Below are 53,471 nucleotides of genomic sequence, written 5' to 3' on the forward strand. Positions count from 1 at the left end.
CATGGGTGGGCAGTCGAGCGAGCGCCAGAGAATGGATTGAACAATTCGTACACTACTATAACACGCAGCGACCACACCAATCATTCAACGGACAGACACCAGCGGAGGTTCTAAACTAGACAGTACCGTGCAAATCGACTCTTTTGAACGCGGAACTATCAGTAACCGGGCTTGACTCGAGGTCGCAAATAGAGCGTTCTGAACCGCTCTCGAAGCCACCGGTCGGAGAGACTCCTCGTCTGATTAAATTAATTGATACGGAAGGAAACAGTCGGCGGCGTTTATTCGATAACTCGGCCAACGTCTCGACGTCCCTGACGGGGCATGAGAGATAAGATGAGCGAACAAGAAACGACAGGCGACTCGAGGCGGTCGTTCATGGCGAAGGGCGCCCTCGCGACGGGCGCACTGACGCTCGGAACGGGCGCCTTCGGGACGGCCACGGTCGGTGCACAGGAAGACCAAGTAGCGGTATTCGCGAGCGAACTCTACCCGGGTGCGGATTTCGACGTTCTCGCCCAACTTCAGGCGAGCACGACAGTCGATGTGCTACAGTTGGACGGGGAAACGGTGCCAGAGATCTCCCAGCCCGACGAGTGGAACGGACACATCATCCGATACGACATCGGTCAGCAATCGGGTATCACGTCCTTCCTGTTCGCGCGCGGTACGAGCTTGAGCGCCGGTGACAGCGGAACGCTCGGTGATGATGCGTCGGTGCTGAGCGCCGATCTGAACCTCATGAACACGTCGCTGGGCGGTGGCGGCGGCGGTGGCGGCGGTGACGGTGGCGGCGATATGAACGGTGGAAACGAGACCGACGGCGGGAACGAGACGGCCGCCGGAAACGGAGGTGAATAACGATGGTACAAGATGACGATGGACAAGTGCTAGTGTTCACGTACAACTACGAAGCCGGGGAGAGTTTCGACGTCGTCTCGCAACTCGAGACGGGCACGACGGTGAGCATTCTCCAGACCGCAGACGGGGAGACCGTTCCTGAGATTTCGCAACCGGACGAGTACACCGGTCACGTGGTCCGGTACTCGACCGACGACGGGCCCCAGGCACCGTCTATCCTCCTGTTCACCCGCGATCAGAGCTACAGTAGCGGTGACTCCGCATCGCTCGGGGAAGACGCACAGATGTTCAGCAGCCAGCTGAACCTCATCTCCACGTCGATAGAGTAGCGTCGCGTACCTATTTTTATCGTGCTCGCGGCCGATGGCTTCGACCGCCGTCGCCGACGGCTCGAACGTCGCGTCAGTGCTGCTCGTGGGCGGACCGTGTAGACGAACGGAATAGCGACCGTCGAGGGAGGTGCCGATGAAAGCGAACGCCGGCATATTACCGATACATGACACACGAAAAACCGAGCGGACAGGGCGAACCGGACGGTCCAGCGGCCGATATCGATTCTTCGAACGCGGTGACGTACCGGCATCCGAGGCCCACCGGTGGGGCCGGTGGCGCTTCGCGAGAATCACGCCGGGCGATGGACACTACCGCCGGCACACGCCCGTCCGACGGTTCTACTTCAAAGGGAGGGAACGAACCCGAACTGGAGCAGCCCGTGCTCGTACCCATACACGAGTACCGGCCGGGGCTGACCGTTCGAGTCGTCGACCGGCTTCCGGCACCGATCACCGTCCAGCTCCTGCGGCTGCCCAACGGCACAACGGTTCCCGAGTTGACGCAACCCGACGAGTACGCGGGCTACGTCGCCCGCACCGAACCCGGGGCGGATCGCGTCCGTTCGACGATGATCGTGTTTACGCGCGGCTCGCTCGAGACCGACGCCTGCTACACGTTCGAAGCCGACGTACAAGTGTTCAACACGCAGTTGCACCTCTTCGAGACGGCGGTCAGTCGCATCGCGTCGGCTGGCGACGCGTGCAACGTTCCGCAGACTCCGGAACAAAGGTAGGCGTCGTGAAACTGCGCCCGGTCGCTCGGACGCCGTTCGAACGAGACGAGGGGCGCTCGCGTTTCTTCGTCCTCGAGGCTACTGCGTGGCGACGCTCTCACCGAACTTCTCGCGGACCTTCTCGACTTTCGGGGCCGCGTGCATCGTACAGTAGGCGTCGTTGGGGTTCTTCTCGAAGTAGTTCTGGTGGTACTCCTCGGCCTCGTAGAACGTCTCGAGCGGCTCGATTTCGGTGACGATCCCGTCGTACAGCCCCTCCGCCTCGAGTTCCGCGGCGAACGCCTCGGCGGTCTCGAGTTGCTCGTCGCTGTGGGCGTAGATCGCCGACCGGTACTGCGAGCCCACGTCGGGGCCCTCGCGGTCTTTCGTGGTGGGGTCGTGGATGGTAAAGAAGACCTCGAGCAGGTCTTCGTAGGCGATTTCGTCGGGGTCGTACTCGATCTGGACGACCTCGGCGTGGCCGGTCTTGCCCGAACAGACCGCCCGATAGCTGGGGTCTTCGGTGTGGCCGCCGGCGTAGCCAGAGGTCACCGATTCGACGCCCTCGAGTTCCTCGAAGGCCGCCTCGACGCACCAGAAACAGCCGCCGCCGAACGTTGCGCGTTCCATAGCCGCCGATAGGACGCGTACGAGCAAAGGTGTGACGGGTAGGTATCGGCGGGTGGCCGCCGATCGATCCCGACTTCCGGGGTCCGAATCCCTTTCACCGTGGCCGCAGAACGCCGGCACATGTCCTGGGACACAGTCCGACTCGAGTGGGACGACGACGTGGCGACGCTGACGATCGACCGCCCCGACGCGCTCAACGCGTTGAACGTCGAGACGCTCGAGGCGATGGGCGAAGCGCTCGAGGAAGCCGCAGAAGACGACGCACGGGCGCTCGTCGTGACCGGTGCCGGCGACGCGTTCATCGCCGGTGCGGACATCAAGTACATGCAGGACCTCTCGCCGGAAGCGGCCCAGGAGTGGGGCGAACTCGGCCACGACGTGGCCGACGCCCTCGAGGCGTTCCCCGCGCCGACGATCGCGGCGGTCAACGGCTACGCGTTCGGCGGCGGCTGCGAGATGGCGCTGGCCTGCGATCTGCGGGTCGCGAGCGAGTCGGCGCTGATCGGCAACACCGAGATCGATCTCGGCATCATCCCCGGCTGGGGAGCCACCCAGCGACTGCCGCGGCTGGTCGGCGACGAGACCGCCCGCCGGATGATTTTCCTCGGCGAACGGCTCGATGCCGAGTCGGCCGCGGAGGCGGGTCTGTTCGGCGAAGTCGTCTCCGACGAGGAGCTCGACGAGGTCGCCGCCGAACTGGCCGACCGGATCGCCGCGAAGCCGGCCTTCGCCGTGCGGACGGCGAAACAGGCGATCAATCAGGGGCTCGAGGGCTCGCAGACGAGCGGACTCGACTACGAGAAACGCGCCTTCGCGAGCCTCTTCGGCACGCCCGATCAGCGCGAGGGGATGGCAGCGTTCGTCGAGGACCGGGAGCCGGAGTTCGAATAGCGCTACCGGTCGACGACGCGCCAGGTCAGGAGGACGCCGTCGTCGAGCCGGTCTATGTCCTCGAGTTCGAGCGACGGAAACTCCGCGACGAACCCCTCGCCGTCGGCGAGCGTCGGCGCGTCGCGGCCGCCGATGATTTTCGGGCCCACGAACAGCCGGAGTTCGTCTACTAACCCCGCTTCGAACAGCGAGAAGATCAGTTCGCCGCCGCCCTCGACCATGATCCGCTCGAGGCCCGCCTCCTGTAGCGCCGCGAACGCCGGTAGAAGGTCGACCCGCTCGTCGCCCGCCGTGATCAGTTCGGCGCGATCGGCGAGGTCCGCACGGCGATCGACGGACGCGGCCTCGCTCAGACAGAGGTACGTCGTCGCCGCGTCGTCGAGGACCGCGGCGTCGGTCGGCGTGCGGCCGCTCGAGTCGACGACGACCCGCGCGGGATTTTCCGGCCGGCCGTTCTCGCGGCGCCGGGCGCGCAGCGTTTGATCTTTGACTGTCAGGTGCGGATCGTCGGCGAGGACGGTGCCAACGCCGACGACGATGGCGTCGCTATCGGCCCGGAGCCGGTCGACTCGCGCGAAGTCCGCCTCGCCGCTGATGGCGATCTGCTCGCGCCGGCGGGAGGAGAGTTTGCCGTCCGCGCTCGTGGCGGCGTTGACGACGACGTGCATACCGTTGCTGGGTCACCAGCCCTAAAGAAATCCGGTGTCTCGGTGCGTGTCGCCACCCGCGTGGTGAGCGTCATCCGGATCGGACACGTATTTGCGCGGGCTATACCGTTCTATATATCATCCAATACCGAACATATAAACGACTTATCCACTCGTTTCGGTGTCTTCGGACGTATATCGCGTGACGACCGACAACACCACGTCCGACGACACGGTACCGTTCGACCATCGGCACATCGCCCTCGAGAATCGGGACGACGTTTACGTCGTCGGCGACGTCCACGGCTGCCCCGACGCGCTCGAGGCGCTGCTGGACCGACTCGATCTCGGTGGGAACGATCTCGCCGTGTTCGTCGGCGATCTGGTGCGAAAAGGACCTGACAGCAAGGCCGTGCTCGACCGCATCAGGCGGTCGCCGCGTCTGATCTCGGTTCGCGGGAACAACGAACGGAAGCTGATCGACGGCGAGACCTCGCTGCCGACGCTCGACTCGGTGGACCTGCAGTACCTGGAGTCGCTGCCGACCGCGATCTCGTGGGACGGCGGGCTCGTCGTCCACGGCGGGATCGATCCGAGCCGGCCGCTGCCGAATCACGACGCCGACGACGTGCTCACGATGCGGTCGCCGAACGGGGACGGCTACGACGGTCCGTTCTGGTTCGAGACCTACGAAGGGCCGCCACGGGTCTTTTTCGGTCACACCGTGCTCGCCGAACCGGTCGATCGTGAGTGGGCGGTCGGCCTCGATACCGGCTGTGTGTACGGCGGCGACCTCACGGCCTACGACGTCCGCCGGGAACGGTTCCTGAGCGTTCCGGGAGCGACTCACGAGGACCGGTCGTCGGAAAAGATCGTCACGCTCGAGCGCTGAATCGGGAGATTCTGTATGCACGAACGAGACTCGACAGCGACCGACGAGGAGACGGCGGAATCGGACGACGGAGAAGACGAGACGGCCGACGAGGAGACGACGTTCGCGTTCCAGTCCGAGTCCGGCGACGAGACGAACCCCGAGTCGAACGCTGCGACCGGCGCGGTTGCGGACCCCGAGACGGTCGATCTGCCGGTCGTCGCCGCGGACGACTCGAGCCCGGAACCGGACGAAATCGACCTGTCGGATCCGTCGTACTATTTGAACCGAGAGCTCAGCGGACTCGCCTTTCAGCGCCGCGTCCTCCACGAAGTGGTAGACGAGGAGAACCCCCTCCTGGAGCGAGTGAAGTTCCTCGCGATCGTGACGACGAATTTAGACGAGTTCTTTCGCAAGCGCGTCGGCGGGCTGAAACAGGGGATGGCGGCCGGCGTCACCGAGAGGACGCCGGACGGCCGCACGCCGCGCGAACAGTGGGAGGAAGTCCTCGAGGAGGCCCGTCCCCTGTTCGAGCGTCAGGCCGAGTGCTATCGCGAGGAGATCGAACCGGCGCTTTCCGACGCAGGGATCGATATCGTCGATTACGACGATCTCACGGACCTCGAGCGCGGTACGCTCCGCGAGTACTTCGAGAGCTCCGTGTTGCCGACGCTGACCCCGTTGACGTTCGATCCGGCCCACCCGTTCCCGTTCATCTCGAACCAGAGCCTCTCGCTCGCCGTCCTCACCCGGGAACGGCCGGGTGCGGAGCTGACCTTCTCGCGGGTGAAGATTCCGCGCAACCAGCTCCGGTTCGTCCAACTCGGCGACGACACGCGGTACGTCCTCCTCGAGGACGTCGTCCGGGCGAATCTCGACCTGCTCTTTCCGGACGTCGAGGTGGTCGATACCGCCCTGTTCCGGGTGACGCGCAACGCCGAGGTCCGGCGCAACGAGGAGGTCGCCGAGGACCTGATCGAGATGATCGAGGAGGTCATCGAGGAGCGCCGGTTCGCGACCGCCGTCCGCCTCGAGATCGAACCCGACGCCCCCGAGAAGATCCTCGAGATTCTCGCGCGCGAACTCGACCTCGACGACCGGGAGGTGTTCCACCTCGACGGACCGCTCGATTACCGCGACTTCGCCGATCTCACCGATCTCGACCGGCCCGAACTGAAGCTCCCGGAGTGGTCGCCACAGCCCCACCCGCGACTGGGTCGGCGCGACGCGGACGGTCGGAACGTGTTCGACGTCGTCAGCGAGAGCGACGTGCTCGTCCACCACCCGTATCACTCCTTCGACGGGACCGTCCAGCGCTTCCTCGACGCGGCGGCGAACGATCCCGACGTGCTCGCGATCAAGGCGGCGATCTACCGGACCGCCAGCGACTCGCAGGTCATCGAGAGCCTGCTCGAGGCCGCCCGAAACGGGAAGCAGGTCGCCGTCATGCTCGAACTCAAGGCGCGCTTCGACGAGGAGAACAACCTCGAGTGGGCGAAGAAACTCGAGGAAGAGGGGATCCACGTCGCCTACGGGACGATCGGCTACAAGACCCATACGAAGACCTCGCTGGTCGTCCGCGAGGAGGACGACGGGGTACAGCTCTACTCGCACGTGGGAACCGGCAACTACCACTCCGAGACCGCCAAGCGGTACGAGGATCTCGGCCTGTTGACCGCCGACTGCGACGTCGGTCAGGACCTCGTCAGGCTGTTCAACTACTTCACGGGCCACTCGATGTACCGCGATTATCGAAAGCTGCTCATCGCGCCGGGGAACATGCGCGATCGGTTCGTCGATCTCGTCCGCGCGGAAGCAGAACGTGCGCGAAACGACGAGGAGGCCCGCATCGTCGCCAAGATGAACCGGCTCGAGGACCCCGAGATCGTCCGCGAACTCTACGAGGCGTCGATAGCCGGCGTCGACATCGATCTCGTCGTCCGGGACATCTGCCGACTTCGACCCGGCCTCGAGGGCGTCAGCGAGACGATCGACGTCTACAGCGTCGTCGGCCGCTTCCTCGAGCACTCGCGGATCTTCTACTTCCGTGCGGGCGGCGAGGACCGTTACTACATCGGCTCGGCCGACTGGATGACCCGCAACCTCGACAATCGGGTCGAAGCGATCACGCCGATCGAAGAACCGCGACTCCAGCGGCGCCTCGAGGGCATCCTCGAGACGCTGCTCGACGACGATCGAAACAGGTGGGTGATGCGGTCGGACGGCACGTACGACCGGTGTCGGGCGGAGAGTGGCTCGTCGACCGACGTTCACGAGACGCTGATGCGAGCCGCGCTGAGCGACGTGCGAAGCGACCTCTGGGAGTGAGTCGATGGTCACGCGTCGTCTCGGGCACTCGATTTTCGGCCGCCGGCCTGCGGTTCGGTTCGTCACCCGGATTCGGCATACGAGCGTCGGCTCGAGACGACCAGCGTCGATATGTGACTTTCGACGATATATCGACGGCGGACCTACCGGCAAAACGAAACGTTTCGATCGGCGTCTCGAACGATACCCGCTGCCTTCTCCGAGACGGCCGGTGTCTCCGACCGGCGACGCGGTCGTACGGAGGACCTAGCAGCAGTATGGATCGCTCAATATCACAATTAGCAGTGGCTTTGTACGTGTCATCGGTGGGTCTACGTACGCGACCCCGAAACCCATGACCGGATCCACCGGCGGTTACGACGACCGATCGACCCGACAGCGACTGGCCGCAGCCACACAGTACTCGAGCGACGATTTCGACCTCGAGTCGGTCGTGGTTGCGTACGAGAGCAGACCCGACCGATGTACGGTCGTCCCCCGAGAGTGTTCAGAAGCGGAACGCGTGACCACCTGGCTGTCGGCGGACGTCGGCGCGTTCGTCGATCTCGGAGACGTCCGATAGCCGGGCGCGTTCGGTTCGAACGGCCGGTGGTCGCCGGTCGATCGCCAGCGACATCGTGACGATCCAATATCGGCACCAAGAACTATATATAGATACGTTCGGCAACGATTATCGATGGAGAAATACAGACGGATGGATAATAGAAATGCCCAATATCCCGGCATTTGAGGCCCAAAACGAGCCATCAGTATTTCTCTATAGACTAGTGGATTTATATTGTTTCAGTTGAAATCGGGGCGTATGGAGACGCGAAAAGTCCAGGTGACGGGCGGGTCGACGTTCACGGTCTCGCTCCCGAAGACGTGGGCGACCGAAAACGATGTCAGCAGCGGGACGACGGTCGAATTCTATCCCGAAGGGGACGAGCTCCTGTTGACACCCGAACGCGAAACGCGGCGCCAGGAGGGGACCCTCGATGTCTCGGGACTCGCAGACGAGCAACTGAAACGGGCCGTGATGACGATGTACGTCAGTGGCTTCGACATCATCCGCCTCGAGGCCGGCCGCATCACGACCGAACAGCGAAGCGCCATCCGCGACGCGACGCAGCGGCTCGTCGGCGTCGAAGTCCTCGAGGAGACCAGCGACAGCGTGGTCATTCAGGACCTGCTCGACTCCTCGGAGCTATCGATCATCAACGCCGTCACACGCATGCGCTTGATCGCCCAATCGATGCTCGAGGACGCGGTGACGGCGCTGATCGAAAACGACGACGACATCGCCCACGACGTGATCGAGCGCGACGACGACGTCGACCGCCTCTGGCTCGTCGTCTCGCGGATCTTCCGCGCGACGCTTCGCTCGCCGCGGGCCGTCGAGGAACTCGGCGTCTCCCGCGAGGACTGCTTCGACTACCACTCCAGCGCCCGCCAGCTCGAGCGGATCGCCGACCACGCCGTCAAGATCAGCGGCATCGCGCTCAAACTCGACGAGCTCTCCGCCGATGTCGCCGACGCCCTCCACGGCCTGCACGCCGAAGCCGCGACCGTCTTCGAGGAGTCGATGGACGCGCTGTTCGCCGACGACGCCGACGAGGCCAATCGGCTCGGCCACGACGCACTCACGGCCGTCCTCGAGATCGACGAGCACACGCGGAAGATCGACGACATGCTCCGCGATCTCGAGCCGGCACAGGCCCAGTCGCTGGGGCTGATCGTCGATTCGCTGTCCCGGAGCGCCGACTACGGCGGCAACATCGCCGAGACGGCGCTACAGAAGGCCGCACCGCGTCCCTGATCGCCGTCTCGCACTCGACCGTTCAGGCGAATTAAGTGCTTCCGCTCCAGACGATCGCTGTGACTAGCCATCGGACGGACAGGCGGACCGTACTCGCGCTCGTAGGGGGAAGCGTAACGATATCGGCCGCCGGCTGCACGTCGCAAACCGGACCCGACGATCCGCTCGCCGAAAGCGGCTCCGACGGTGACGGATCCGACACCGGCGGGAACGGGGGGAGCGCGACCGAGTGGCCGACGGTACAGTACGACGCCGCGAACACGGGTGCCGTCGACGCCGGCGGCGGCCCCCGCGACTCCGCGACGCTGCTCGGCACTCACACCGTCCGGGACCGGATCGGTGCCGAACCGGCGATCGCCGACGGCGTCGCGTACGTCGGCAGCTGGGACGGCACCCTCTATGCGCTCTCGCTCGCGGACGGGAGCCTCGAGTGGTCCGTCGACACCGGCGGCGGAATCTCGACGCCGCCGGCCGTCGTCGACGGAACGGTCTTCGTCGGAAACGGGGCCGGTTCGCTGCAAGCGATCGACGCGGCCAGCGGCGAACGCTCGTGGACTGTCGACCTTCCCGCGCCGGCTCGAGCGGGTCCCGCTATCGCCGATGGGACGCTCTACGTCGGCTGTGGCGACGACAGGCTGTACGCCAGATCGCCGACCGACGGCTCCGAACTGTGGTCGTTCCGCACGGCGGGGCCGGTCGCGGGGGGACCGACGGTCGCCGACGACACAGTCTACGTTCAGAGTCACGACGACTACGTCTACGCGATCGACATCGCCGACCGTTCAGAGCGCTGGAAGTTCCGGGTCGAGAACGGCGGCGGGCCGAACGCGCCGACGGTGGTCGACGGCACGGTCTACGTCGGGGACAACAACGGCAGGCTCTACGCGCTCGAGGCGAGGAGCGGGGATGAACGGTGGACCGCGACGGCGACCGGAACTGTCCGAACGCCCGCCGTCGTCGACGACACCGTCTACACGCGCGGCAGCCTGATTCGAGCCTTCGACGCGGCGACCGGCGAGCGCCGCTGGCAAGCGGACGTCGGCCGCATCGGCGGTTCGCCGACCGTCGCGGACGGCGTCCTCTACGTCGGCACCTGGGACGCAGTCGTCTACGCGCTCGACATCGCGGACGGCTCGACCCGCTGGACCCGGGACGCCGAGTACGAGATATCGAGATCGGTCGCAGTAGCTGACGGCGCGCTCGTCTACGGCGACGATTACGGCAATATCGCCGCGCTCACGGAGAAATAACTCACGGCGAACGAGTTCGAGACTGCGATCGAAACGGCGTTACTCGACGAGAACGGCGTTGACCTGACCGGTCTGCCCGGGACGGGACGTGACGCGGGCCTGTCCTTCCGAGGTCTCGATGACGGCACCCTTCGTGATGATGTTCCGCCGGACGTAGTTCGGGTTGGCGTCGTTCTCGACGACGTCTTCGATCTCCGCGGAGACCGTCTCGCCGCCCTTGTTGACGCTCGCGACGTTCGTCGAGAGCGCGCGGGTCTTGGTCCCGTTGCCCCGAACGTCGACGGTTCGGAATCGCGGCTCGCCGACCTCCGTCTCCGTCGGCAGCCGGCCGAGTTCGTCCTTGCGGCGCTTTCGAACGTTCTTCAGTCGGCCACCGGTTCGCTTGCGCGTAGAGCGTCCCTGATCTTGCATACCCGATCACACTGGCGGCGCATACTTGAATGCACTCTTTCCGAGCGACGCGTTCTACGCCCTCGGGCAGCCACACGCCCCGTTCGAGCCTCGGCTCGAGGACTCGAGCGAACCGTCGCCTGCGTTCGATTGCGGAACGACGCCGAGACCCGGACCCGCGTCGCTCAGGGGCCGACTCCGGCGCTCATTCGCGCGGCACTAGACAGTAGGCGTGACCGGGTTCCTCGAACACCGTCTCCTCGTCATCGTCGTAATAGTTCGAGAAGACGCCGCGCTCGGCGTAGTAGATGCGGCCGTCCCGCGGAATCGCGCCGCCCGTGACGTGACCGCGGTTCTCGATCCGCCAGCGCCGGTCGCCGGTCTCCCTGTTGAGGGCGTAGAGGTGGCTGTCGTAGGAGCCGACGAGGATCGACTCGGCAGTCGCTGTGATCGAGCCCAGGACTCGGCCGCCGACGTCAGTCGCCCAGCGTTCGTCGCCGGTTTCGGCGTCGAGCGCGCGGACGTAGTGGTCGTCGCCGCCCATGTAGACGATGCCCCGCCCGGGATCGATCGCCGGATTCGACATGACGACCCTGCCCGTGTCGATCGACCACTCCTCGCTGCCGTCCGCGAGGTCGAGCCGGTAGAACCGGCCGTCCCACGAGCCGACGAACGCCGCGCCGTCGTAGACCGGGATCGTCCCCTTGATCTGCGCGCCGAGGCGAAAGCGGCCGCCCGCCATCGGCTCGCCGTCGGGACCGCCCTCGCCGCCTGCCTGAAACGACCACGCGAACTCGAGCGAGGGGAACTCCCAGCAGTAGACGACGCCGTCGTTCGAGCCGGTGACGAGCCGGCCGGCCTCGCAGTCGATGGCGGGCGAGGGGTGGGGCATCCCCCAGAGGCGGTCGTCGCTCCAGGTCGGGTTCCCGGTGGCGGCGTCGACCTCCCACAGCGCGCCGCTGGCGGGGTTCTTGTGCTCGGTGAGGACGTACAGCGAGCCGTCGACGTACGCGGGACTCGAGCCGATCGCGATGGCGTCGCCGAAGTCGCGGGTCCGGGTGTGCCAGACGACGTTGCCGGTCGGAATATCGACGGCGTAGAGTTCGCCGTCGTAGCCGCCGATGTAGGCGGTATCGCCGACGATCGCCGGCGTTCCGTGGAAGCCGAGACTTCGGCCGGCACCGGTCTCGAGCCGCCACCTGTGCTCGCCGGGCGGGGTTACGGCGTGGATCGTCCCGGTATCGCCAGCGATGAGAACCGTCTCACCGTCGGGCGTCGGACGCGGCGTCGACTTGGCTGCAGTATGGCCGATACGGTTGACCGGGAACGACCACGCTTTGCGAACGGTGTCGGGGACGGTCTCGTCGGGGTAGTAGCCGTACCGACGGAGTCCGCGCCGGAACATCGAGACGTCGCCGTCCGCCGGCAGCGGGACGTAGCCGTCCGCATCTTCGGCGGCGGTCGCGACGGCCCCGCAGTCCGGCGGGGCCCGGTACTGGCGCGCGGTGCAGCCGGCGAGCCCGACGGCTCCGGCAGTCCCCGCAGTGCTGAGAAGCGTCCGTCTGGTGAATCGAGCGTCGCCGGCTCCGGAGCGGTCCCGCTCGGATTCGGATTCAGAGCTGCCCCGATCGGCTGTCGCGTCGTCGGCGTTCCGATCCGATCTCGCGTCCCGGTCGGGGGAACCGTCTCGAGGGGCGGCGCGCTCGCTCACGCGTTACTCCTGCTGGGCGTCGACGACGGCGACGCCGGCCAGATTAACGATGTCCTTGACTTCGTCGCCGCGCTGGAGGACGTGGACCGGCTTGTCCATCCCGACCAGCATCGGACCGATGGCGTCGGCCCCACCGAGGCGCTGGAGGAGTTTGTAGCCGATGTTGCCCGACTCGAGGTTGGGGAAGACGAGCACGTTCGCGGGCTCCTCGAGTTCCGAGAAGCCGTAGGTTCCCTCGAGGATGTCCTCGACGACAGCGGTGTCGGCCTGCATCTCGCCGTCGACGGTGAAGTCGACCTCGGGGTCGTCCTGCAGCATGGCGGCCGCCTTGCGTGGCTTGCGGGTGCCTTCGTTATCGACGCTGCCGAAGTTCGAGTACGAGAGCAGGGCCGCGCGGGGTTCGACGTTGAACCGCCGGGCGAGTTTGCCGGTCTGTTTGGTGACTTCCGCGAGGACGTCCTCGTCGGGTGCCTGGTTGACCGTCGCGTCGGCGACGAAGATGACGCGGTTCTTGAACGTCAGCATGTAGACGCCCGCCGCGTAGTCGACGTCCTCGTCAGTGCCGACGACCTGCAGGGGCGGTCGCAGCGCGGAGGGATAGTGGTGTGAGAGCCCGGTCAGGAGCGCGTCAGCGTCGCCCTGTTCGACCATCACGCTGCCGAAGTAGTTCGTATCGCGCTCGATGAGTTCGCCGGCTTCGCTGCGCGTGATCCCCTTGCGGGCGCGGAGTTCGTGGAGCCGGTCGGCGTACTCCTCGTAGTCGCCGACCGAGGGGTCGGCGACGGTCGGGTCGAAATCGAGGCCGAGGTTCGCCGAGGTCTGCTTGATCTCGTCTTCGTCGCCGATCAGGATCGGCAGGGCGATCCCCTGTTCCTGGATCTGGTAGGCCGCGCGGATCATCTTCTCGTTTTCGCCCTCCGCGAGCGCGACCGTCTTGGGGTCGCTCTTGGCCTTGTTGAGGACGACGCGCATCATCTCGCGAGATTTGCCCAGCCGGGCCTCGAGTTCCTCCTCGTACTCCTCTAAGTCGATCTCCGTGCGCGCGGCACCGGACTCCATCGCGGCCTCGGCGATCGAGGGCGCGACGCGGAAGAGGACGCGGGGGTCGACGGGCTTGGGGATGATGTAGTCGGGGCCGTACTGGATCGGCTCGTCGCCGTAGGCCTTGACGACCGCGTCGGGCACGTCCTGGCGGGCGAGCTCGGCTAGCGCCTCGGCGCAGGCCACTTTCATCTTCTCGTTGATTTCGGTGGCGCGGACGTCGAGCGCGCCGCGGAAGATGAAGGGGAAGCCGAGGACGTTGTTGACCTGGTTCGGGTAGTCCGAACGCCCGGTCGCCATGATGACGGTGTCGTCGCGGGCCGCCTTGGCCTCCTCGTAGTCGATTTCGGGGTCGGGGTTGGCCATCGCGAAGACGATCGGGTTGGCGGCCATAGACTGCACCATCTCCTGAGAGACGATCCCGCCGATCGAGAGGCCGACGAAGACGTCAGCGCCCTCCATCGCGTCCGCGAGGCCGCCCTCGGGCACGTCGCGGGCGAACTGCTGTTTGTACTCGTTGACGTCGCCCTCCTCGGCGCGTTTCTCGGTGATGATCCCCGAGGAGTCACACATCGTGATGTTCTCCTTCTTGCAGCCCAGCGAGACGTAGAACCGCGCGGTCGCGATGGCGCTCGCCCCGGCTCCCGAGAAGGCGATCTCGAGCTCCTCGAGACTCTTGCCGGCGATATCGGCGGCGTTCAACAGCGCCGCACCGGAGATGATGGCGGTGCCGTGCTGGTCGTCGTGGAAGACCGGGATGTCGATCTCCTCGCGCAGGCGCTCTTCGACGGTGAAACACTCCGGCGCTTTGATGTCCTCGAGGTTGACCCCGCCGAAGGTGGGCTCCATCATCTTGATCGCCTCGACGAGTTTGTCGGGGTCTGCCTCGTCGAGTTCGATGTCGAAGACGTCGATGTCGGCGAAGCGCTTGAACAGGACGCCTTTCCCCTCCATGACGGGTTTCGAGGCCTGTGCGCCGATGTCGCCGAGTCCGAGGACGGCCGAGCCGTTCGAGACGACACCCACGAGGTTGCCTTTCGCGGTGTAGGTGTAGGCGTCGGTCTCGTCCTCGTCGATCTCGAGACACGGCGCGGCGACGCCCGGCGAGTACGCGAGCGAGAGATCCCGCTGCGTGTTCGTCGGTTTCGTCGTCGATATCTCGATCTTTCCCGGCGGATCCGTCCGGTGGTACTCCAGTGCGTCCTCGTCTAATCCCATATCGGGGACACTGCGGGCGACTACTAAAAACAATGCGAAGGGGAGTTTCGACGATCGTCGATAGATCGCTCGAATAGCGTACAGCCCCCTGTGGTGAGAAAACATGTGGATTCGACCGTTTTATACGCACCGCGCATGTGACGTGGGGTATGGACGTCGCGCTTGGTGGGACCTTCGACCCCGTTCATGACGGCCACAGACGGCTGTTCGAACGGGCGTTCGAACTCGGAGATGTGACCGTCGGCTTGACCAGCGACGAACTCGCGCCGAAAACGCGTGCCGTCGAACGGCGCGTGCGATCGTTCGACGAACGAAAGGCGGACCTCGAGGACGAACTCGCATCGATCGCGGCCGACTACGACCGCGAGTTCGAGGTTCGAAAACTGACGAAACCGACGGGGATCGCTACCGAACCGAAGTTCGACTACCTCGTCGTCTCGCCGGAGACCCGCGAAGGCGGGAAACGGATCAACGAGATCCGTCGCGAAAACGGTCACGATCCGCTCGAGGTCGTCGTCGTCCCCCACGTTCTGGCCGAGGACGACGACATCATCTCGAGTACCCGTATCGTCAACGGAGAAATAGATGAACACGGGAATATCGTCGACGGGTGACCGAAGCCAAGCGAGGAGTCCGCCCGGCTGGCTGCCCGCCGCGCGATGAGTATTATTAACCAAGAGTCGTTGCGAGCGGAAATTTGCAGCGGTTCGGACGAGTCGTTTTCATCACATAGCACCCGCTTACAAGATATAAGCACGGTACTGACCCGTGAAACGGTCGGCTGTACGAGATAGTTACCAGCGCGGCGGCTCGAGTCCGGCCGACTCGAGGAGGTCCTTCCAGCGGGATTGAATCGACAGTCGAGAGACATCTGCGGCGTCGGCGACGGCCCCTTGCGTGCGGCCGTCACCGGCGACGAGCGAGCCGGCATAGAGGCTCGCGGCCAGCACCGCTTGCTTCGAACGATCGGACGCAGGAACGTCAGCGAGGAAGAGATCGGTCGCACACGACTGTGCTTCTGCCGACAGCTCCAGCTGGTCGGCGATAGCTTCGAGTTCCTCGAGCCACGGTTCGTATTCGATGCGATCCCGGGCGCTGTGCATACGTCTCGGTATCGGATCGGATGGCATAAACGTACGGTCGTGACACCGGGCGGAACGGTCTGTGGAGCACGGATGACCGTGCGCACTTCGACGCTTACCAATGGAGTACTACGGCAGGCAACGTTTCGATACGAACGAATCGGCAATACGGCCGTTCTCGGTCGATTTCACTAGGAGACAACTACTAAACGTGCCGTCGTCCGAAGAAACACGCGATGTCGTCGTTCGATGCCGGTTCGTCCCCCTCGCTATGAAAGAGCCAACCTGCAAACTCGTCTGTACCGGCTGCGGGCTCGAGATGCCGTATCGGGAGCGGTCGCTGGCCGAACAGGCCGCGGAACTGCACCAGCTTCGAGATCCGGAGCACGTGACGTTCATCGTTCCACCGGACTGGTCGCCCGAGGAGCCGGTGAAACACTGAGCCGGCCGCTCGAGCATCGATCGCGCAGGGCGGTACCGATCCGGACCGACAGCTACTTACTCGATTCGTGAAAACTCGAGGGTGCGCGCGGGTAGCCAAGCTAGGCCAACGGCGCAGCGCTTAGGACGCTGTCCCGTAGGGGTCCGCCGGTTCGAATCCGGTCCCGCGCATTGCTGTCGCGAACAATCCGTGAGCGACAGCAATCGTCGACCGATTCGAACGAGAGAAGACGCGCGCAGCGAAGCGAGCACGTCTTCACGTTGTCCGAATCCGGTCTCCGCGACGAAACCAAATCTCGAGCGACCCGAGAGGCAAACACCGCCTCGGACGACTCGCTCGAGATCCGCGTCCCCGTCGTCGGTAATTACGTGACACGCCAGTGGTGGCGTCCGCTCGTCCGGGCGGTCAGCGTGCCCGACTGGGTGCCGGGACGGACCACATCGATCGATAGCGGTGCGTCTCGCCGTATGAACCGGACGAAAGACGCGCGTCAGACGCTCCAAAACGCTTATTCACGCGGGACGGACTTGTATGAGCAATGGCCGGGTTAGACGACGTGTTCGGGGATCTCTTTGCGAGCGTCGATGCCGTCGTACTCTTCTCACCAAGCGGCTCGTACTACGAACAGTTCTCTGCCATCGACGACGTCGACGTGGTCGTCGTCGGGACCGAAAACGCGGTGGGCGCGGAGACGTTCGTCGAACTCCCGCTGGCGTTCGAGGAGATCACTGAACGGATTCGCTTCGGCCTCGAGGGGGCCTTAGAACAGGGCTTGATCGACGACGGCGACGAGCTCGCCTGTGCGACGAGCGTCTTCAGCGACGGCATCGACACGGTCTCCCGGGTCCGCGCCGATGCGGAGGCCCACACCGGGATCTACGACCTGTTCGTCAAGTCCCGAGCCGATCCGGAGGTCATCAAAGCAGTTCTCGAGCTGGCGATCGAGCTGGGACAGAAAGGACAGAAGGGGAAGCCGGTGGGCGCGCTGTTCGTCGTCGGCGACGCGGGGAAGGTAATGAACAAGTCGCGGCCGCTGTCGTACAACCCCTTCGAGAAGTCCCACGTCCACGTCGGCGATCCGATCGTGAACGTCATGTTGAAGGAGTTCTCGCGGCTCGACGGCGCGTTCGTCATCTCGGACGCCGGCAAGATCGTCTCGGCGTATCGCTACCTCGAGCCGTCGGCTGAAGGGGTCGATATTCCGAAGGGGCTGGGTGCTCGGCACATGGCCGGCGGTGCGATCACGCGGGACACCAACGCGATCTCGATCGTGCTCTCGGAGAGCGACGGGCTCGTCCGAGCGTTCAAGGGCGGTGAAATCATTCTGGAGGTCGATCCGGAGGCGTACTGATATGGTAGAGTGGCAGCCGTTCCTCAACGAGCCGGCAGTCATCGCGGCGGCGGTGCTGGCGCTGGGCCTCGTCGTCGGCTATCTCGTCGGCCGGCTCAACGAGGAACTGCTGGCCGCTTCGGGGGTGCCCGAAGCCGTCGAGGGGACGCCGTTCGAGCGAACAGCCCAGTCGATCGGCACCTCGACGGTCGAGATCGTCGCGCGACTGAGCTCGTGGTTCATCTACGGGATCGCCGTCCTCACGGCGATCCACATCGCTCAGCTGCTGGACACGGACGCCTTCTGGCTGCGCGTCACGGAGTTCATCCCGCAGCTGTTCATCGCCGTGCTCGTACTCATCATCGGCTTCATCGTCGCTGACAAGTCGGAGTTGATCGTCAGCGAGTACCTGCGGGGCGTCAAGCTCCCCGAAGTGTCGGTCATCCCGAAGCTGGTCAAGTACTCCGTCCTGTACGTCACCTTCATCATCGCGCTCGGCCAGGTCGGCGTCCACGTGCTGGCGCTGCTCATCCTGCTGACGGTGTACGCCGTCGGCGTCGTCATCGTCGGCACCGTCGCGTTCAAGGACTTCCTCGTCTCGAGCGCCGCCGGCATCTACCTGCTTCTCAACCAGCCCTACGGGATCGGCGACGAGATCCGGATCGGCGAGCAGACGGGCATCGTTCAGGAGGTCGACCTGTTCGTGACCAAGATCGAGGACGACTCCGAGGAGTACATCGTCCCCAACCGGAAGGTCTTCGAGGACGGGATCGTTCGGATGCGGGACTGACGCGGACGAGTCGACCACCAACGCGGCTTACTCGAGCGAGAGCCCGGCGTGCCAGCGGTCGACGCCGGCCTCGCGTTTGACGGCGTCCATCTTCGCGAGGAGGTGGGTCGCGAGCGTCGCGGTCTCGGCGGCTCTCGACTCGCCTTCGGTCCGGAATTCGCCGGTCTCGCGGTTGGCGTAGACGGTACAGACCGCGCCGGCGCGGATCCCGTAGAGGTTCGCGAGCGTCAAAACGGCGCTGGCCTCCATCTCGATGTTCTTCACGTTCGCCGCTTTGAGTTCGTCGACCAACTCGTCCGCACCCGCGGCCTCGAAGCCGTCGAAGCCGGGCCGGCCCTGGCCGGCGTAGAACGAGTCCGAGCTCATCGTGATCCCCGTGTGGTAGTCGTAGCCGAGCCGTTCGGCCGCCGCGACGAGCGCGGAGACGACCTCGCCGTCCGCCGCGGCCGGGTAGTCCTCGCGGACGTACTCGTCGCTGGTTCCCTCCTGGCGGACCGCGCCGGTCGTGATTACCAGATCCCCGACAGCCATCTCGGGCTGGATCGCCCCGCAAGAGCCGACCCGAACGAACGTGTCGACCCCAACGCGAGCCAGTTCCTCGACCGCGATCGCCGCGGAGGGGCTGCCGATGCCCGTCGAGGTGACCGAGATCGGCGTCCCCTCGTACGCGCCCGTCGCCGTCCGGTACTCGCGGTGGTGGCCCCGGATCTCGTGATCGTCCCAGAACGCGACGATCTTCTCGAGCCGTTCGGGATTCCCCGGCAGGAGTACGGTGTCGGCCACGTCGTCGGGACCGACCTCGAGGTGGTACTGTACGTCGGCGTTGGGGTCTTCGCTGTCGCGGGCCATCGATTGCCGGCGGTTCGATCCGTCACCGTATATAAATGCGGGACGGCCGTAAGGGAACGTATGGCACGGGGGACGCTCACGGACACCTACGTCGCCGCGATCCAGCACGATCTGGCGGAGCTGCCGGCGGACGCGACGCGCGTCGGCGTCGTCCGCCAGCCGACGTCGTGGTTCCACGCCGCCGTCGACGAAAACCGGCCCGCGCTCGGTCCACCTCACGAACTCCTCGAGTCGGTCCGCGACGCCGCCGAGGAGATGAAAATGCAGGGGCTTTGCGAGGAGGGCGCACACAACGCCGCCTGGGATCAGGTCGGATTCGGCGAGGCGTATCGGAACCATCTCGAGACCGACGACGACGCGCGGGCGGCCGTCGCCGCGCTCGAGGATCGACTGGCCGCGGGCGAGTCGCTGGCGCTGGTCTGCTACGAGAACACCGAGAAGAAGCGGTGTCATCGAACGATACTGCGGGAGGCACTCGAGCGCGGCGAGCCGTGAGTCGGGCCGGCTCTCGCGGCGACCGGAGACGAACGTCGGGATCCCGCGTACCCATGTGGGTCGAGCGTAGACGTGTAAACGACAGCCAAACGGGGACGAAACCGTGACCGAACCGAGGCGAGACGACGCAGGCGAGGGCGAGGAGACGAGCGACGACGAGGAGTCACGCGAGCGACGAGCGCCGGCCGACGCGTTCGCGGCGCTCAGCGATCCGCTCCGGGTGTCGATCCTGCGGGAGCTGAGCGTCCACCACCGGACCAGCGACGAAGCGGCGATCGGATTCGCCGACCTGCGCCGACGCGTCGGCGTCCGAGACTCGGGGCGTTTTCGCTACCATCTCAACGAACTCCGTGACGGATTCGTCGAAAAAGGCGACGGGGGCTATCGGCTCACTCACGCCGGCGTGCAGGTGGTTGCGGCGATCCTCGCGGGGACCTACACGGCGGCCGTCTCGATGGGGCCGACCGAACTCGAGAGCGACTGTCCGGTCTGCGGACGGCCGGCGGTCGCGACGTGCGAGGACGGCCGCTGTCGCGTCACCTGCGAGAACGACCACGCGCTCTTCCAGTGGAGCGTCCCGCCCAATGCGACCGCCGACGCGACGCTCCCGGCGGTCGTCGATCTCGCGGAACTGCTGGCGTTTCAGGCCATCGAGCAGTCGCTGGCCGGCGTCTGTCCGCAGTGTTACGACCCGATCGAGACGGAGATCGTCGTCGACGGGGCGCCGCATCCGATCTTTCGCGCCGTCTGTGACACCTGCGGCGCGCAGATCGTCGGTCCGGCGAGCTTCTGCCTGCTCGTCGATCCCGACGTGACCGCGTTCTGTCGCCGTCACGGACTCACGCTCCGTGAGGATCACGTCTGGGAGTTGCCCTTCGTCCGCGACGATGAAGCCGTCACCGTCGTCGACGAGGAGCCGCTCCGTCTCGCGTTCGATATCCCGCTCGAGGGCGAGTCGATGTCGGTCACCGTCGACGCCCGCGGGCACGTCACCGCGGTCGAGACGGCCGGCGACGAGTGACAGACGACCCGCGGCGACCGCTACCGGACCGCCACCGACACCCGGGACTCAAGTCCCGCCCACGCGTAGTTCTCGAGTGAGATGTACGTCGATCCCGATCCGGAGTGCGACGAGGAGGGATGGGGAACGGTGCGGTCTGCGGTCGTGCCAGCGGTGGCCATCGTCGCGTTCGGCGGGAGCTACGTCTCGACGTACGGCCTCGATCGGTACCTGACCTACACGGAACTACTCGGCCCACACGGCGCCGTCCTTCAATTCGCGCTGCTGGCGGGAATAGTCGTCCTCCACGAGGGAATCCACGCCGCGGCCTACGCGATCGCCGGCGGCCTCTCCCGGGACGAAATCGAGGTCGATGTCGAATTCGATCTCGAGGGCGGAGTCGACCCGATCCGCCACTCGGTCCACCCGGCGCGGCCGATCCGTCGCTGGGTTTACTACGTCGGCGTCGCCGCGCCGGGAGTCGTGCTCGGCGTCGTTCCCAGCGCGGTCGCCGTCGCGACCGGCAACCCGCTCGCGATGTTCGTCGGCGTCGTCGGTCTCGTCCTGCTCTCGACGGACGTCGGCGCGCTCGTCACCGCTTGGCGGAATCCCGAGTCGATCGCCGCCTCGGACCCGGCGTACTGACACCTCCTCGTCCACACCGTCGACTCCGTGTCCGCCGTCGAACGACGGCTCGAGTCCGCTGGAATCCGTCAGATCCCAAATAGAAATCTCGTTCGCCAAGCGTTCAAACGATCTCGTGCCGTGTTCGTACCTACGATGACCAACACGAACGCGAACGCGTCGACCAGCCGACCGGCACACGAACCGACCCCAGACGAACCGCACACCGGCGACGGAGCGGGAGGGGACGGTAGGCCGCCGGACCGACCATCGGTCGACCGCTCGAGCGGCCTGCGCTCACGGCTCCCGAACCCGACGAACCTCGCGCTGCTGTTTTTCCTCGGAATCCCCGGGACGCTGATTCCGTCGCTGGAGCGGCTCGAGGTCTTCTACCTGTTCGGGTTGTTCGCGCTCTGGCCGATGGCGAAAGGCATCGTGCCGTCTCCGAGCGACGACGCCGAGCCGACCGACTGGATCGAGATGGGGACGCCGTCGGGGCTGCGGCCGCTCGTCTCGATGGCCGTCCTCCAGTTGAATCCGTTCATCCAGTGGCAGGGGGTGAAACAGCTCGCCGGTCACGTTCCAGTCCTACTCAGATACCGACTCCGACTGCCCGACCCGGAGCGGTTCGACCAGCAGGTGGACTATCGGCTGCCGGTTCGGGGCAAGTGGACCGTCGTCAACGGCGGACCGAGCCGGGAGTCCTCCCACTCCTGGGGAATACTCGCCCAGCGGTACGCCTACGATCTGGTCGTGACCGACGACTGTGGCCGGAGCTACGAGGGCGGCGGCGAGCGCCCCGGGGACTACCACTGCTTCGACGAACCCGTCGTCGCACCCGCCGACGGCGTGGTGGTCGCAGCCAGCGACGGGCATCGAGACTACCACCGGGCCGGCGGCTGGCTGGACCCGCGCCAGCGCGACATCCGCGGGAACTACGTCACGATCGAGCACGCAACCGGCGAGTACAGCGTGCTCGCACACCTACAGAAGGGGAGCCTCGAGGTCGCCGAGGGAGACCGCGTCGAGCGCGGCGAGCAGGTCGCCCGCTGTGGTAACTCCGGGAATTCGACGGAGCCACATCTCCACTTTCAGCTACAGGACCATCCCTCGTTTTTCCGCGCGATGGGGCTCCCGATCCACTTCTCGAATCCGCGTGTGGGCGCTCCCGACGGCGAAGCGACGACCCACGAACGGGCGTACGTCTCGGCAGGGCAGCGGATCGCTTCGACCGAGTGAGCGGACCGCAACGCCGCTGTCGGTAGCCGTCGCTACTCGAGCGTGTCCTGGCTGATCGTGTTCGGTAACAGTTCGCCGAGGGCGTACTCGGTCACCTCGTCGCCCTCGTCACAGAGGACGGCGAGGTCGTCGTCGCAGAATTCCGTCAGCGTCTGTCGGCACATCCCGCAGGGAGTGACGCCGTCGCGGCGGTCGGAGCTGACCGCGATCCGCGCGAAGTCGCGATGGCCTTCCTTGACCGCCTCTGCGACCGCGACCTCCTCGGCGTGGAGGCTGTTGCTGTAATTGGCGTTCTCGAGGTTGCAGCCGACGAAGACCTCGCCGTCTGCCGTCTCGAGGGCGGCACCGACCCGGTACTCGGAGTAGGGGACGTGCGCGCGTTCCTGTACGTCGCGAGCGGCCTCGATCAGGTCGTCCATGGGGTGCGGTTCGACCAGCGGCTACCAAAGGATGTCGGCCCCTACCGCTCGTCCGCGACCGCCGTCTCGATGACGGCTCGCGCCTCGCTGACGAGTTCGTCGACGGTTTCGCTCTCCGCGTAGAGGCGCACGTACGGTTCGGTGCCGCTGGGCCGGACCAGCAGCCACGACGCGTCGGCGAACTCGAGGCGGACGCCGTACTCCGTCTCGACCGTCGCCTCCGGGAACGCCTCGGGGAGAGCGCTCTCGAGAGCGGCCATGGTCGCCGATTTCGCGTCGTCCGGGCACTCGACGCTGACCTTCCGGTAGGGGCGTTCGGTGACCGGCTCCCGAAGCGTCTCGGTGTCGCCGGCATCGGAGACGAGCGCGGCGACGGCCGCGGCGCTGACGACGCCGTCGATCCAGCCGCCGAAGGCAGTGTGGATATGCTTCCAGGGCTCGGCGGCGAAGACGATCTCGGTGCCGTCGGAGCCGCGATCGCGTTCCCGGGCGATCCCCTCGTGGAGCGCGCCGAGTTCGACGCGTTCGACTCGGCCGCCGGCCGTGCGGACCCGCTCGTCGATGCGGGCGGAGGCGTTGGGCGTCGTGACGACGACGGGGTCGTCCGCGTCGCTGTCGTCGGTATACCGGGCCGCGACCACCGCGAGGATCGTGTCCTCGTGGATCACGCCGCCGTCGGGCCCGAGGACGACGAGTCGGTCGGCGTCGCCGTCGTGTGCGAGGCCGAGATCGAACCGGCCGTCCGCGAGGAAGTCGGTGAATTCCGAGAGCGTCTCCGGGGTCGGTTTGCTCCCGCGACCGGGGAAGTGGCCGTCGACCGAGGCGTTGACCGCGACGACCGACGCCCCCAGCCGCTCGAGGACCTGCGGCGTCGCGAGCGCACCCATTCCGTTGCCGCAGTCGACGGCGACCCGGAGTCCCGCAAGCGGGCCCGCAGTCGCGTTTTCCGACTCCCCGCGGCCGCCGAACCGCTCTCGAACGAACTCCACGACGGCGTCGCGGTACCGCTCGAGCACGGCGAGTCGTTCGGCGTCGCCCCAGTCGTGCCACAGGACGAGTCGGGACTGATCGCTCGCCACACGGTCGTCGACGGTTCGTTCGGCGTCGCTGTCGTACTCGACGCCGTCGACGAAGAGCTTGATTCCGTTGTCCGCCGGCGGGTTGTGGCTCGCGGTGAGCATGACACCGCGTCGGCCCTGCGAGGCGAAGGCGAGCGCGGGCGTCGGGACCCGCCCGATGCGACGAACGTCGGCGCCGGCGCTCGCGAGGCCGGCTTCCATCGCCGCCGCGAGCGCCGGGCCCGTCTCCCGACCGTCGCGACCGACGACGAACGTTTCTCCGGGTTCGGCCGCCGCCTGACCGACGGACAGCGCGAGCGACGGCGACACCTCCTCGACTGGACCGCGGATTCCTGCCGTCCCGAAAAGGGTCATGTGGATGCGTTCCGCGAGGAGCCACTTAGCAACACTGCACCGGATTCTGTACGGGGACTCGGCTCGAGGCGCGGTCGATCTCGCCGACTGCTCACTCGGCGGGCAGGTCGTCGATCAGGACGACGGCCTCGCCGTCGATGACGGTCGCGTCGTCGTCCTCGTCGCGGACGACGGTCTCGAGGCGGTACTGGTCGTTCCCGAGGTTCTCGACGATTTCGACGCGGGCCGAGACGCGGTCGCCGACGCCGACGGGGCCGCTGAACTCGAGATCTTGAGAGAGATAGATAGTGAGTCCGGGTAGCCGGGCGAGAGCAGCGCTGATAAGCCCGGAGACGAGTGTGCCGTGGACGATGCGCTCGCCGAATCGGGTGTCAGCCGCGAACCCCTCGTCGAGGTGGAGGCGGTTCGTGTCGCCGCTGACTGCGGCGAACGCCCGGACGTCTTCGTCTGTGAGGGCCTTTTCGAACGTGACGGTATCGCCAACGCTGATGTGGTTGGGATCGTCGACGGTGCGGTCGAACTGCCAGTCGAGGTCAGAGTACTCGACCGACGGAATCGGTGGGGCGATTCGCTCGTTCTCCGGATCGCTCCCATCATCGACCGACGGGAGCATCGCCGAGACGGCCGCCCGGTTCGCGGCGGTCGCGGTTCGAAGGAACCCTCGCGTCATCGCCGACCAGGCGCTCGCCATCGGGAGGGGGGTCTCGCCTCGAGTGTTCTCGTGTGACATCTACGTGCGGCTAGGTGTGGGGTGCATATGACTTCTTTGGCTGTTTTAATACCACATTCCTTACTATTTAGAACCGTAACAACGACTTACAGGCGTTCTCTATGGAGTTTTCTGTCGCAACCCGAGTTCGGACGTAACTGTCGGCTCGATATAGAAGGACGATCCGAGTCACTGGCCGGAGGTGGAAACCATTCTCTACCATTTGATGGCATCTAGTGGAAAGGCTTATTATGTCTGCGAGCCAACGAACTGTTGATGACGGACGACTCCGACCGATCGCCCTGGTTTCCGCCCACGATGTTTACGGACGGGATCCAGGAAATGCAGGAAGCGGGCGAGCAGGTCGCCGAATCCCAGCAGGAGATGATGAAACAGATGCTGCAGGCCACGTCGGCGAACCCGTTCGAGAACACGTCGGCCTTCGGGCCGATGAACATGGGCACCGCGACGTTCAAAGCCCGCGTTCAGAGCGGCGGTCGGATCAGCATTCCCGGTCCAGAACGGGAAGCCCTCGACATCGAAGAGGGAGATATCGTCCAGACGATCGTCGTCCCCGTCAAACGCAACCGAGACGAGTAATCATGACCCAGAACCCATTCACCGCAGTCTTCGACGCACAGCGTACCGCAATCGAACAGAGCCAGCGCATGACCCACGACGCCCTCGAGGCCCAGCAGACGTCGCTCGGCGCCTTCGCCGACGCCGTCGAAACCTCGGGCGCGATGTTCGAGTCCAACGCCGAGCTGACCAAGGGCGCGATCCACGCGTACTTCGACGCCGTGGAGGCAACGATGCCCGAAGGCAGCGCCGAGTTCGACGAACTCCGCGAACTCGTCGACGAAGGCTTCGACTCCGCCACTGAGGCACAGTCCCAGTCGCTCGAGGCCGTCCTCGAGGCCATCGAAGAGTCGGAAGTCGCCTACGAGGAGTTCGCACACAGCTACGCCGAAGTCGTCGATACCTCGTTCGACGCCTACCTCGACGCCCACGAACAGGTCGAGCAGAACGTCAGCGCCGTCGCCGAGAACGTCGAGGAGGCCGCCGAAGAACTCGACGTTTCGGCGTAAGTCGGGACGTCGTTTTTTACCGTACACCGTTAATTTTCAACCATGGCAGATTCACAACCCCAGGCGCAGAATTGGAACGCGTTCGTCGAACAGTGGAACGAGCAGTTCCTCGAGGCACTCGAGGACAACATGGAGGCACAGGCCCGGTTCGTCGAGAGCTGGTCCGAGACCGTCGGCGAACTCAGCGAGGACTCCGAAATGTCCGACGGCGTCGAGGGCTACGCCCGCGCCTACGAGACGTGGATGAACGCCTCCCAACAGATGGTCGAGCGGGTAAACGATCAGTTCGAGGGCGAGGACGTCGACGTCGAGGAGTTCCGCGACATCTGGCTCAACACGGCCAACGAGGCGTTCAAAGACGTCATGTCGACGACCGCGTTCGCCAAGATGACCGGCGAGACCGTCGGCGACGTCCTCGAGCTCCAGCAGGAGGCCGACGAGGCCTCCCAGGAGACGCTCCGGTCGCTCGGCTTCGCGACCGAGGACGACGTCGTCGAAGTCGGTGACCGCCTCGTCGAACTCGAGCGCCGCCAGCACGCCGTCGAGGAGAAACTCGACCGCGTCCTCGAGCACCTGGAAGACGAGCAATGAAGAACCCCTATTCGATCGCACTGGACATGCAGCGCCAGGCCTGGGAGGCGACCGCCGACCTGGCCGACAAGACCGAAGTCGCGCCGGAGCGGACCGAAACGGTCGAGAACATCGACGTCGGCCAGACGCCCAGCGAGGTCGTCTACGAGGAGAACAAGCTGCGGCTCCTCCACTACGAGCCGATGACCGAGGAGCAACACGACGTGCCGATCCTCGTCGTCTACGCGTTGATCAACAAGCCGTACATCCTCGATCTCCAGCCCGATCGCTCCGTGGTCCAGACGCTGCTCGAGGCCGGCTTCGACGTCTACCTGATCGACTGGGGCGAGCCATCGAGGCTCGACCGGTCGCTGTCGCTGGACGATTACGTCAACCGCTACATCGACAACTGCGTCGACGAAGTTCGCGAGCGGTCCGGCCAGGACGCGATCAACATTCTCGGCTACTGTATGGGCGGAACGAAGTCGGCCATGTACGCCTCGTTGTACCCCGAGAAAGTGAAGAACCTGGCGCTGATGGCCGCCGGGCTCTGTTTCGACGGCGACGGCGGCGTCTTGGAGCTCTGGGGATCCGAGAACTACTACGACCCCGAGACGGTCACCGACACCTTCGACAACGTCCCGGCGGAGTTCTTAGACGTCGGCTTCGCGCTGATGGATCCCGTCGCGAACAACGTGACGAAGTACGTCCGATTCTACGACAACGTGGAGGACGAGGACTTCGTCGAGAACTTCGCTCGGATGGAACGCTGGCTCGACGAGGGGATCGACGTCGCCGGCGAGGCTTACGAGGAGTTCATCCGCGACATCTACCAGGAGAACAAACTCTACAACAACGAACTCGAACTCGGCGGTGAACACGTCGATCTCTCGAAGATCGACATGCCGGTGCTCCAGATCGTCGCCGAGTACGACCACCTCATTCCGCCGGAAGCCTCCAAGCCGTTCAACGACGTTATTTCCTCCGAGGACACGGAAATCCTCGAGTTCGCGACGGGCCACATCGGGATGTCCGTCTCCTCGCGGAGCCACGCGGAGCTCTGGCCGCAGGTCTGTGACTGGTTCGAGGCGCGGTCGAACGGGACCGAGGCCGAAGGCGAACCGGAAGCGCCTATCGAAGCGGGAACGGACGCAGACGCCGCTCTCGCCGAGGACGTGTCCGGCGACGAGACGGGAACCGAAGACCTCGCTGACGGTGGGACGAGCACTGAGACGGCCTCGAGTACCGAGCCCGAAGCCGAAGCTACCGACCTCCCCGGCGAGGAGCGCTCGACCGAGGAGATCGTCGAGCGCGGCGAGGAAGACGTTACGGAAGAACCGGCAGAACCGGGTGAGATGGCCGTCGACGAAGACGTCGTCGAAGAGGTCGCCGACGAGGCGGCGGCCAGCGAGATCGGTTCAGAGGGCGACGACCTCACCGACCTGAACGGCGTCGGCCAGGCGTATGCGGACGACCTCACCGCCGCCGGGATCGAGACGTTTGCAGCCCTCGCCGACGCCGACGTTGCGGACCTCGCCGCCGAGACCGGCATCTCCCCGAGCCGTATCGAAGACTGGGTCGAGCAGGCTCGAGAGCGGTAGCGTCCCCGTTTTCGCTCTCGATGCGGTCGACGGGAATCGACCACGATCGACCGCGAAGCCGTCAGTTTACGGAGAATCAAGAAGAAAGCCCCGTCCTTTAGGACGGGGATGAATCCGACAATACACTACACCACCCACCGTTCGATTGCAGACCGGATATTCCACGCTGCGTAATCCGTACCTTCAAGTAGCTTGCATTCGTGGGCGTTCGACCGCTTCACAGACCTACTCACGTACAAGGCTGAAATGGAAGGTATCACGGTTGAGCAAGTGTCCGAGCGTGATACGTCGAAGTCGTGTTCGTGTTGTGGTCGCAAGCGCAAGGCGAATCGCGTGGAGCGTGGGTTGTACGTGTGCGATGAGTGCGGGACGGTGGCGAACGCGGATGTGAATGGCGCTGAGAACATTCGACAGGAAGTATCTCCGAGTTCACCGAGTCTTTCGGTGAATAGGAGTAACGGCTGGTTGACACAGCCATCGACGTTCTTGTTTGACAAGGAAACTGGTGCGTTCGCACCTCAAGAACAGGTCACGTCGTAAACCACAATATCCCAACGACGGTCGGGAATCCTCGCCCTTCAGCGCGGGGAGGATGTCAAGTGATACCTAACAGGTCGTTATTTACCATCGGACGTTGAATGTATGACTTATGTCCATGGATGATCGCACCTGTGTTATCACGGGCTCGGCGAAGGGGATCGGTCGCGGTATCGCGGAGTATCTCGGCGAAGAGGGAGCGAACGTCGTCATCAACTACCGATCGTCGGAGGGGGCGGCACACGAGGCCGTCGACGCGATCGAATCGTCTGGCGGCTCCGCCGTCGCGGCCAGAGCCGACGTCTCGGACCGCGCGGAGGTCGAACACATGGTGGAAGTCTGCCACGAGGCCTTCGGCCCCGCCGATGTGCTCGTCAACAACGCCGGCATCACCGCCGACAAACAGTTCACCGAGATGTCCCGCGAGGAGTGGGACCGCGTGATGGACGTCAACCTCGGCGGCATGTTCAATTGCACCCAGCTGTTCTACGACGACATCTGGAACGCCCACGAGGGCCGGCTCATCAACATCTCGAGCGTGGTCGGCAAACAGGGCAACTTCGGGCAAGCCAACTACGCCGCCGCGAAAAGCGGCATGTTCGGCTTCACCCGAACGATCGCCCTCGAGCTCGCTCAGGGCGGCTCGACGGCCAACTGCGTCGCGCCTGGCTTCACCGCAACCGATATGCTCGAGAGCGTCCCCGACAACGTCCTCGATCGGATCATCGCGGGGATCCCGCTCGAGCGCCTCGCGGAGGTCGAGGACATCGCGGCGGTCGTCCGATTCCTCGCGAGCGAGGACTCCTCGTACGTGACGGGGGAAGTGATCGACGTCAACGGCGGAATGGATCTGTAGCCGCCGATCGGCGTTTCGAGCGGGCGAGTTACCACGCTGTTTTTCCCGTCGCGATTGCTCAGTCGTCACGAACCGACGATGCCGGTACTCCCGAAATCGCCTCGCGCGTTTCCGCGACGAGGTCCTCGAGGACTCCACCCGCGGGCCGAACGTCGTCCGTTAGCCCGACGCTCTGCCCGGCGAACAGCGCCATCTCGTCGATAGCGCCGTCGACGTCCGGCGTAGCGAGTGCTTCGTCGTATCGCTCTATCGGACCACCGTCGCCGGTCCGGGCGACGACGTCGTTCTCGCCCGGCCGCTCCCCGACCGGCGGACGGCCCGCAGACTCCCAGCGCTCGAGCGTCTCGTTTCGCAGCACCCGGTGGGCCCTGCCGGGCCAGCCCTTGTCGAAGAGGGTCGTGAACGCGGTGTCGGTCTCGTCGCTCTCGAGGAGCCGATCCTGATAGCGGTCGTGGACCCGCGCTTCCTCGGTCGCGACGAACCGCGTGCCCAGCCACGCGCCGTCGGCACCCAGCGCGAGCGCGGCGGCGATGCCGCGTCCGTCGGCGATCCCACCGGCCGCGACGACCGGTGCCTCGTCGCCGACGGCGTCCGCGACCCGCGGAACCAGGACCGTGGTCGCCACCTCGCTCTGAACGTGGCCGCCGGCCTCGAGTCCCTGCGTGACGACGATATCGACGCCGGCGTCGACCGCCTCGCGCGCTTCCGCGGCGCTGCCGACGGTCTGAGAGACGAGCGCGCCCGCGTCGTGGATCCGCTCGACGAAGGGAGCGGCGTCGCCGAACGAGAGGGTAACGATGGGCGCGCCCGCCTCGAGGATCGTCTCGAGGTGGTCGTCGGTATCTTCGATCGTCGTCGCCTCGTCGAGGACGAGGTTGACCGCGAACGGCTCGTCGGTCAGCTCCCGAGTCGTACGAACGGCACTGCGCGTCGCCTCGAGATTGCACCACGTCACCGCGAGCTGTCCCAGGCCGCCGGCGTTCGATACGGCGGCCGCCAGTTCGGGACAGGTCGCGCTCCCGATCGGCGCTTGCACGATCGGATACGCTACTCCGAGCAGGTCACAGAGTGGCGTCCGTAGCGTCATCGTCGTGGAGCTAGACCTGGCGCTTCTCCTTTTGCAGGACGCGCACGTTCTCGATTCCGGTGTCCGGATACTGGCCCTCGTCGTCTTTCTCGACGGCTTTGACCATGTCCCAGACGACGTTGAGGCCGGTCGTCACGCCCTCGAGGGCCTCCATCTCGCAGCCCGTCTTGCCGGTGGTCTCGACGGCGACCCGGAGCTCGATCCGGTCCTCGCCGAGCTCGAACGCGGTGTCGACGTTGGTGATCGGGATCTGGTGGCACATGGGGATCGTCTCCCAGGTGTGCTTGACGGCCTGAATCGCGCCGACGCGGGCGGTCGCGAGGACGTCGCCCTTGCCGACCTCGTCGGCCCGGATCGATTCGATCGTAGCGGGCTGCAGCCGGATCTCCCCGACCGCGACCGCGCGGCGCTCGCTGTCGGGTTTGTCGCCGACGTCGACCATCTGGACGTCGCCCTCGGCGGTCGTATGCGTCAGTTCGTCCGCGTCCGCATCCGCGTTTGCGGCCACCTCGTCCGTGGTGTTCGAGCCGGCCGCACCGTCCTCAGTCATCGGCCTCACCCCACAGCGCGGCGGGGATCTCCGCGAGCATCTCGGACGCGAGGAATCCCATCGAGCCGTCGTCGGTGAGTCGCTCGCCGGCGCGGCCGTTGACGTACGCGGCCGCCGCCGCGGCGTCGAGCGGCTCGGCGTGCTCGAGCAGCGCGGCGACGATCCCGGCCAGCAGGTCGCCGGTGCCGCCGACTTTCATGCCGGGCGCGCCGGTCCGACAGACTCGGGTCCGCTCGCCGTCGGTCGCCACGTCGTCGACGCCCTTCGCGAGGACGACGTGACCCAGCTCCGCGGCGAACGCCTCGATCTCGTCGGCCGCCTCGCGCAGCGAGTCGGTATCGGGACCGCCCATCCGGGCCAGTTCCCGGCGGTTGGGCGTACAGACCAGCGTGGCCTCGGTCTCTATGTCCGGCACGACCGCGAGCGCATCCGCGTCGACGACCGCGCGCCCGGTGTACGAGGCGAGGAACTGACGAACGGCCTCGAGCGTTTCGTCGGCGGAGCCGAGGCCGGGGCCGAGGACGACCACGTCGTCGTACCGCTCGGCCGTCTCGAGGAGGTCGTCGACCTGATCGGGCGAGAGCCGGTCGCTCTCGTAGGGCTGGACGATGAGATCCTCGACGTAGCCCTGAATCTCGCCGGCGACGGTGTCGGGGGCGGCGACGAACGACAGTTCCGCGCCCGCTCGGAGCGCCGCCTGTGCGGCCAGCGCCGGCGCGCCGGTGTAGGGTCCGCCGCCGATGACGTAGGGCCGCCCGTCCCGGCCGCCCGGCCGCGCGAGGTCGACGTCGCCGGGACCGACGAACCGCTCCGCAGCGGCCGGGATACCGATGTCCGCGACGGTGACGTCGGCCTCGAGGTCGTCGAGCCCCGGTTTCGTGTCGTGGAACGTAACGACGCGGTCGGCGTCGACGCCGTTTGCCGCGTGGTCGCGGCTGTCGGCGTCGAATCCCGAGGGCACGTCGACCGCAACGACGGTCGCGTCCGTGTCATTGATCGCGCGAGCCGCGGTCGCCGCCGGTTCGCGGAGGTCGCCGCTGATCCCCGTCCCGAGCATCGCGTCGACGATCACGTCGGCCTCGGGGAGCTCGAACGCGCTCGAGTCGGTCACTTCGCGGGTGTCGTACTCGGCCCGCTGCAGGGCCTCCCAGTTCTCGCGAGCGATGTCGGTGCCGATCGTCTCGGCGCGGCCGAGCAACAGCGTCGTTACGTCGTATTCACGCCCGGAACGCGCTGCGTTCCGGGCTGATCCCGAACGTGGTCTGCCATCCAGAAACCGAGCAGCGACGAACGCGTCGCCGCCGTTGTTCCCCCTGCCGGCGACGACGGCGACTCGAGCCCCGGGATCGGCGAACTCTCGGATTTCCCGGGCGATCGCGTGTCCGCTCGACTCCATCAGCTGCTTCCGCGGTACGCCGAGTGCAGCGGCGTTCTCGTCGACGGCGGCCATTCGCTCGCCTGTAATCATGGATCGGAGTTCGATCGGACGACCGTTGAAGATTGCGGACGAACGGCCCATCGCTCGGCCTGATAGAGAGCCCTCACACCGTGCGATGAAGGCATCGTTTGCCCGGTTCCCGATCACAGCCGAGAACGCCGTAACTGCCTGGCGAGCAGACTTATAACAGTAGCTGACAGACACTCACTACCGCACTGATGGCATGGCGATATACGCCCCATACGCCTGCACTTGCGATCGCGACGGTCGTCGGTCTGATCGTGGCCGTGATCGCCTGGCGCCGACGGGGCGATCCGGCGGCCCGGTGGGCAGCGTACTGCAACTGCAGTATCGCAGCGTGGGCGTTCCTGCATCTCGTTACGGTTTCGAACACCGTCTACGAGGTGAAACTGTACGCGTTCGCGATCGCGCTCGGAAATATCGGTCTTCTCGCCATCGTCGCGTTCGGATACGTCCTCCACTACACCGGTCGACGGGAATGGCTCACCCGCCGTCGACTCGCCTCGTTACTCGCAGTGCCGCTTTCGCTGGTCGGCCTCCTGTTGATCGACGGGACCCGCGAACTGGTACTCTTCGACCCACACCTCGACTCGAGTGGATCCGTCGACCGACTTCGCTACGGGTGGGGGCCGCTCTGGCCCGCGTTCGCCCTCGTCTTCTACGCCCTCGATACCGCGTCGCTGGCGATGTTAGCTCAGAAATTCCGTCGCTCGCGAAACGTCTACCGGAAGATCACGTTCGTGATCTTTCTGGCCGTCTCGATCCCGGTCGTCGGAACGGTCGTATCGCTTTCAGGTCGGAGTCCGTTCCCTCACTTCGTGTTGTTGCCGTATCTCGTCCTGTTCACGAGCGTGATGGGCGTTCTGACGATGACCAGCGCCACGTTTTTCCGATTGTTTCCGCTCGACCGCTTGCTCGTGCCCTTCCGATCTCGCTTCGGCAGTCTCGTTCCGCTCGCTCGCGACGTCGTCGTCGAAGAGGTCGACAACGGGATCGTCGTCCTCGATACCGAGGGCAGAATTGTCGACATCAATTCGACCGGCAAGAAGATGATCGGCGCCGATCACCCGATTGGGAAGCACATCGCCGACGCCGCTCGAACGGATTTCATCGTCACTCCCGATCTCGACATCGATGCGATAACCGAATCCGTCGGCGAGCTCGACGGCTCGCGCTACGAGATATGGGTCGCGCCGGCGGACGACGAGTACTGTTACGAGATCCGATTCACGGTGATCGAAACCGACGGTGACCCCGCAGGGATCGTGATGATCATTCACGACATCACGGACCAGAAAGACCGGGAAGAAGAGCTCCGCGCCCGTGAACGGGAACTCGAGCGACAGAAGTCGAATCTCCAGCGGCAGGCGCGAAAACTGGAACACCAAAACGAGCGGTTGGACGAGTTCGCCAGCATCGTCTCGCACGACCTACGAAACCCGCTGAACGTCGCCGACGGCTACCTCGAGATGATCGCTGCTGCGTCGGTAGCTGACGACGGAGACGTCGATCACGATCACGTCGGGGAGGCACGCCACGCGCTCTACCGCATGGAGGCGATCATCGAGGACGCACTGACGCTCGCCCGTGAGGGACAGGCGATCACGGAGACCGAACGCGTCTCCGTGCGAGACCTCGCGACGGACGCGTGGTCGACCGTCGACACCGGCGATACCTGGCTCGAGTTTGACCTCGGTACGAAACGAGCCGGCGGGAGTTCGGAGATGGGCCCGGAGGTGCGAGACGACCTGTTCGTCGAGGCCGACCGAAATCGTCTCCGTCGGGTCTTCGAGAACCTCTTCAGGAACGCAGTCGAGCATAGTTCGACCCAGAATCGGACTTCCAACCACGATCGCGATTCCACGGAAGGGATCGACGACCGGACGGCCATCGATACAGACGGACGAGCAGTGACGGTAACGGTCGGCCGCCTCGAGAGCGGGACCGGATTCTACGTGGCCGACGACGGCCCGGGCATTCCCGCCGACAGACGCGACGAGGTCCTCGAACAGGGATATAGCACGAACGAAGAAGGGACGGGGCTCGGTCTGTCGATCGTTCTGAACGTCGTCAACGCCCACGGATGGGACCTCACCGTCAGCGAAAGTGACCGCGGCGGTGCCAAGTTCGAGGTCGCCTCCGTCACGTCGGTCGGGGCAGACTCGAGCGGTGACGGGTACCGCATCGAAAAGTGATCGGCAATGGCCTGCTCTCGCGAACGCTCCCGCATCCGCTTCGATTCCGGTAGCGACGGTTGCGGCGGTGTTCCTATCGATGCGGGCCGTTCGCTTGCCGACGATCTGAGCACAGAGTAGACTGAGCGGCCGTTGAACGCGACGGCCGGTTCGCTGACTCGGTACCGCAGTCCGTCGCTATCGTCGGTCGAGACCGGCTGACCGCGACCGGCGGCACCGTGCGGATCTTTCTCTATGATGATTGTTGGTTTTTGATACCGAAACTATAGTTGCGAAATCGTAAATACGCACGGTCCCTACGAGGTATATGCAACCGACCAACTCCGAAGAGTTCACCGATCCGCTGGTCCAACCTGATGTCACGGTCTACATGCCCGGGACGCCGACAATCTCGTTTATCGAATACGTAGAACTACTAACGAGCCTGCTCCGGCGCTGACGAGGCGAACCGCGCCTGAACGTAACGAAAGCCGACTATCGAGCCGGTCTCGACTCAGTACCGAACCTCGAACCCGTCTTCGCCCTGGGGCTCCTCGTACTCGGCTTCGACGTCCTCGACCTCTGCGGCGGGGCTGCCCGTGTGACACCACTCGATCATCGACTCGACTGCCTTCTCGGGGCCCTCGAAGACGGCCTCGACGCGGCCGTCATCCAGGTTCTTCACCCAGCCGTCCACGCCCTTTTCTCGAGCCGTATCGCGAGTATTCGCGCGGTAGTAGACGCCCTGAACGGTGCCGGAGACGAACACGTGTGCGCGGGTTCGACCAGCCATGTGCGACCCCTCGACCGCGACCGTCAAAAATCCGCGCCATGCGACCGAGAAGCGATACCGGGAGGTGACTCGAGCCCGTACTCGATCCAGTGACCGTACGGCATCGAGACGGCATCCACTTCGAATTTCAGGGCGAGTCCCGCGTCGTCGCCGACGCCCGCAGCGCCGTCGGCGCGGTCAACGTGGTGAGCCACGCCCACGCCGACCACACGTTCCGAACGACGCCGGAGACCGTCGTCTGCTCGGCCGAGACCGCGGCGATCGCCGAAGCGCGGACCGGAACCGCCTTCGAGTTCGTCGAGCGCACACCCGGAATCGAACTCGTTCCGGCCGGCCACGTCGTGGGGTCGCGCGCGGCGATCGTCGACCTCGAAGCCGTCGGCGGGACAGATGGGGGCGACGGAATCCCGGCCGAGGGCCCCCGGCGCTTCTGTTACACCGGCGACTTCTCGATCCGAGACCGGTGTTACCTCGAGGGGTTCGACCCCCACGCCGTCGCGGCGGACGCACTCGTCATGGAGACCACATACGGCCTCCCGAAGTACCGGTTCTCGCCGCAGGAGGAACTCGAGGCGGCGATCGCGGACTGGCTTCGGGACAACGACGAGCGGCCGCTATTTCTGTTCGGCTACTCGCTGGGCCGGGCCCAGAAACTTCAGTGGCTCGCCCGCGACGCGACCGACGGCGGCCGAGAGATCCTCGTCTCCGACTCGATCCACGACGTGAACCGGGCGATCGAACGCGCGACCGACGGTAGTATCTCGTTTTCAGGCCAGCCGTACGAGTCGCTTCGCGGACTGGGCGACGAGCTCGTGGTCCTCCCGTCGAACCAGGCGCGGGCCGACTGGGTCGAGACAGCTGTCGACCGCGAAGACGGACTGAAGGCCGGCTTCTCGGGCTGGGCCGTCGACGACTCCTTCCGTTATCGTGGAAACTACGACGTCGCCTTTCCGCTGACCGACCACTGCGATTTCGACGAGCTCGTCGAAACAGTTCGCGCGATCGACCCCGAGGTCGTCTACACCCAGCACGGCTTCGACGAGGCGTTCGCGGACCACCTCGCGACCGAGTACGGCTATCGTGCCCGTCCGCTGAAGCGGGATCAGACGACGCTCGAGGAGTTCTGCTAATCGGTTCGGCTGTGGGCCCGAGCTGTCGGCGGGCCGGCCGTGGCTCGCTTCTCACTCGGTGGTTTCGAAGCGACGAGCGCCGCGGATCATCCGAACGGCAAGGAGGCCGACACCGACGACGAACGCGAGCCAGATCGCTTCGGAGCCGTCGAACGGCTCCGCGTATTCGGCGATCGCGACGAGGAAGACGAGTCCCGCGACGTACAGGGCGTGCGTGCCGATGAAATCGGCGAGCCCCTCCTCGTCGGTGACGCGATCCGGATCGTAGCCCGCGATCAGCCGAACCATTCCGAAGTACTTGATCAGGACGCCCAGGATACCGACGAGTCCCGCAGTCGCGAGAAGCGTGATGACTGACGGACTGACCATAGGCGAAGTTGACAACCACTCACAAAATCCTTCGGTAGACGCCTTCGGCAGCGGGATCGTCACTCACCCGTTCGGAGGTGATGGAAGATATACGTCTGGGCGTAGCCCGCGTACTCGCCGCCGAGCCGTTCGCGCAGTGCTCGAGAGGTATCGGCGTAGGAGCCACGGTCGCAGTCGGGATAGTGCTCCTCGATCGCCGATTTGATCCACGTATCCAGCGGGACGGCTTCGTCGAACCGCAGCGAAAAGAGGAGGACGCAGTCGGCTACCTTGTCACCGACGCCGACGAACCGCGTCAGGTACTCCCGCGCGTCCTCGTACGCGAGATCCCGCGCCTCGGCTGGGTGCGCCTCACCGTTCGCGACCATCTCGGCGGTCCGGGCGACGTACGGAGCGCGGTACCCCAGCCCGAGGTCACGGAGGTCGGCTTCCGTCGCGGTCGCGAGCTGGCTCGGCGTCGGAAACGCGTGGTAGGTTTCGCCGTCGAACGCGACTGGACTGCCGTATTCCCGAGCCAACGTCGAAACCATCGTGTGGATCCGGCTCACCCGCATCTGGGCCGAGCAGATAAACGAGATCAGACAGCCGAAGGGTGGATCGTCGACCAACCGCATCCCGCGGTGGGCTTCGTAGGCCTCGCGAAGCAACGGGTCGTCGGGGGCGGCCGCGACGATCGCCTCGAGGTCGTCGTCGAGCCGTAGCAACCGGCGCACGATCGGCTCGGCGTCGGTCGTCGACTCCCACTCGAGGGCGCCATCTCGGGTTCGAACGCGGATCACGTCGCCGTCGACGACCGTCGAGTACCAGGCGTCCGGCGCCGGCGTTCCGGCGTACATGTCGCCGTCCGAGCGCTGCCAGAGGTAGCTCTGGCCGCTCTCTACGGTTCGGTATAGATCGAGGCCGCCGGCGAGGTCGTCGACTGGGATCGTCCCCGTCTCCATTCGTTCGGTCCTTCGAGGGCGCGGGCTTTTGCCTTTCGAACCCGCCCGGGGTTGGCCGAAGCGCCGCACCGATCACGTCCGGATCTAAACGCGATCGGTACAGTCGCCGCTCCGGGGCGAACCTTCTTACTGGAGGCGATACTACGTTTTCGTATGAATTGCAGGGTTGTCGTCGAAGCTGCCGTGCCGGTATTCGACGTGGAAACGGAAGACGAGGCGATCCGGATCGCCATCTCGAAGACGGGCGAGATGCTGAACCCTGACCTCAATTACGTCGAGATCAACATGGGCGAGCGGACCTCTCCATCGGGAGAGGAACTCCCGCCCGCGTTCATCGCGGCCGACGAAGCCCTCGTCGCGCTCGAGTTGGAGATGACCGTCTTCAACGTCGAGCGCGAGGAACACGCCTCACGGATCGCGCGAAAGGAAATCGGGCAACTCCTCGAGAATATCCCGCTCGAGGTCGAACGAGTCGACGTGCTGGAGGACGAAGACGACGAGGACGAGTCCGCCGCAGCTACTGACGAACCGGACGACGACCGATCGGACGAAACACACGACACGGGGGCCGAAACCGACGAAAACTCTGAAGAAGACGAAGAAATCCTTCCCGAGTTCGAGGATCTCGTCGAATAGGTCGGCTGCTCACCGGACGATCGATGGTCAATCTCGGCTCGAGTTTTCCCTCGCGGACGAAACGGAATAGAGAGCGGTGAACGCGGGAAACGAAGAGGGTACGCCGGATCGAGAGCGTCACCACTACTGTGTCTGTCGGACGATCGGAGGATGCGACGAAAGTCTCAGTCCGCTGTAGCGGCGACTGCTTCCTGCTCCCCTTCCCGCATGTTCGTCGTGATTCCCCCGGCGAGCGCAAAAACAGCAGCTTTGTGATCGGTCTTCGATTTGTGGATCGACGTCGGTCGGATCCCGAGCGATTCGTACTCCTCGAGGTCGATCTGACAGTCTTCCCACGCTGCACACTGATTCGATACCTCCGCCAGAAGGCCGTGAAGGTGAATGAGCTCCTGCTTCTTCATAACCATCCACTCCTACCCACTGCAGGGTTATATTATTATCTTGAGTTGCGTTAACACGCGACCCGTATCGGTTGACTAGTCTATCATCGCGGTAGATGGTTCGAATGCGCTCCCTACGCGAACGGAACCGTCGTATAGGCGCGCCGTACGATGGAATTTACATTGGTAAGACGGTCTTTCTTTCCAGCTTCCGACACGCAGAGTTCGGAGAGTTAAACGGTGACTACTGGCAGAACGACGGCGGGAAAACTGAGGCCTCACCGACGACCTATCCGAGTTGTTTCAGCGTCTGGAGGTCCCGGTCCGTGCGCATAAATTCGGCAGTTCGTCGAGAGGCGTGGCAGTTCGGACAGTGAAACATCTCGGCCGGCGTGGGGAGTTCGTCCGGCGCGGTCTGCCAGTCTTTCGTGCATTCGGGGCACAACAGCTGGACGGTCGTCTTATCCATGCTACGCTCTTTCACACGGGAGCTGAAAAACGTTGCCGCAGTTCCGATCGGTCAAAAATACCACCCATATCCGCGAACCGACAGATGACCGCAGTCGGCCGTGTTCAGGCCGGTGCGGCCGTGTCCGAGGCCTCGAGCAGTTCCTTGTAACGGTTGCGGATGGTGACTTCGGAGATGCTTGCGACTTCGCTGACCTCGTTCTGGGTGACCTTCTCGTTGGTCAGCAGGGCAGCGGCGTAGACCGCCGCGGCGGCGAGGCCAACGGGCGACTTCCCGCTGTGGACGCCCTCCTGACGGGCCGACTCGAGGAGCTCGCGGGCCATTCGCTCGGTCTCGTCCGAGAGGTCGAGGTCGCTGACGAACCGCGGTACGTAGTGCTCGGGGTCGGCCGGCTTGACCTCGAGGCCGAGTTCCCGGATGATGTACCGGTACGTGCGGGTCAGCTCCATCTTCTCGACGCGGGAGACGGCCGAGATTTCGTCGAGGCTGCGCGGCGTCCCGGCCTGACGGGCGGCCGCGTACAGCGATGCCGTCGCGACGCCCTCGATCGAGCGTCCCGGGAGGAGATCCTCCTCGAGCGCGCGGCGATAGATGACGCTTGCGGTCTCGCGGACGTTCTCGGGGAGCCCGAGCGCGGAGGCCATCCGGTCGATCTCGCCGAGGGCCTGCTTCAGGTTGCGCTCCTTCGAGTCGCGGGTGCGGAAGCGCTCGTTCCAGGTGCGAAGCCGCTGCATCTTCTGGCGCTGGCGACTCGAGAGCGCACGGCCGTAGGCGTCCTTGTCCTGCCAGCCGATGTTCGTCGAGAGCCCCTGGTCGTGCATCATGTTGGTCGTGGGCGCGCCCACGCGGGACTTCTCGTCTTTCTCGGCGGCGTCGAAGGCTCGCCACTCGGGGCCGCGGTCGATCTCGTCTTCCTCGACGACGAGCCCGCAGTCTTCACAGACCGTCTCGGCGTGTTCGTCGTCGGAGACCAGTCGACCGCCACACTCCGGACACTGCTCTCGCTCGTCGGATACCGACGTGGTTTCCTCCTCGGTTTCTGTCTCTCGCTCGTTCGTGTACGTTCGAATGTTGGTATCTGTCATTGTGTATCGGGTGGGTTACTCGGGGCTTCCGGGTGGGGTAACCAGAAGAAACCCGGACGCCTCAGCTAACATAGGGTAAGGCCGTAAGCCATATAAGTGTTTCGCCTACTTTATAAACTAACTGGAAATGCTGTTATATAGGTTCCGGTTACATAGTTATTAATCATTTAGGACCAGTGCACCGAGACGACGGCCTCCATTGCGTTGAGGGTCCGCTACTCGACGGTAAAAAGGTGACCCTCGGTCGGCACGTCGAACAGCCCCACGCGGGCCCCCGCGTCGAGCCACGCGTGGCCGTAGGAAAACGACGCCAGCGCGTTGACGAGGTCGCCCTGCGCTCGAAAGTGGTTTCCGTCCTCGAGGTAGGACGCCCCCATCTCGTAGCAGTCGGCGGCCGCTTCAGCCATCGGGGTCCCCTCCGGCGGCGCGATCGTCGCCTCCTCGAGCGCCTCCGCGAGTAGTTCCCCGTAGCGATCCGTCTTCTCCTCGAGATCGGCAGCCATAGTGAACGGTCGCCGGTCGGGGCCGTAAGTGCATCGTCTCCGCAAATCGTCGTCGGCAGCGGCGATGCCATCGCCGAGTCTCGGGGAACGGACCGGCAGGTCGGTAACGGTCGCCGTCGAGTTCGCCGAGGAGGGCAACCACGGACGGCCCCGGTGCGTCACAGTAAGAGGGAGTCGTTGCTGAGAACGCAATCGGTTTAGGCGCTCTATCCCAAACCTGATATATGAGCGACCAGCCACGCGTCGAGATCTATACCAAGGAGGACTGTCCCTACTGCGACAAAGCCACGGACCTCTTCGACAGCAAAGGCGTCGAGTACGAGACGTACAACGTCACCGGTGACGAGGAACTGTTCGAGGAGATGGTCGAGCGCGCGGACGGCCGCAAGACCGCACCCGAGGTATTCATCGACGACGAACTCGTCGGCGGCTGGGACGACACCAGCGCCCTCAACGAGACCGGCGAACTCGACGAGAAACTCGGTATCGCGAACGGAGACGACGACGTCGTCGAGCACCGCAAACTCATCATCGCCGGTACCGGCATCGCCGGACTCACCGCAGCGATCTACGCCGGCCGGTCGAACAACGAACCGCTGGTCATCGAAGGCGACGAACCCGGCGGCCAGCTCACCCTGACGACCGACGTGGCCAACTACCCCGGCTTCCCCGACGGAATCGGCGGTCCGGAGCTGGTCAACAACATGAAAGAGCAGGCCACACAGTTCGGCGCGGAGCTCAAAAACGGCATCATCGAGTCCGTCGATGACTCGAGCCGGCCGTTCCGGGTCGAACTCACGAACGGCGACGTCTACACCGCCGACGCTGTCATCGCCGCCTCGGGTGCCAGCGCCCGCACGCTCGGCATCCCCGGCGAGGACGAGCTCATGGGCTACGGGCTCTCGACGTGTGCGACCTGTGACGGCGCGTTCTTCCGCGGCGAGGACATGCTCGTCGTCGGCGGCGGCGACGCCGCCATGGAGGAGGCCACCTTCCTCACGAAGTTCGCCGACACCGTCTATCTCGTCCACCGCCGCGAGGAGTTCCGCGCGGAGGACTACTGGATCGACCGCGTCCAGGAGAAAGTCGAGGAGGGCGAGATCGAGATCATGAGAAACACCGAACTGATCGAGATTCACGGCTCACAGGAAGGCGGCGTCGACCACGTCACCCTCGTCGAAAACGACAAGGGCCACCCCACCGACCGTCTCGACGACCCCGAAACCGAGGAGTTCGACTTCGACGTCGGTGCGGTCTTCTTCGCGATCGGCCACACTCCCAACACCGACTACCTCGAGGATACCGGCGTCCAGATGGACGACGAAGGCTACCTCAAGACGAAGGGGGGCGACGGCGGCGGCCAGACCGAAACCCACGTGCCCGGCATCTTCGGTGCCGGCGACGTCGTCGACTACCACTACCAGCAGGCCGTGACCGCCGCCGGGATGGGCTCGAAAGCCGCCCTCGACGCCGACGAGTACCTCGAGGACCTCGAACGCGCCGACTCGAGCGCCGAGGAGGCCGAGCCGGCCGCGGCCGACGACTAACGGATCAGCGTTCTGGAGTTGCGGTAGCGGGTTTTCGTCCGATACTTCTGCCGCGCTAATCGATTCACTCGTGCGGCTCGTTTTGGTATTCCGCCCGTCAGGTACCGCGATCGTGTAGTGTTTCGATCGGTTAGCGTGCGATTCACCTGAAGAGCGAGCCGACGACCATCGTTTGACCCCGAACTGACGGGTAAGCTCACAACGGGCATGGGTGATCAGTTCGTTACACAATTCCATACTTTCTGCGCCGATTATAGTCGGTTCGACAGGTAGAAACAGCGTATTACCGCACGACTGGATCGGGCGACAGCGGAGTTCGTCTTTCGTTTCCGGATTCCGATGAAGTACACGTCAGTAGATTTTCTGGAGACCTGCTCATTCGCGAAACAGTAAGAAGTGAATTACTGGTCACGGAATCAGTTTTGAGTCGGCCCATTATCGGCGTCGTTGCGCCACTCGAGAAGATTCCCCCTCCGTCCCAATTTGCCCACCAGAGCGACGCTCAGCCGCCACCGCGGACCACGTGCCCGTACTTCAGAAGCGCGACGAAGACGCCGCCGCCGATCGCGTTACCGGCGGTCGACAGCAGGAGGAACTGTGCGTAGTCGAGGACGGAGATGTCGGACGAGACGAACAGTCCGAACAGCACCTCGACGTTGCCCGCGATCGAGTGTGGCAGATGGAGGATCCCGATCGAGGCGGTGACGAGCCAGATGATGAGCAGGCGACTGACCGTCTCCTGTGCGGCGGCGATCAGCCACGCGACCAGCCCCATGAGCCAGCCCGCGAGGATGCCGGCGACGAACAGCCATCGAACGCTGTGGTCGACCAGTCTGTGAGCGATCGTGCTGAACGCGCCGGGCGAAGCGACTCCGAAGTCGGGGACCAGGACGACGATGAAGACGGTAAACACCGCGCCGCCGACGACGTTACTGATCCAGACCAGTCCCCAGACGCGGGCCAGGTTCGCGACCGACGCCCGACCGTCGAGAACGGGCATCACCGCGAGAGTCGTGTGCTCGGTGAACAGTTCCGAGCGCGCGATGATGACGAAGATGAATCCCACGGCGTAGGCGCTCGCGAGCAGCAATTCCGTTCCGAGATCACCGTACCCGCCGTCCGAAAGGGTCAGCAGGACCGCCATCAGCAGCGGCCCGAATCCGATATCGAGTCCGGCAGAAAACCCCGAGAGGAGGAGCCCCTCGGGTTCGCGTTCGATCTCGTGTTGGCCGGATTCGATGACCGACTCGAGGATGTCCGGCGTCGGCGTCTGCTCGCCCGCGACTGCCGGTTCGGGGTCCGAGTCCGCCACGCTACACCCCGCCCTGTACCGCAATTTCGGTGAGGCGCGTCTCGAACCCGATCATGTGGGGTTGCTACGGCGAGACGGTGGAAGAAACATCGGATGTTATCGGCCCACACAGTTTCATCGGCGTCTAGAGTGGAGTTCGACGCGATAGCTCGTCCGAACCGGGGGCGAAGTCTTCCGCACACCCGCACAGCTTTTTCGCCAGTGACGAGCTAGAGAGACGGAGAACGACGATGGCAACAGCGCAATCGGTTACCGAAAGCGAGACGCCGACGAGCGATACCCAGCGATTCGCGGGACTCGCACTGTTCGTCCTGTCAGCGCAGTTCATGACCGTCATCATGCTCGGGGCTGCGATGGCACCCGGGTACGACTTCGGCGGGGGTGCGATCAGCGATCTCGGCGTCGTCGCCGAAACCGCCGTCCTGTTCAACGCGTCTCTGGTCGCCGTCGGACTATTGAACGGTATCGGCGGATACGTCTTTTACAGAACGCACGGCAGCCGATGGATCCTGTCGGTGTACGTCCTCGCCGGCATCGGTGCCATCGGTGCCATCGGTGCTGGGGTTTTCCCGCTCGATACCGGCGGTCTGCACGGGCTCTTCGCGCTCGTCGCGTTCCTGTTTTTCAACGTGGAAGCGATCGCAAGCGGCACCCGTCTCGCCGGCCCGATGAAGGCCGTCTCGATACTCGCCGGCGTCGTCGGCATCGCCTTCGTCGCCCTGATGGCGATCGGCGACGCCGGCAACGCGGCGGCGTTCGGCCCGATCGGCCACGGGGGAACGGAGCGAATGATCGTCTATCCCCCGATGCTGTGGCTGCTCACCTTCGGCGGCTACCTGATGGGAGCACCGATCGACGACGCGGCGGTGCCCCCAGAGAAGACGCCGTGAACGGCTACGCCTCGCTCTTCGAATCGGCCGCTGACTCGAGCGGAGACCGATCCGCCGTCGCTCCCATCGCGAGGAGGTACCGGGCCAGCAGGAGCACGCTGACGATCGTGATCCCGCCGAAGATGACGAGTTGGGGCACCGGTACGGGCTGGCCGTCGCGAATCATGAAGAACGCCATCGCCGAGACGGCCCCGCCGAGCGTCGCGATCTTGACCAGCAGGACCGCGGTGAAGGCGTACCCCCACGCCCGCCGCTTGTGCAGCCAGAACGCCGAGAGCGCGACGGCCGGTACGACGATTCCGAGGTCCAGCGAGTAGATGACGGACGTTTCGAGCCCGGCTGCGGCGATGCTCGAGGGCACCGTTCCAGCGACGAGGGCAGCGAGAATGTCCGAGAGCCAGACGAACGCGATCAGCACGACGAACAGGAACTGGAACGCGACGTACGAGCGGACCGATCCCTCGCCGACGGCCCGTTTCAGCGCGGTCGCATCGAGACGGACCATTCCGCCGACGAACGCGTAAAGCGTCAACCAGAGCAGCGCCACGTAGACGAGATACAGTTCGTTGAACGCGGTCATGAACGCGTACGAGGCGTACGTATACAGGAAGTAGCCGGTCACGCCGAGCCAGACGACGTACCCTCGAAGCGACCCGCGAGTGGCAAGGTATAGCGAGGCGGCCAGCGCAGGGACTGCGACGAGCAACGTCAGCAGATCCTGTCCGTACAGCTGGGGGAGCAGTACCGGTGCATCACGATAGAAGCCGGGTACGAACAGCCCAGCGGCCGTCGCGACGACGGTCAGCACCAGCGTCGCGAGGGACGCCAGAACGAGCGAGCGTGAAAGCGGGGCTCGAGACTGGCTCATTCGGCCCCCGCTTCGTCGGGCCGACCGTCATCGCTCTCGCTACCGGTTCCGCTACTCGCCTCACCACCGGTGGCGTCGGGCGGAGCGATTCCGAGGCGGTGTTCGACGAACGCGGCGAAGTCGGCGGCGAAGGCCTCGACTTCGTGCCAGTCGGTGTACTCGTAGTCTCGAGACGTGTCCGTGTCGCCGGTCGCGTCCCTGGCGATCCGCTTCATCAGCAGGCGCTTGATGAAGCCGTACTTCGAGTAGCGAAGCGCCCCGCCGAAGAGGCCGATCCGGTCGGGGTGCCAGTCGGTCTCCTCGAGGAACTCGTCGACGTAGCCCGCGGCCTCCGCCTGTCGGTCCTCGTCGGCCACGGCCGACGACATCGACAACTGGAAGAACGCCGTCGGTCGCACCGCCAGAGCGTCGCGGTTGGCGCTGACGAACTCTCGGACCGACGACTGGTGTTTGCCCATGTGGATCGACGCGCCGAGACAGACGGCATCGACGTCGTCGACCTCGAGATCGGAGGGGGACTCGTCGACGTTGATCGCCGTCGCGTCGTGACCGCAGTCCGTGAGAACCGTCGCGATGCGATCGGCGACCGTCGCCGTCTGTCCCTCACCGGTGCCGTACGGGACGAGGATGGAAACCATAGTGACTCACGGGTCCTACGCCGGGGTCGTCGATAAAGGGACGACAGCGCTCCCATCTCGCAGGAGGGGCAGCGCAGTTGAAGCTGGCTCTCGCGTGGGTGCGCGAAACTCACCATTAATTCGGTAGCTGGACGGGTTCGAACTCGCGGAGCCCGAAGTACGTGATCAACGTCGCGCCGATGCCGACGACCGAGAGCGTCAGCCCGATCCAGGAGCCGACGACGGGGAGCCAGGAGAGCCCCCGCAGGAGCCCCAGAAAGAGGACGGCACCGACGGCAGAGGCGAGCCCCGGCCGCTCGAGCGGGAGATAGCGTCCGAGGAGGTAGCCGTAGACGACGTAGCCGTAGCTCACGACGAGGAGCCCACCGAGCAGGCCGAGGAGGCTGACGGGGAGCAGGAGCAGCGTGAAGGCCATGAAGACGAACAGCGCCAGCGAAGTCACGCTCACGAGCAGACCGACGGTGGCGCTGACGAGAGCGTGGTCGGTGATCGAGTCGCCGACGTTTCGAAGCAGGGTCGGCTTCCGCCGGGCGAGCCCGAACGCGGCTCCCCCCACGAGCAGCGACTGCACCGCGAACGTGATAGCCGTCGCGAGCGGCGAGGAATCCCGCGCAACCGGCTCGAACGACGTTTGGTCGGCGATCGCCGCGCCGCCGGCCACGGTTCGTTCCCCGCCGACGAGGCGGAGTTCGCCGTCGATCGCCGCGCTCTCCTCGACGGTGAGGTTACCGGCGAGCTGGACGACGTCACCGTCGACGGTGCCCCGAACCCGCGTCTCGCCGGCGATGACGTAGATCGGCCCCGAGACGGTCGCGTTCGCCGGGACGGTTAGCGTCGCGTCGCCGACGATCACCGCGTGCTCCGCGTCGTCGACCGCGTGCTCGCCGTCGAGGAGGATCTCGGCCCGGTCGACCTCGGCCCCGCCGGCCGAAAGCAAGAGAAGCGCGACGACGAGCAACGGGATGAGTTCCGGTCTCATGCGGCCTCCGTGCGTGCGATGACGATCATTTGGCGCACGTATAGCAGTACCGCCAGCCCGACGAACAACAGCAGCGCCAGCGAGTTCACGACGTTGAGGTGGTCGTACAGTGACACCTCGAGCGCCCGGAAATACAGGGCAACGCCGGTGCTGAGAAAGGTCGCGAGAAAGCCGGCCAGCCCGAGGCCGATCGCGGAGTGGGTACCGATCGTCTCGGGCGTCGAGAGATCGGGCCAGAGCGCGAAGTTTAGCGTCGTGTAGAAGCTGACCGCCAGCACGTAAAACAGCGGCAGGAGAAGCGGCGGCTCGCCGGTTCCGGCGGATCGGACGTCGAACGTGTACAGTAGGTGGGTGAACGAGAACAGCCCGAAGACCCACAGGAACAGCCACCGTCGATCGAAAGCCGTGTAGAGGACGCCCGCCATCCCGGCCCCGACGACGTGGGCGCACGCGATGAACAACCGAACGTGGAGGTCCGGGGACTGCCACGAGGTGAATATGTACGTCGGCGTCTCGACGAGGCGGAGGAAACCGAGGCTGTCGATGAAGAAGACGCCGAACAGCAAGGCGACGAGCGTCCAGAACGTCAGGCTCCGCGTGCGAACGGGATCGGAGCGACAGAACCGCCCGACGCCGAACTCCGCGTGTTGCTCGGCGAGCGTCTCGACGAGGCCGACGCGTCCCGACGCGAGGACGCCGATGACGACGGCTCCGGGTATCATCGCCGCGACCATCACCAGACTGAACTCCGTGATCGACCACTCGAGGGGATAGATCGCGGCGACGAAAAACGAGAGTCCGGCGACGGCTGCGGCCACGTAGCCGCGGTCGCGGACGGGCACGAAATCGATCGTCAGGCTGAGCGTCGTCGGCATGCCGACGCCCAGCGAGAGCGCACAGACGACGATCCATGCGAAGAACTGAGTCGGCGTGGCGACGAACGGCGCTGCGGCGGTGAGGACGAGTTGGGAGAGGACGACCCCCAGCACGAGCCGGAGCTTGACTAACAGATTCCGGCTCCACCCGGTCCGGTCGAGGGCGACGCCGGTCCCGACGGCGCTACAGAGTGCCACCAATGCGAGGAGTGCCATGCCGAGCGACACCGCGGTGTGGGTCATCCCAACGCGATTGACGCCGAGGTCGAACAGGCCGAGCTGAACGAACGTCAGATTGTAGTAGTAGCCGGCGGCCAACAGCGAGACGAAGAGGACCGCGCCGACGACCGGTGGCCACTCCCGTCTGGCGGCGTACTCGAGCAGTTTCACTGCGATCGGCTCTCAGTTGGACGGGCTGTCAAATCAGTGTACCGTCGTGTCCTGACGTCGGTCGCCGACAGCCGAACGCCCGAGTAGATCATCGCCAGCGCCGACACCGCGTCGCGGCGATATCCGTCCCGGGGCTGTAGTAGCAGACCGGCTCCCCAGCGGGCGCTGCGAAGCCGTTGGCGCGAAACAGCGTGTTCTCCCGGATCGTGACGTCTGCCTCGTGAAGCGTCCAGCGGTCGTGGTCGATGTCCGCGTACCGGAGGCGACCGGCGGGGTCCTCGGTGTAGAAGCGGTACCGCTCGGTCAGAAACGCGGCGCGCGAGCCGGGTTCGGGAGTGAATTCCGGTCCCGTCGGTCCGTAGGTCGCGTCGAACAACACCGGGCGCTCGCCGGGGTGGAGACGCTTGCTCGTCACGCGGATTCCGCCGTCGGCGCTCCGAAACGTCATTCGAGCGTAGTAGTACGGCAGGTGGTGAAAGAACCGCGCACCGACGGTTCCGAGCAGCCCCTGTGCATCGAGGCTGAAGAAGTACACGCCCGGCTCGCCGTCGCAGGTGACGTACGTCCGGAGATTGAGTTCCGGCAGCGAGAAGCCGGCCGCGGCCGGCACCCCGCGCGGCCGGACGTCGACGTTGCGATACGGGACGACCGAGAGCCACGCCTGCCCCTCGTACGTGTCGGGCTCGAGGTCCGACGGCAGGTGACTAGCGACGGTCTCGGGCTCGAGCGGCCAGCTGGCGAACAGGAGATGTCGCCACCCCATCCGGATCGGGAGGACCATAGAAACGACAACCGCGGCTGCGGGGAAAACGACTGGGGCCGCGACTCGCCGTCCGCGGTCGCACGGCCGTTCCGCGCCGTGAATCGACGCCCCGGACTATGTGTCGCTGCGCTGTAACCGAGAACGTATGCGAGGTGCGGGATCCGACACCGGCGAGCGGGGCTCGAGGCGGCGGGACGTGACGGCGTTTCTCTTGCTCACGTTCGGCTGGTCGTGGGGCGTGTGGGTGCCGAAAGCGCTCGCCGAAGCCGGATTGCTCGAGGGCGTACCCGCGATTCCGGAAATCGGCGCGTTCGGTCCGACGGTCGCCGCGTTCGTCCTCGTCACGTACGAGGACAGAATTGAACTCGTTCCGGTTGCAGACGACCCGCTCGCTGCAGTCCGCGAGGCGGCGGGCGAGTTACGTGACGCCTCCGTCGATGATATTCGTGCGGACATCGAAGCAGAAGCGAAAGCTGAGGCCCGTGAGAGCGGGGACGATAGATGACGGTCTACGTCGAAACTGACTTTCTACTCGCACTCGCCAAAGATCCGGACTAGTTGCAACAATCAGCAGAGGAGGCACTCGACGAGTACGACGTAGAAACGTCGGCCTTCTCCTATCTCGAACTCCTTCTCGCCCGAGAACGGTACGAGTTCGAGTACGTCCCACTCGTGGCAAATCTGCTCGAACTCGTCCCCGTCCGAGACGAGGAAGAGCGACAAATCGTTCTGAAGGCCGTCAACTACTACGACGAGGGAATGACGGCGTTCGATGCGTTCCACGCAGCGACTGCGGAAACACGTACACTGAACGTGCTCTCATCGGAGAAAGACTACGAGGACATCGAGGTCGAACGGGTCTCGCTAGAACCGGCTGATGAATAACGGAGCAATATCTCCGTCGCGTGCTACCGATTCTCGCGCTGCTCGACCTTGTTCAGTTCGATCAGCAACCGGAAAATCGCCTTTACCAGATTCGCGTCGACGTCGAACTGCTCGGCGTTGTCGCCGGCCCGCTCCATGACCTGCTGTTCCTGCTTTTCGTCTGTCGTCGGCAGTCCCTGTTCGTCTTTGACCGCCGCGATCGTGTCCGCGACGTAGGTCCGCTGGGCGATCAGTTCGACGATCTCCTGATCGATCGTCCGGATCTCCTCGCGCAGTTCGTCGAGGCTCATCTCGTCCGGCGTTCGTTCTTCGTCCGTACCCCCGTCCGTCGCCGCGTTCTGTGGCTCTCGAGTCATATCGTTCGTGTTCCGTCCGTTCGCGTCTGCAGTAATCGTGTCGTTCCGTCGCGCTCGTCCCAGCGCTCTCGGACCGTCTCGAGCGTTTCCCGGTCGCCGACGGCGACGTAGCTCGGTCCGGTTCCCGACAGCGAGACGCCGGCCACGTCGGGCAGGGCGTCGATCATCGGCCCCGTCGAGAACTCGAGCGCGCCGCAGAAGGCGAAGCCGTTGACGGTCATGGCCTCGCCGTAGCGGCCGTCGAGGGCGAGTTCTTCGACGAGATCCGCCATCGGGGCGACCCGTTCGCAGGCCGAGACGTCGGCGTCGGCGCTGTAGGACTGTTCGGGTGGCGTGTAGACCAGCGCCAGCCAGTCGACCTCCTCCCGAGCGAGCAGGGCGTCGGCCGTGTTGTCGGTTACTGTCACGCCGCCGAGCATACTCGCACTGGCGTCGTCGAACGCGCCCGTCACCGTCACGCCGGCGTCGCGAGCGGCCCGGACGCCGAGCCGACAGGCCTCGATCCGCTCGACAGCGTCGGCGACCGCGAGGGCGTCGAGAGTCGCGAGCACCGTCGCGTTGGCCGCGGCGCTGGAGCTCTTCAACCCGGAGGCCATCGGCACCTCGCTCTCGGTGCGAACGCGGGCACCGACCGTCGACTCGTCGAGTCCGGCCTGGTCGGCGTAGTCGGCGATCGTCAGTTCGGCACAGCGTTCCACGAGCGTCGTGTCGGCCTCGGGCTGGCCGTCGACCTCACCACGGATCTCGCCGTCGTCGGTGAGTTCGACGGTCGCCGTCGTCTCGAGGTCGATCGCGAACGCCGAACCGGTCCCGGTCGCGAGCGCGTTGAGCACCGTCCCGGCTGCGGGGGCGACAGCACGGCCGTCCATACTCGAGTACTCTCAGACCGGCTACTTACGGCTGACGATACGCTGGACGGGGCCTTCCACCTGATGTCACACCCGCGGAGCGAATCGGCTCACTCGCGCTGGAACTCGGAGCACAGGGCCTCGTAGAGGATAGCATCGACGTACCGTCCGTCGACGTAGTAGTGCTCCCGGAGTCGGCCGGCCTCGCGAAAGCCGAGTTTCTCGAGCACCCGCATCGAGGCGACGTTGTCCTCGAAGACTCGTGCGACGACTTTCCGGAGGTTGCGCTCGTCGAACGCGTGGCGGAGACAGAGACGCGCGGCCTCGGTCGCGTATCCCTGCCCCGCCTCGTCAGTCGCGATCCAATACCCGAGATCACCACGGCGGTTGACGTCCTCGATCCGAAACAGCCACGTCAGACCGACCGGATCGCCGTCCCGACAGGCGAGAAAGTGAACGGCGTCGTCGGCCGTACAGACGTCCGCAACGTCTGACTCGGTCAGCGGGTCGTACCTGTTCGTTCCGTGGCGGACTGCGGGATCGTTCCAGTGACGTGCTAGGAACGGGTGGTCGTCGGGTTCGACGGGGCAGAGGTCGAGTCGCTTTCCGGAGAGAAACGGTGTACCCGGCATACCCTACTCGTCTCAACCTGTGGACAAGTAACTTCTGACGGTTCCGCTTCGACGAGCGACGACGAACCGACGAGCGGTGGAACACACCGCTTTTCCCCGATCCGCCCGAACGAGTTGCCATGAGCGCACGGAACAACGTCGCCCCGAGCACGATCGGGGTCGACCTCGTCGACGGCGGCGTCGTCGTCGAGTATCTGGACGGCCGGGACGTGTTCTATCATGGCCCGCCCGAACCCGTCGACGGGGCGGTCACGACGCCGCCGGGCAAGGAGGTCCACGTCCTCGTCACCGATCCCGACGGCGTCGAGGGCGTCATGACCTACGTCAACGACCGGAACACCCACGACGACATCCTCGAGTCGACCGGCGTCGGCCGGGTGATGTTAGAGCGCGACGACGAGGAGGAACTGTTCCCGGGCGTCACCGTCGCGACGGAGGGCTACTCGGTCCGCGTCGAGGCCGATCTCTCGCTCGTCGACGGGCGCGTCTTCGTCTTCGCCGAGGACGAGATGAGCGAACACGCCTACGAACTCGTCGAGGGCGACGGAAACGACGACGAGGGTGACGGGGGCTGATGCCGCTGCAAAAGCCCTGGCGCGACCTCGAGCGCGAGACGATCGCCGGCGCGCCGGACCGGCCCGGCGTCTACGAACTCGGCGACGACTCGGGGACCGTGCTGGCGGTCGACCACGGCGTCCTCCGGGACGAACTCAAGAGCGTGCTCGCCTACGGCGACGGCGACCGCGTCCGGTGGACGGAAACGCATACGCTCGAGGCGGCACGCGAGTTGGCGGCCGAGCATCGGGAACGGCTCGAGTGACTCGAACGACGCCTCACTGGATGTAGGACGGGTCGCTGTCGTCGCACCGTTCTTCGTGTTCCGCCGCGTCCGACTTCTCGTCGAAGAGGAGCCCACAGGTTTCGCACTCGTACCACGTGGTGTCGTCGCGTTCGGTCTGGACTACCATAGTATTCGATGGCACACGAACGACAAAAGGCGTTTCTCCGGTGTGTCGCCGCGCCGAGAAACGAGGAACGAGGAAACGCAGTGACTGGCGCGTTAGGCCTCGAGTTCGGTCAGCTCTTCCACGTCCGGAATCTGCTCGCTCGCGCTGGTGATCTGGCGCATCCGCTGTTCGTGTTTGGTGTAGGCGTAGTCGGCCAGTT

General features: G+C 65.2%; 64 protein-coding genes, 1 tRNA gene and 1 pseudogene (1 of these 66 running past the window's edge). 35 read left to right on the top strand and 31 right to left on the bottom strand.

Features of this window, described 5'->3' with window-relative positions; all coding sequences use genetic code 11:
• The 4 genes from NDO75_RS26280 to NDO75_RS26295 form a co-directional block, all read left to right on the top strand.
• Positions 1-119 (top strand): integrase core domain-containing protein (locus NDO75_RS26280; protein WP_310906775.1); only part of this gene is annotated, 119 nt, incomplete at its 5' end.
• A gap of 217 nt (positions 120-336) precedes the next feature.
• Positions 337-861: a calcium-binding protein gene (locus NDO75_RS26285; protein ID WP_310909500.1), complete on the top strand. Its 525-nt coding sequence runs from the start codon at positions 337-339 to the stop codon at positions 859-861.
• 2 nt (positions 862-863) lie between these two features.
• Positions 864-1,190 carry a hypothetical protein gene (locus tag NDO75_RS26290; protein WP_310909501.1) on the top strand — a complete coding sequence of 109 codons (327 nt, stop codon included), beginning with the start codon at positions 864-866 and terminating at the stop codon, positions 1,188-1,190.
• Positions 1,191-1,573: 383 nt separating this feature from the next.
• Positions 1,574-1,927, top strand: a complete 354-nt coding sequence (locus NDO75_RS26295; RefSeq protein WP_310909502.1) for a hypothetical protein — start codon at positions 1,574-1,576, stop codon at positions 1,925-1,927.
• 78 nt (positions 1,928-2,005) lie between these two features.
• Here the strand turns inward: NDO75_RS26295 and msrA are convergent, their stop codons facing one another.
• Positions 2,006-2,536 carry a peptide-methionine (S)-S-oxide reductase MsrA gene (gene msrA, locus NDO75_RS26300; protein WP_310909503.1) on the bottom strand — a complete coding sequence of 177 codons (531 nt, stop codon included), beginning with the start codon at positions 2,534-2,536 and terminating at the stop codon, positions 2,006-2,008.
• A gap of 120 nt (positions 2,537-2,656) precedes the next feature.
• On the opposite strand from msrA, the gene NDO75_RS26305 reads away from it, so the two are divergent.
• Complete coding sequence (locus NDO75_RS26305) at positions 2,657-3,427, top strand: enoyl-CoA hydratase-related protein (protein ID WP_310909504.1); 771 nt, start codon at positions 2,657-2,659, stop codon at positions 3,425-3,427.
• Positions 3,428-3,429: 2 nt separating this feature from the next.
• On the opposite strand, the gene NDO75_RS26310 is transcribed toward NDO75_RS26305, so the two are convergent.
• Positions 3,430-4,095 (bottom strand): 2,5-diamino-6-(ribosylamino)-4(3H)-pyrimidinone 5'-phosphate reductase, encoded by a 666-nt coding sequence (locus NDO75_RS26310; RefSeq protein WP_310909505.1) that lies wholly within the window; start codon positions 4,093-4,095, stop codon positions 3,430-3,432.
• Between the two features lie 181 nt (positions 4,096-4,276).
• On the opposite strand from NDO75_RS26310, the gene NDO75_RS26315 reads away from it, so the two are divergent.
• From NDO75_RS26315 to NDO75_RS26335, 5 genes are all read left to right on the top strand, one after another.
• Complete coding sequence (locus NDO75_RS26315) at positions 4,277-4,966, top strand: metallophosphoesterase family protein (protein ID WP_310909506.1); 690 nt, start codon at positions 4,277-4,279, stop codon at positions 4,964-4,966.
• 15 nt (positions 4,967-4,981) lie between these two features.
• Positions 4,982-7,273, top strand: coding sequence for a polyphosphate kinase 1 (ppk1, locus tag NDO75_RS26320; RefSeq protein WP_310909507.1), 2,292 nt, complete (start codon positions 4,982-4,984; stop codon positions 7,271-7,273).
• A 334-nt stretch (positions 7,274-7,607) separates the two neighbouring features.
• On the top strand, positions 7,608-7,835 hold the full coding sequence (locus NDO75_RS26325) for a hypothetical protein (RefSeq protein WP_310909508.1): 228 nt from the start codon (positions 7,608-7,610) through the stop codon (positions 7,833-7,835).
• A gap of 240 nt (positions 7,836-8,075) precedes the next feature.
• Positions 8,076-9,071, top strand: coding sequence for a PhoU domain-containing protein (locus tag NDO75_RS26330; protein WP_310909509.1), 996 nt, complete (start codon positions 8,076-8,078; stop codon positions 9,069-9,071).
• Positions 9,072-9,130: 59 nt separating this feature from the next.
• Complete coding sequence (locus NDO75_RS26335; RefSeq protein ID WP_310909510.1) at positions 9,131-10,321, top strand: PQQ-binding-like beta-propeller repeat protein; 1,191 nt, start codon at positions 9,131-9,133, stop codon at positions 10,319-10,321.
• 39 nt (positions 10,322-10,360) lie between these two features.
• Here NDO75_RS26335 and NDO75_RS26340 read toward each other — a convergent pair whose 3' ends face one another.
• From NDO75_RS26340 to NDO75_RS26350, 3 genes are all read right to left on the bottom strand, one after another.
• Entirely contained in the window at positions 10,361-10,732 is a 372-nt protein-coding gene (locus tag NDO75_RS26340) for a 30S ribosomal protein S8e (RefSeq protein ID WP_310909511.1), read from the bottom strand.
• Positions 10,733-10,916: 184 nt separating this feature from the next.
• Positions 10,917-12,422: a PQQ-binding-like beta-propeller repeat protein gene (locus NDO75_RS26345; RefSeq protein WP_310909512.1), complete on the bottom strand. Its 1,506-nt coding sequence runs from the start codon at positions 12,420-12,422 to the stop codon at positions 10,917-10,919.
• Positions 12,423-12,425: 3 nt separating this feature from the next.
• Positions 12,426-14,681 carry an NADP-dependent malic enzyme gene (locus tag NDO75_RS26350; RefSeq protein ID WP_310909513.1) on the bottom strand — a complete coding sequence of 752 codons (2,256 nt, stop codon included), beginning with the start codon at positions 14,679-14,681 and terminating at the stop codon, positions 12,426-12,428.
• 149 nt (positions 14,682-14,830) lie between these two features.
• Here NDO75_RS26350 and NDO75_RS26355 point away from each other — a divergent pair, with 149 nt between their 5' ends.
• On the top strand, positions 14,831-15,295 hold the full coding sequence (locus NDO75_RS26355; RefSeq protein ID WP_310909514.1) for a phosphopantetheine adenylyltransferase: 465 nt from the start codon (positions 14,831-14,833) through the stop codon (positions 15,293-15,295).
• 180 nt (positions 15,296-15,475) lie between these two features.
• Here the strand turns inward: NDO75_RS26355 and NDO75_RS26360 are convergent, their stop codons facing one another.
• On the bottom strand, positions 15,476-15,784 hold the full coding sequence (locus NDO75_RS26360; protein ID WP_310909515.1) for a transcription initiation factor IIB family protein: 309 nt from the start codon (positions 15,782-15,784) through the stop codon (positions 15,476-15,478).
• A gap of 250 nt (positions 15,785-16,034) precedes the next feature.
• Between NDO75_RS26360 and NDO75_RS26365 the strand changes: the two genes are divergently transcribed.
• The 4 genes from NDO75_RS26365 (at position 16,035) to NDO75_RS26380 (ending at position 18,325) form a co-directional block, all read left to right on the top strand.
• Entirely contained in the window at positions 16,035-16,205 is a 171-nt protein-coding gene (locus NDO75_RS26365; RefSeq protein ID WP_222918317.1) for a hypothetical protein, read from the top strand.
• 85 nt (positions 16,206-16,290) lie between these two features.
• Positions 16,291-16,375 (top strand) — tRNA-Leu (locus tag NDO75_RS26370).
• Positions 16,376-16,743: 368 nt separating this feature from the next.
• A complete protein-coding gene (dacZ, locus tag NDO75_RS26375) occupies positions 16,744-17,556 on the top strand; it encodes a diadenylate cyclase DacZ (RefSeq protein ID WP_310909516.1) in 813 nt (270 codons plus the stop codon).
• Position 17,557: 1 nt separating this feature from the next.
• The gene (locus tag NDO75_RS26380) at positions 17,558-18,325 is read left to right on the top strand and encodes a mechanosensitive ion channel domain-containing protein (protein ID WP_310909517.1); all 768 of its coding nucleotides are present in this window, start codon (positions 17,558-17,560) and stop codon (positions 18,323-18,325) included.
• A gap of 27 nt (positions 18,326-18,352) precedes the next feature.
• On the opposite strand, the gene NDO75_RS26385 is transcribed toward NDO75_RS26380, so the two are convergent.
• Entirely contained in the window at positions 18,353-19,174 is an 822-nt protein-coding gene (locus NDO75_RS26385) for a nucleoside phosphorylase (protein ID WP_310909518.1), read from the bottom strand.
• 60 nt (positions 19,175-19,234) lie between these two features.
• Here NDO75_RS26385 and NDO75_RS26390 point away from each other — a divergent pair, with 60 nt between their 5' ends.
• The 4 genes from NDO75_RS26390 (at position 19,235) to NDO75_RS26405 (ending at position 22,532) form a co-directional block, all read left to right on the top strand.
• Positions 19,235-19,669 carry a DUF488 family protein gene (locus NDO75_RS26390; RefSeq protein ID WP_310909519.1) on the top strand — a complete coding sequence of 145 codons (435 nt, stop codon included), beginning with the start codon at positions 19,235-19,237 and terminating at the stop codon, positions 19,667-19,669.
• A 103-nt stretch (positions 19,670-19,772) separates the two neighbouring features.
• Positions 19,773-20,690: a winged helix-turn-helix domain-containing protein gene (locus NDO75_RS26395; RefSeq protein ID WP_310909520.1), complete on the top strand. Its 918-nt coding sequence runs from the start codon at positions 19,773-19,775 to the stop codon at positions 20,688-20,690.
• An 81-nt stretch (positions 20,691-20,771) separates the two neighbouring features.
• Entirely contained in the window at positions 20,772-21,314 is a 543-nt protein-coding gene (locus NDO75_RS26400) for a DUF3267 domain-containing protein (RefSeq protein ID WP_310909521.1), read from the top strand.
• A 135-nt stretch (positions 21,315-21,449) separates the two neighbouring features.
• The gene (locus NDO75_RS26405) at positions 21,450-22,532 is read left to right on the top strand and encodes a M23 family metallopeptidase (RefSeq protein WP_310909522.1); all 1,083 of its coding nucleotides are present in this window, start codon (positions 21,450-21,452) and stop codon (positions 22,530-22,532) included.
• A gap of 32 nt (positions 22,533-22,564) precedes the next feature.
• On the opposite strand, the gene cdd is transcribed toward NDO75_RS26405, so the two are convergent.
• The 3 genes from cdd to NDO75_RS26420 all read right to left on the bottom strand — a co-directional run bounded on the left by cdd (position 22,565) and on the right by NDO75_RS26420 (position 25,114).
• The gene (gene cdd / locus NDO75_RS26410; protein ID WP_310909523.1) at positions 22,565-22,951 is read right to left on the bottom strand and encodes a cytidine deaminase; all 387 of its coding nucleotides are present in this window, start codon (positions 22,949-22,951) and stop codon (positions 22,565-22,567) included.
• A 41-nt stretch (positions 22,952-22,992) separates the two neighbouring features.
• Entirely contained in the window at positions 22,993-24,384 is a 1,392-nt protein-coding gene (locus NDO75_RS26415; RefSeq protein ID WP_310909524.1) for a phosphomannomutase, read from the bottom strand.
• Positions 24,385-24,475: 91 nt separating this feature from the next.
• Complete coding sequence (locus NDO75_RS26420) at positions 24,476-25,114, bottom strand: MaoC family dehydratase (protein ID WP_310909525.1); 639 nt, start codon at positions 25,112-25,114, stop codon at positions 24,476-24,478.
• 255 nt (positions 25,115-25,369) lie between these two features.
• On the opposite strand from NDO75_RS26420, the gene NDO75_RS26425 reads away from it, so the two are divergent.
• From NDO75_RS26425 to NDO75_RS26450, 6 genes and pseudogenes are all read left to right on the top strand, one after another.
• Positions 25,370-25,693 (top strand): AbrB/MazE/SpoVT family DNA-binding domain-containing protein, encoded by a 324-nt coding sequence (locus tag NDO75_RS26425; RefSeq protein WP_310909526.1) that lies wholly within the window; start codon positions 25,370-25,372, stop codon positions 25,691-25,693.
• A gap of 2 nt (positions 25,694-25,695) precedes the next feature.
• Entirely contained in the window at positions 25,696-26,181 is a 486-nt protein-coding gene (locus NDO75_RS26430) for a hypothetical protein (RefSeq protein WP_310909527.1), read from the top strand.
• Positions 26,182-26,223: 42 nt separating this feature from the next.
• The gene (locus NDO75_RS26435) at positions 26,224-26,772 is read left to right on the top strand and encodes a poly(R)-hydroxyalkanoic acid synthase subunit PhaE (protein ID WP_310909528.1); all 549 of its coding nucleotides are present in this window, start codon (positions 26,224-26,226) and stop codon (positions 26,770-26,772) included.
• Entirely contained in the window at positions 26,769-28,352 is a 1,584-nt protein-coding gene (gene phaC, locus NDO75_RS26440) for a class III poly(R)-hydroxyalkanoic acid synthase subunit PhaC (protein ID WP_310909529.1), read from the top strand. Before NDO75_RS26435 ends, phaC begins: the two co-directional genes overlap by 4 nt.
• A 192-nt stretch (positions 28,353-28,544) precedes the next feature.
• A pseudogene (locus tag NDO75_RS26445) lies at positions 28,545-28,892 on the top strand (transposase); the annotation flags it as partial.
• 109 nt (positions 28,893-29,001) lie between these two features.
• Positions 29,002-29,745 (top strand): beta-ketoacyl-ACP reductase, encoded by a 744-nt coding sequence (locus tag NDO75_RS26450; protein WP_310909530.1) that lies wholly within the window; start codon positions 29,002-29,004, stop codon positions 29,743-29,745.
• A gap of 58 nt (positions 29,746-29,803) precedes the next feature.
• Here the strand turns inward: NDO75_RS26450 and NDO75_RS26455 are convergent, their stop codons facing one another.
• From NDO75_RS26455 to NDO75_RS26465, 3 genes are read right to left on the bottom strand one after another with little or no spacing between them, the layout of a single operon-like run.
• Positions 29,804-30,832, bottom strand: a complete 1,029-nt coding sequence (locus NDO75_RS26455) for a nitronate monooxygenase (RefSeq protein ID WP_310909531.1) — start codon at positions 30,830-30,832, stop codon at positions 29,804-29,806.
• Between the two features lie 10 nt (positions 30,833-30,842).
• Entirely contained in the window at positions 30,843-31,382 is a 540-nt protein-coding gene (gene moaC, locus NDO75_RS26460) for a cyclic pyranopterin monophosphate synthase MoaC (protein ID WP_310909532.1), read from the bottom strand.
• Entirely contained in the window at positions 31,375-32,850 is a 1,476-nt protein-coding gene (locus NDO75_RS26465) for an NAD(P)H-hydrate dehydratase (RefSeq protein WP_310909533.1), read from the bottom strand. Before NDO75_RS26465 ends, moaC begins: the two co-directional genes overlap by 8 nt.
• Before the next feature lie 188 nt (positions 32,851-33,038).
• Between NDO75_RS26465 and NDO75_RS26470 the strand changes: the two genes are divergently transcribed.
• Both NDO75_RS26470 and NDO75_RS26475 read left to right on the top strand, forming a co-directional pair.
• Positions 33,039-35,036 carry a histidine kinase N-terminal 7TM domain-containing protein gene (locus tag NDO75_RS26470; RefSeq protein ID WP_310909534.1) on the top strand — a complete coding sequence of 666 codons (1,998 nt, stop codon included), beginning with the start codon at positions 33,039-33,041 and terminating at the stop codon, positions 35,034-35,036.
• A gap of 307 nt (positions 35,037-35,343) precedes the next feature.
• Positions 35,344-35,475 carry a hypothetical protein gene (locus NDO75_RS26475; RefSeq protein ID WP_310909535.1) on the top strand — a complete coding sequence of 44 codons (132 nt, stop codon included), beginning with the start codon at positions 35,344-35,346 and terminating at the stop codon, positions 35,473-35,475.
• Positions 35,476-35,529: 54 nt separating this feature from the next.
• On the opposite strand, the gene NDO75_RS26480 is transcribed toward NDO75_RS26475, so the two are convergent.
• A complete protein-coding gene (locus tag NDO75_RS26480; RefSeq protein ID WP_310909536.1) occupies positions 35,530-35,808 on the bottom strand; it encodes an acylphosphatase in 279 nt (92 codons plus the stop codon).
• 89 nt (positions 35,809-35,897) lie between these two features.
• Between NDO75_RS26480 and NDO75_RS26485 the strand changes: the two genes are divergently transcribed.
• Positions 35,898-36,938 (top strand): mRNA cleavage and polyadenylation specificity factor-like protein, encoded by a 1,041-nt coding sequence (locus NDO75_RS26485; RefSeq protein WP_310909537.1) that lies wholly within the window; start codon positions 35,898-35,900, stop codon positions 36,936-36,938.
• A 51-nt stretch (positions 36,939-36,989) separates the two neighbouring features.
• On the opposite strand, the gene NDO75_RS26490 is transcribed toward NDO75_RS26485, so the two are convergent.
• Positions 36,990-37,307 (bottom strand): DUF3784 domain-containing protein, encoded by a 318-nt coding sequence (locus NDO75_RS26490; RefSeq protein ID WP_310909538.1) that lies wholly within the window; start codon positions 37,305-37,307, stop codon positions 36,990-36,992.
• Between the two features lie 59 nt (positions 37,308-37,366).
• Positions 37,367-38,248 (bottom strand): DNA-3-methyladenine glycosylase, encoded by an 882-nt coding sequence (locus tag NDO75_RS26495; RefSeq protein WP_310909539.1) that lies wholly within the window; start codon positions 38,246-38,248, stop codon positions 37,367-37,369.
• 153 nt (positions 38,249-38,401) lie between these two features.
• Here NDO75_RS26495 and NDO75_RS26500 point away from each other — a divergent pair, with 153 nt between their 5' ends.
• Positions 38,402-38,884, top strand: a complete 483-nt coding sequence (locus NDO75_RS26500; RefSeq protein ID WP_310909540.1) for a DUF555 domain-containing protein — start codon at positions 38,402-38,404, stop codon at positions 38,882-38,884.
• Between the two features lie 164 nt (positions 38,885-39,048).
• Here the strand turns inward: NDO75_RS26500 and NDO75_RS26505 are convergent, their stop codons facing one another.
• The 4 genes from NDO75_RS26505 to NDO75_RS26520 all read right to left on the bottom strand — a co-directional run bounded on the left by NDO75_RS26505 (position 39,049) and on the right by NDO75_RS26520 (position 41,321).
• Positions 39,049-39,285, bottom strand: coding sequence for a UPF0058 family protein (locus NDO75_RS26505; protein ID WP_310909541.1), 237 nt, complete (start codon positions 39,283-39,285; stop codon positions 39,049-39,051).
• A gap of 268 nt (positions 39,286-39,553) precedes the next feature.
• A complete protein-coding gene (locus tag NDO75_RS26510; protein WP_310909542.1) occupies positions 39,554-39,733 on the bottom strand; it encodes a hypothetical protein in 180 nt (59 codons plus the stop codon).
• A gap of 104 nt (positions 39,734-39,837) precedes the next feature.
• Entirely contained in the window at positions 39,838-40,818 is a 981-nt protein-coding gene (locus tag NDO75_RS26515) for a transcription initiation factor IIB (protein WP_310909543.1), read from the bottom strand.
• A gap of 215 nt (positions 40,819-41,033) precedes the next feature.
• Complete coding sequence (locus NDO75_RS26520) at positions 41,034-41,321, bottom strand: DUF357 domain-containing protein (RefSeq protein ID WP_310909544.1); 288 nt, start codon at positions 41,319-41,321, stop codon at positions 41,034-41,036.
• A 224-nt stretch (positions 41,322-41,545) separates the two neighbouring features.
• Here NDO75_RS26520 and NDO75_RS26525 point away from each other — a divergent pair, with 224 nt between their 5' ends.
• The gene (locus NDO75_RS26525) at positions 41,546-42,868 is read left to right on the top strand and encodes an FAD-dependent oxidoreductase (RefSeq protein ID WP_310909545.1); all 1,323 of its coding nucleotides are present in this window, start codon (positions 41,546-41,548) and stop codon (positions 42,866-42,868) included.
• A gap of 502 nt (positions 42,869-43,370) precedes the next feature.
• On the opposite strand, the gene NDO75_RS26530 is transcribed toward NDO75_RS26525, so the two are convergent.
• Positions 43,371-44,180 carry a formate/nitrite transporter family protein gene (locus NDO75_RS26530; RefSeq protein ID WP_310909546.1) on the bottom strand — a complete coding sequence of 270 codons (810 nt, stop codon included), beginning with the start codon at positions 44,178-44,180 and terminating at the stop codon, positions 43,371-43,373.
• Between the two features lie 230 nt (positions 44,181-44,410).
• Here NDO75_RS26530 and NDO75_RS26535 point away from each other — a divergent pair, with 230 nt between their 5' ends.
• Positions 44,411-45,070 carry a DUF998 domain-containing protein gene (locus tag NDO75_RS26535; protein WP_310909547.1) on the top strand — a complete coding sequence of 220 codons (660 nt, stop codon included), beginning with the start codon at positions 44,411-44,413 and terminating at the stop codon, positions 45,068-45,070.
• Between the two features lie 4 nt (positions 45,071-45,074).
• On the opposite strand, the gene NDO75_RS26540 is transcribed toward NDO75_RS26535, so the two are convergent.
• The 5 genes from NDO75_RS26540 to NDO75_RS26560 form a co-directional block, all read right to left on the bottom strand.
• Positions 45,075-45,938, bottom strand: coding sequence for a hypothetical protein (locus NDO75_RS26540; RefSeq protein ID WP_310909548.1), 864 nt, complete (start codon positions 45,936-45,938; stop codon positions 45,075-45,077).
• Positions 45,935-46,576 carry a flavodoxin domain-containing protein gene (locus tag NDO75_RS26545; protein WP_310909549.1) on the bottom strand — a complete coding sequence of 214 codons (642 nt, stop codon included), beginning with the start codon at positions 46,574-46,576 and terminating at the stop codon, positions 45,935-45,937. The genes NDO75_RS26540 and NDO75_RS26545 overlap by 4 nt, the downstream gene beginning before the upstream one ends.
• 115 nt (positions 46,577-46,691) lie before the next feature.
• Positions 46,692-47,555, bottom strand: coding sequence for a hypothetical protein (locus NDO75_RS26550; protein ID WP_310909550.1), 864 nt, complete (start codon positions 47,553-47,555; stop codon positions 46,692-46,694).
• The gene (locus NDO75_RS26555; RefSeq protein WP_310909551.1) at positions 47,552-48,820 is read right to left on the bottom strand and encodes a hypothetical protein; all 1,269 of its coding nucleotides are present in this window, start codon (positions 48,818-48,820) and stop codon (positions 47,552-47,554) included. Before NDO75_RS26555 ends, NDO75_RS26550 begins: the two co-directional genes overlap by 4 nt.
• Positions 48,821-48,908: 88 nt before the next feature.
• The gene (locus tag NDO75_RS26560; protein ID WP_310909552.1) at positions 48,909-49,601 is read right to left on the bottom strand and encodes a DUF2071 domain-containing protein; all 693 of its coding nucleotides are present in this window, start codon (positions 49,599-49,601) and stop codon (positions 48,909-48,911) included.
• A gap of 274 nt (positions 49,602-49,875) precedes the next feature.
• On the opposite strand from NDO75_RS26560, the gene NDO75_RS27870 reads away from it, so the two are divergent.
• Positions 49,876-50,088 (top strand): AbrB/MazE/SpoVT family DNA-binding domain-containing protein, encoded by a 213-nt coding sequence (locus tag NDO75_RS27870; RefSeq protein WP_345784933.1) that lies wholly within the window; start codon positions 49,876-49,878, stop codon positions 50,086-50,088.
• Positions 50,089-50,141: 53 nt separating this feature from the next.
• Positions 50,142-50,468 carry a PIN domain-containing protein gene (locus NDO75_RS26570; protein WP_310909554.1) on the top strand — a complete coding sequence of 109 codons (327 nt, stop codon included), beginning with the start codon at positions 50,142-50,144 and terminating at the stop codon, positions 50,466-50,468.
• Positions 50,469-50,491: 23 nt separating this feature from the next.
• Here the strand turns inward: NDO75_RS26570 and NDO75_RS26575 are convergent, their stop codons facing one another.
• From NDO75_RS26575 to NDO75_RS26585, 3 genes are all read right to left on the bottom strand, one after another.
• On the bottom strand, positions 50,492-50,824 hold the full coding sequence (locus tag NDO75_RS26575; protein ID WP_310909555.1) for a chorismate mutase: 333 nt from the start codon (positions 50,822-50,824) through the stop codon (positions 50,492-50,494).
• Positions 50,821-51,693, bottom strand: coding sequence for a shikimate kinase (locus NDO75_RS26580; RefSeq protein WP_310909556.1), 873 nt, complete (start codon positions 51,691-51,693; stop codon positions 50,821-50,823). The genes NDO75_RS26575 and NDO75_RS26580 overlap by 4 nt, the downstream gene beginning before the upstream one ends.
• A gap of 89 nt (positions 51,694-51,782) precedes the next feature.
• Positions 51,783-52,304 (bottom strand): GNAT family protein, encoded by a 522-nt coding sequence (locus NDO75_RS26585; RefSeq protein WP_310909557.1) that lies wholly within the window; start codon positions 52,302-52,304, stop codon positions 51,783-51,785.
• 119 nt (positions 52,305-52,423) lie between these two features.
• Between NDO75_RS26585 and NDO75_RS26590 the strand changes: the two genes are divergently transcribed.
• Both NDO75_RS26590 and NDO75_RS26595 read left to right on the top strand, forming a co-directional pair.
• The gene (locus tag NDO75_RS26590) at positions 52,424-52,879 is read left to right on the top strand and encodes a DUF5796 family protein (protein ID WP_310909558.1); all 456 of its coding nucleotides are present in this window, start codon (positions 52,424-52,426) and stop codon (positions 52,877-52,879) included.
• Positions 52,879-53,124: a hypothetical protein gene (locus NDO75_RS26595; protein ID WP_310909559.1), complete on the top strand. Its 246-nt coding sequence runs from the start codon at positions 52,879-52,881 to the stop codon at positions 53,122-53,124. Before NDO75_RS26590 ends, NDO75_RS26595 begins: the two co-directional genes overlap by 1 nt.
• A gap of 13 nt (positions 53,125-53,137) precedes the next feature.
• On the opposite strand, the gene NDO75_RS26600 is transcribed toward NDO75_RS26595, so the two are convergent.
• Both NDO75_RS26600 and NDO75_RS26605 read right to left on the bottom strand, forming a co-directional pair.
• The gene (locus NDO75_RS26600; protein ID WP_310909560.1) at positions 53,138-53,272 is read right to left on the bottom strand and encodes a hypothetical protein; all 135 of its coding nucleotides are present in this window, start codon (positions 53,270-53,272) and stop codon (positions 53,138-53,140) included.
• A 92-nt stretch (positions 53,273-53,364) separates the two neighbouring features.
• On the bottom strand, positions 53,365-53,471 hold the end of the coding sequence (locus tag NDO75_RS26605) for a ribonucleotide-diphosphate reductase subunit beta (protein ID WP_310909561.1). Its footprint extends 793 nt past the window's final position; the window shows 107 of its 900 coding nt (coding positions 794-900); its start codon lies beyond the right edge, outside the window; it ends in the stop codon at positions 53,365-53,367.

The sequence above is a fragment of the Natrinema sp. 1APR25-10V2 genome, assembly GCF_031626495.1.
In the GTDB taxonomy this organism is placed as follows: Archaea; Halobacteriota; Halobacteria; order Halobacteriales; family Natrialbaceae; genus Natrinema.

Coding starts and splice junctions, on each gene's coding strand:
- NDO75_RS26285 (WP_310909500.1), top strand. CDS start 337: ATGAGCGAACAAGAAACGACAGGCGACTCGAGGCGGTCGTTCATGGCG.
- NDO75_RS26290 (WP_310909501.1), top strand. CDS start 864: ATGGTACAAGATGACGATGGACAAGTGCTAGTGTTCACGTACAACTAC.
- msrA (WP_310909503.1), bottom strand. CDS start 2,536: ATGGAACGCGCAACGTTCGGCGGCGGCTGTTTCTGGTGCGTCGAGGCG.
- NDO75_RS26305 (WP_310909504.1), top strand. CDS start 2,657: ATGTCCTGGGACACAGTCCGACTCGAGTGGGACGACGACGTGGCGACG.
- NDO75_RS26310 (WP_310909505.1), bottom strand. CDS start 4,095: ATGCACGTCGTCGTCAACGCCGCCACGAGCGCGGACGGCAAACTCTCC.
- ppk1 (WP_310909507.1), top strand. CDS start 4,982: ATGCACGAACGAGACTCGACAGCGACCGACGAGGAGACGGCGGAATCG.
- NDO75_RS26325 (WP_310909508.1), top strand. CDS start 7,608: ATGACCGGATCCACCGGCGGTTACGACGACCGATCGACCCGACAGCGA.
- NDO75_RS26330 (WP_310909509.1), top strand. CDS start 8,076: ATGGAGACGCGAAAAGTCCAGGTGACGGGCGGGTCGACGTTCACGGTC.
- NDO75_RS26340 (WP_310909511.1), bottom strand. CDS start 10,732: ATGCAAGATCAGGGACGCTCTACGCGCAAGCGAACCGGTGGCCGACTG.
- NDO75_RS26350 (WP_310909513.1), bottom strand. CDS start 14,681: ATGGGATTAGACGAGGACGCACTGGAGTACCACCGGACGGATCCGCCG.
- NDO75_RS26355 (WP_310909514.1), top strand. CDS start 14,831: ATGGACGTCGCGCTTGGTGGGACCTTCGACCCCGTTCATGACGGCCAC.
- NDO75_RS26360 (WP_310909515.1), bottom strand. CDS start 15,784: ATGCACAGCGCCCGGGATCGCATCGAATACGAACCGTGGCTCGAGGAA.
- NDO75_RS26365 (WP_222918317.1), top strand. CDS start 16,035: ATGAAAGAGCCAACCTGCAAACTCGTCTGTACCGGCTGCGGGCTCGAG.
- dacZ (WP_310909516.1), top strand. CDS start 16,744: ATGGCCGGGTTAGACGACGTGTTCGGGGATCTCTTTGCGAGCGTCGAT.
- NDO75_RS26380 (WP_310909517.1), top strand. CDS start 17,558: ATGGTAGAGTGGCAGCCGTTCCTCAACGAGCCGGCAGTCATCGCGGCG.
- NDO75_RS26385 (WP_310909518.1), bottom strand. CDS start 19,174: ATGGCCCGCGACAGCGAAGACCCCAACGCCGACGTACAGTACCACCTC.
- NDO75_RS26390 (WP_310909519.1), top strand. CDS start 19,235: ATGGCACGGGGGACGCTCACGGACACCTACGTCGCCGCGATCCAGCAC.
- NDO75_RS26400 (WP_310909521.1), top strand. CDS start 20,772: ATGTACGTCGATCCCGATCCGGAGTGCGACGAGGAGGGATGGGGAACG.
- NDO75_RS26405 (WP_310909522.1), top strand. CDS start 21,450: ATGACCAACACGAACGCGAACGCGTCGACCAGCCGACCGGCACACGAA.
- cdd (WP_310909523.1), bottom strand. CDS start 22,951: ATGGACGACCTGATCGAGGCCGCTCGCGACGTACAGGAACGCGCGCAC.
- NDO75_RS26415 (WP_310909524.1), bottom strand. CDS start 24,384: ATGACCCTTTTCGGGACGGCAGGAATCCGCGGTCCAGTCGAGGAGGTG.
- NDO75_RS26420 (WP_310909525.1), bottom strand. CDS start 25,114: ATGTCACACGAGAACACTCGAGGCGAGACCCCCCTCCCGATGGCGAGC.
- NDO75_RS26425 (WP_310909526.1), top strand. CDS start 25,370: ATGACGGACGACTCCGACCGATCGCCCTGGTTTCCGCCCACGATGTTT.
- NDO75_RS26430 (WP_310909527.1), top strand. CDS start 25,696: ATGACCCAGAACCCATTCACCGCAGTCTTCGACGCACAGCGTACCGCA.
- NDO75_RS26435 (WP_310909528.1), top strand. CDS start 26,224: ATGGCAGATTCACAACCCCAGGCGCAGAATTGGAACGCGTTCGTCGAA.
- phaC (WP_310909529.1), top strand. CDS start 26,769: ATGAAGAACCCCTATTCGATCGCACTGGACATGCAGCGCCAGGCCTGG.
- NDO75_RS26450 (WP_310909530.1), top strand. CDS start 29,002: ATGTCCATGGATGATCGCACCTGTGTTATCACGGGCTCGGCGAAGGGG.
- NDO75_RS26455 (WP_310909531.1), bottom strand. CDS start 30,832: ATGACGCTACGGACGCCACTCTGTGACCTGCTCGGAGTAGCGTATCCG.
- moaC (WP_310909532.1), bottom strand. CDS start 31,382: ATGACTGAGGACGGTGCGGCCGGCTCGAACACCACGGACGAGGTGGCC.
- NDO75_RS26465 (WP_310909533.1), bottom strand. CDS start 32,850: ATGATTACAGGCGAGCGAATGGCCGCCGTCGACGAGAACGCCGCTGCA.
- NDO75_RS26470 (WP_310909534.1), top strand. CDS start 33,039: ATGGCATGGCGATATACGCCCCATACGCCTGCACTTGCGATCGCGACG.
- NDO75_RS26475 (WP_310909535.1), top strand. CDS start 35,344: ATGCAACCGACCAACTCCGAAGAGTTCACCGATCCGCTGGTCCAACCT.
- NDO75_RS26480 (WP_310909536.1), bottom strand. CDS start 35,808: ATGGCTGGTCGAACCCGCGCACACGTGTTCGTCTCCGGCACCGTTCAG.
- NDO75_RS26490 (WP_310909538.1), bottom strand. CDS start 37,307: ATGGTCAGTCCGTCAGTCATCACGCTTCTCGCGACTGCGGGACTCGTC.
- NDO75_RS26495 (WP_310909539.1), bottom strand. CDS start 38,248: ATGGAGACGGGGACGATCCCAGTCGACGACCTCGCCGGCGGCCTCGAT.
- NDO75_RS26500 (WP_310909540.1), top strand. CDS start 38,402: ATGAATTGCAGGGTTGTCGTCGAAGCTGCCGTGCCGGTATTCGACGTG.
- NDO75_RS26505 (WP_310909541.1), bottom strand. CDS start 39,285: ATGAAGAAGCAGGAGCTCATTCACCTTCACGGCCTTCTGGCGGAGGTA.
- NDO75_RS26510 (WP_310909542.1), bottom strand. CDS start 39,733: ATGGATAAGACGACCGTCCAGCTGTTGTGCCCCGAATGCACGAAAGAC.
- NDO75_RS26515 (WP_310909543.1), bottom strand. CDS start 40,818: ATGACAGATACCAACATTCGAACGTACACGAACGAGCGAGAGACAGAA.
- NDO75_RS26520 (WP_310909544.1), bottom strand. CDS start 41,321: ATGGCTGCCGATCTCGAGGAGAAGACGGATCGCTACGGGGAACTACTC.
- NDO75_RS26525 (WP_310909545.1), top strand. CDS start 41,546: ATGAGCGACCAGCCACGCGTCGAGATCTATACCAAGGAGGACTGTCCC.
- NDO75_RS26535 (WP_310909547.1), top strand. CDS start 44,411: ATGGCAACAGCGCAATCGGTTACCGAAAGCGAGACGCCGACGAGCGAT.
- NDO75_RS26540 (WP_310909548.1), bottom strand. CDS start 45,938: ATGAGCCAGTCTCGAGCCCCGCTTTCACGCTCGCTCGTTCTGGCGTCC.
- NDO75_RS26545 (WP_310909549.1), bottom strand. CDS start 46,576: ATGGTTTCCATCCTCGTCCCGTACGGCACCGGTGAGGGACAGACGGCG.
- NDO75_RS26550 (WP_310909550.1), bottom strand. CDS start 47,555: ATGAGACCGGAACTCATCCCGTTGCTCGTCGTCGCGCTTCTCTTGCTT.
- NDO75_RS26560 (WP_310909552.1), bottom strand. CDS start 49,601: ATGGTCCTCCCGATCCGGATGGGGTGGCGACATCTCCTGTTCGCCAGC.
- NDO75_RS26575 (WP_310909555.1), bottom strand. CDS start 50,824: ATGACTCGAGAGCCACAGAACGCGGCGACGGACGGGGGTACGGACGAA.
- NDO75_RS26580 (WP_310909556.1), bottom strand. CDS start 51,693: ATGGACGGCCGTGCTGTCGCCCCCGCAGCCGGGACGGTGCTCAACGCG.
- NDO75_RS26585 (WP_310909557.1), bottom strand. CDS start 52,304: ATGCCGGGTACACCGTTTCTCTCCGGAAAGCGACTCGACCTCTGCCCC.
- NDO75_RS26590 (WP_310909558.1), top strand. CDS start 52,424: ATGAGCGCACGGAACAACGTCGCCCCGAGCACGATCGGGGTCGACCTC.
- NDO75_RS26595 (WP_310909559.1), top strand. CDS start 52,879: ATGCCGCTGCAAAAGCCCTGGCGCGACCTCGAGCGCGAGACGATCGCC.
- NDO75_RS26600 (WP_310909560.1), bottom strand. CDS start 53,272: ATGGTAGTCCAGACCGAACGCGACGACACCACGTGGTACGAGTGCGAA.